Genomic DNA, 51294 nt, shown 5'->3' with positions numbered 1-51294 from the left:
TGGACCGTGCCGCTGCGCAGGCCGGCCGCCTCGCCGATCTCCCGCCCGTAGCGCTCGCGCCCCGGGTCCTCCAGCAGCGCCTCGAGCACGCGCTGCGTGGTGAGGGTCATCCGGAGTTCGACCATGCATTTACTCTACCTAGCCCGAGCCAGAGGGCAAGTCGTCCGGACCGGCCCGTCTGGTGTCGGGAGGATGCCTTGGCCCAGCCGAACCAGCCTCGGGCCTCGGGCAACCGGAGCATCCGGGCGGCTATGGGGCAGGGAGTCGATGAAGCCGAGTCGAGCAACGCTGTCTGGTCGTCGGCCGCCACCGAGCACGAGCCCTGTGCCATGACGTCCCTCTCCGAGAACGCGCCAGGGCGGTGGCTCGCCGCGCGCGCGGACAGGCGCCTGCTGAACACCACGAGGTCGTCGCCGTCGGTCCAGTAGTCCGGTACGCGGGTGTGCTCGGTGTAGGAGAGGTCGCGGTAGAAGGCACGTGTGCGGTCGTACTGCGGCGTGCCGGAGGTGCGCATAAGGAGCAGTCGCTGGCCGCGTTGCTGGAGGTCGTCCTCGGCGTGCCGCACGAGGGCGGCGCCCCGGCCGCCGCCCTGCAGGTCGGGCCGGACGGCGATCATCGTCAGGTCGAAGGCCCGGTCGGCGGACTCCTCGGGACGGTAGAGGAGAACGGCGGCCAGTCCTCGCCCGTCCTCGGCGTCCTCCACGAGACAGGTCCCGCCGTCGTCGCCCACCGTCCAGGATGCCGTCGGCGAGGAAGCCCGCCTCGTCGCGGCCGAACATGCCGGCCGCGACCACGAGGTCGACCACGGCCGCGCCGTCGGCCGAGGTGTAAGGCCGCATCGCTTCTCCCGACGTCCTGGGTCACCGGTGCAATCCAGCCCATCGTCCCGGGAGCGTCCAGTGCTCACCGCCGGAGCCCGGTCCGAGGGGACCGGGCCCGGCACCGGGTCAGCTGACCTCGACGCCCTTCCAGAAGGCGAGGCGGCCGGTGATCTCCGCGGCGGCGTCCTTGGGGGCGTCGTAGGTCCAGACGGCGTCGGTGTTGGTCTTGCCGTCGACCTCCAGGGAGAAGTAGGAGGCCTCGCCCTTCCAGGGGCAGTGCGACGTGGTGGCCGACGGGCGCAGCACGTCGCCGACGACGGACTCGCGGGGGAAGTAGGCGTTGCCCTCGACGGTGACGATGTCGTCGGACTCGGCGATGACGGTTCCGTTCCAGCGTGCAGTGGTCATGGACCGATCATGCGCCCGCCCGGCAACCGGGGGGTGGGCCAGCGGGTCGACCCGGCGCAGGAACGACCGCGCGGCCAGGTGGTCGGACAGCGTCGGCCGGTGCGCGTCGCACGCCGTCCAGACCTTCTCCCGGTCGGGGGTGTGCAGCCGGGGGTTGTTCCAGACCAGGGCCCAGCGGGCGGGCGCCCGGCAGCCCTTGGCCGAGCAGACGGGGCTCTCGTCGGGGGGCGTCATCGGAGCGAGTCTCCCAGCCCGTGCACCGCGACCGCCGTGCACACCCGCGCGGGGGATGCCGGGACGTCACCGGGCTGTGACGCTGGTCGGGAGCGTGCCCTGCCGTGTCTGCGCTGCGCGCGACCGGGAGGATCAGCGCGGACAGCCCGACCAGGAGGACGCATGACCACGCCCGGTTCCACCGGCGGCCAGGGGCCGACCGACCCGCACCACCCGCAGGCGCAGCCCGGCGGCCAGCCCGCGGGCGCCACCGGCTGGGGCCAGCAGGCGCCCGGTGCCGGCCCGCAGGACGCTCCGTGGCCGAGTCCCGGCCAGGACAGCTCCGCGCAGGGCCAGTACGGCCCGCCGCCGGGTCAGTACGGGTCCCCGCAGGGTCAGTACGGTCCCCCGCAGGGCCAGCCGGGGCAGGTGCAGGGCCAGTACGGTCCTCCGCAGGGGCAGTACGGACCCCCGCAGGGCCAGCCGGGGTCGCCGCCGTGGGGCCAGCAGCCCGGGCAGCCGCCGCAGGGTGAGCAGCCATGGGCTGTCCCGGGGCAGCCCGGCCAGCAGCCGTGGAACCCGACCGGTCAGCACGGCGCCCCCGCCGGCCAGCCCGGTGCGCCGGCGGACCCCGCCGCGGTCAAGAAGCGGCGTCTGCTCACCGGCGGCGCGGTCGTCGTCCTCGTCGCCGCGGTGATCGGGCTGCTCCTCCTGGTCGGTGGCGGTGGCACGGCGCAGGCCGGCGACTGCGTGCAGGAGGAGAGCGACGGCCAGCTGAGCGTCGTCGACTGCTCCGACGACGCAGCCGACTACCGGGTCGCCGGCCTCGTGGAGAACGTCACCGACGCCACGATCAGCGCCGACGAGACGCTGTGCACCGACGAATGGCCGGACTCGGTGGCCTACGCCTTCGAGGGCGACGCGGGCGAGGAGGGCACCGCCTTCTGCCTGGAGGACGTCGGCTGACGGCCTCGGCGGCCTGACCGGACCCGCCTGACCCGGCGTCGACACGGCGACATGTCGACAGTGGGCCGTGTCGACACGGGCCGCTGTCTACACCACCCCGTGTCGACGAGTCGCCGGCGCCGCACCACCGGCGGGACCCAGGTGCGGCGCGGGCGCGCCGGGTGCGGCAGAGTCGGGGCATGGACGAGGTCGTCATCTGCTCCCCGCTGCGAACCCCGGTCGGCCGCTTCGGCGGCGTCTTCGCCGGCATCCCCGCCAGCCAGCTGGCCTCCGGACTGCTCCGGGAGCTCGCCTCCCGGGCCGGGCTGGGTGAGGGCGAGGTCGACGACGTCGTCCTCGGCAACTGCAACCCCAGCGGTGAGAACCCGGCCATCGGCCGGATCGCCGCCCTGGACGCCGGCCTGGGGGTCGGCGTGCCGGGCCTGCAGATCGACCGGCGCTGCGGCTCGGGCCTGCAGGCGGTCGTCTACGCCGTGATGCAGGTGCAGGCGGGTGCCGGGAAGGTGGTCGTCGCCGGTGGCGTGGAGTCGATGAGCCAGGTCGAGCACTACGCGCTCGGGTTGCGCACCGGGGTCAAGGGCGACGGCGTGATGCTGCACGACCGGCTGGCCCGCGCCCGGGAGACCGCCGGCGGCCGTGACCACCCGGTGCCCGGCGGGATGCTGGAGACCGCGGAGAACGTCCGCCGCGACTTCGACGTCGACCGGCTCGCCCAGGACGCGTGGGCGCTGCGCTCCCAGCAGGCCGCCGGCGCGGCGATCCGCGAGGGCCGCTTCGCCGACGAGATCGTGGGCGTGGAGGTCGCCGGGAGCCGCAAGAGCCCGGCCCGCGTGGTCACCGAGGACGAGCACCCCCGCCCGGACACCACCATGGAGGACCTCGCCGCGCTCCGGCCGGTGATGGGCCGGGTGGACCCGAAGGCCACGGTCACCGCGGGCAACGCCTCGGGCCAGAACGACGGCGCGGCGATGTGCATCGTCACCACCCGCGCCGAGGCCGACCGGCGCGGCTGGGAGCCCTTCGTCCGGCTGGCCGGCTGGGCGGTGGCCGGAGTCCCGCCGGAGACCATGGGCATCGGCCCGGTGCCGGCCACCGCGGCGGTGCTGGAGAAGACCGGGCTGACGATGGCCGACCTGGACCTGATCGAGCTGAACGAGGCGTTCGCGTCCCAGGTGCTGGCCTGCCTGGACCAGTGGGGGCTGGGCACCGACGACCGTGCCCGGGTGAACGTGAACGGCTCCGGGATCTCCCTCGGCCACCCGGTCGGTGCCACCGGCGCCCGGATCCTCGCCACGCTGGCGCACGAGCTGCGCCGCCGGGAGGGCCGCTACGCCCTGGAGACGATGTGCATCGGCGGCGGGCAGGGCATGGCCGCGGTGTTCGAGCGGGTCAGCTGACCGCACCGCACGACAGAACGCCCCGCCGGTCCGATGACCGGCGGGGCGTTCCAGGTCCTGCGGGGTTATGTCAGCCGAGGGAGATGGCCGTCCAGCTGACCGGGGGCAGCTCGACGGTGAGCGTGCCGTTCTCCAGCCGGACGCTCTTGTTCTCCACCGGCGCGACCCGGTTGGGCTCGGCCAGGGTGTTGGCGGCGTAGACGTCGTCGTCGTGCAGGGTGTGGCTCTCCAGCACCTGCACGTCGCCCAGCGAGCCGGCGTCCACGGTGACCGTGGTGGGGCCCTCGATGTCCCGGTTGACCAGGAACACCGCGACCTTGCCGGTCTCCGGGTCGTGCGTGGCGACGGCGTCGACGACCGGCACGTCGCCGTGGTCGGTGGTCGTCGTGGTGTCGCTGGTCAGCTCCACCCGCAGCGCGTTGCCCCGGGCCAGCCGGGAGGTCAGCGCGAACGGGAAGAACGTGGTCTGCCGCCAGGCGGGCCCGCCCGGCTCGGTCATGATCGGGGCGATCACGTTGACCAGCTGGGCCAGGCTCGCCGAGGTGACCCGGTCGGCGTGCTTGAGCAGCGAGATCAGCAGGCTGCCGAACACCACCGCGTCCGCCACGTGGTACTGGTCCTCGAGCAGGCGCGGGGCGTAGGGCCACTGCTCGATGTCGGTGATCTGGTCGTCGGCGTGGAAGCGCTCCTGATACCAGACGTTCCACTCGTCGAAGGCGATGTCGATCGTCTTGGAGCTGCGCAGCTCGGCCTTCACGTGGTCGGCGGTGGCCACGATCGACTCGATGAAGTGGTCCATGTCGACCGCCGAGGCCAGGAAGCTCGCCAGGTCGCCGTTCCTCTCCGCGTAGTAGGCGTGGCAGGAGATGAAGTCGACGTCCTCGTAGGTGTGCTCGAGAACGGTCCGCTCCCACGTGCCGAAGGTCGGCATCTGGGAGTTGGAGCTGCCGCACACCACCAGCTGGACGTCCGGGTCGAGCTGGCGCATGGCCTTGGCCGTCTGGCTGGCGATCTTCCCGTAGTCCTCGGCGCTGCGGTGGCCGAGCTGCCAGGGGCCGTCCATCTCGTTGCCCAGGCACCACATCTTCACGCCGAACGGGTCGGTCGCGCCGTTGGCGACGCGCTGGTCGGACAGCGTCGAGCCCGACCGCACGTTGCTGTACTCGAGCAGGTCCAGGGCCTCCAGCACGCCGCGGGTGCCCAGGTTGACGGCGAGCATCAGCTCGCTGCCGGCCTTGTCGTTCCAGCGGGCGAACTCGTGCAGGCCCACCTGGTTGGTCTCCAGGGAGTGCCAGGCGAGGTCCAGCCGCTTGGGCCGGGACTCCCGGGGGCCGACGCCGTCCTCCCAGCGGTAGCCGGAGACGAAGTTGCCGCCGGGGTAGCGGATCGTGGAGACGCCGAGCTCGCGCACCAGCTCCAGTACGTCGGTGCGGAAACCGTCCTCGTCGGCGGACTCGTGACCGGGCTCGTAGAGGCCGTCGTAGACGCAGCGGCCGAGGTGCTCGACGAAGGAGCCGAAGACCCTGCGGTGGACGGCCCCGACGGTGAACCGCGGGTCGAGTGTCAGGTGTGCGGTGGGCATGGTGGACGTCCTCGCGGGATGGTGGGGGCGCGGCCGGGGCCGCGTGCTGTGGGGGAGCGGGCGCGACGGGGCGCGCGGTGGAGCGGTGCGGTGGAGTGCCGCTGCTGCGCGGGATGGGCCCGGCGGTGCTGCCCGGTGGGGTGGGCAGCACCGCGGGAGACCTACTTGAGGCTGCCGATCGCCAGGCCGCCCTGCCAGTACTTCTGCAGGCCGAGGAAGGCGATCACCAGCGGGATGATCGACACCAGCGAGCCGACGATGATCAGCGCGTAGAGCGACGTGCCGCCGCCGTTGTTGGCGCCGGCGAGGCCCTGCCAGAGGTTCAGCCCGACGGTGATCGGGAACTTCGTCGAGTCCGACAGCACGGCCAGCGGCAGGAAGTAGTTGTTCCAGGTGCCGACGACCGACAGCAGCAGCACGGTGACTATGGCCGGGCGCATCAGCGGCAGGGCGACGCTGAAGAACGTGCGGAACTCACCGGCGCCGTCCATCCGTGCGGCGTCCAGCAGCTCGTCGGGCACACCGTCGGCGGCGTAGACCCGCATCAGGTAGACGCCGAACGGGTTGAGCATCGAGGGCAGGATGACCGCCCACGCGGTGTTGGTGAGCTCCAGCCGGCTGAGCAGCACGAACGTGGGGATGACCAGCGCGGTGGCCGGCACCATGACCGCGCCCAGCAGCAGCGAGAAGGTCAGCCGGCGGCCGGGGAAGTCGAACTTGGCGAACGCGTACCCGGCCAGCACGGCCAGCACGGTGGCGCCGATCCCGGCGGCGAAGGCGTAGAGCAGCGAGTTGCCCAGCCACTTCAGGTAGATGCCGTCGTTGTAGGTGAACAGCGTGCTGAGGTTCTCGAAGAAGTGGAAGCCCTGGTCGAACCAGAGCGCGCCGCCGGTGCCGTTGAACAGCCCGCCGGCGTCCTTGGTGCTGGCGACGACCAGGAACCACAGCGGCAGGATGAAGTACAGGACCAGGAAGCCGAGGAACAGGTGCGATCCCCAGCGCCTGGGCTGCCGGCGCGGGTCGTGGCGCCGCGGCGGGGGAGCCGCGGGCCGGGCGGGTGCCTCGGCGGTGGGCTTGGACAGGACGCTCACTTGAGGAAACCCCCACGCTTACGGGTGGCGAACAGGAAGATGTAGACGCCGAGGAACACCACGATGCCCAGCGCGAACGCGATCGCCGACGCGTAGTTCACCTGCGCGTAGTTGAAGGCCAGGTTGAAGGCGTAGACGTTCGGGGTGATGTCGGCGGTGATCCCGCCGTTGGAGATCGGCCGCAGCACCTGCGGCTCGGTGAAGAACTGCAGCGTGCCGATGACCGCGAAGACCAGGATCAGCACCAGCGCGGAGCTGACCATCGGGATCTTGATGCGCAGCGCGACCTGCAGCCCCGTGGCGCCGTCGATCTTCGCCGCCTCGTAGATGGCCGGGTCGATGCCCTGCAGCGCGGCGTAGATGATGATCATGTAATAGCCGGCCCACTGCCAGGTGACCACGTTGGTGAGGCCGGCGAACAGGCCGCCGTCGGCGAGCAGGAACGGGGCCGAGTCACCGAAGATCTGCTGCAGCGGCCCGAAGTTCGGGCTGTACAGGAAGCCCCACATCAGCGCGCCGATGACGGCGGGGATGGCGTAGGGCACGAAGATCACCAGGCGGGAGAACCGGGAGAACCGCGAGGTGAGCGAGTCGAGCACGAGCGCGGCGAGCAGCGAGACCGCCATCTGCACCGGGATCACGACCAGGGTGAACCGCAGCACGAACCAGATGCCGTTGAGGAACGACGGGTCGGTGAAGGCCCGGGTGTAGTTGTCCAGGCCGGCGAACCGCTCACCGGTGGCCAGCCCCTTGGTGTAGAGGCTGAGGTACAGCGCGTAGAGCAGGGGTGCCACCAGGAAGACCAGGAACACCAGGGCGAACGGGGCGAGGAACGCCCAGGCCACCCACGCGTTGGTACCGCGGCCCTTCAGCTGCTTCCTGGCCTCCGGCCGGGGTCGCCCGCCGGTCGCCGTGGCGGCCGCCGCGGACGACGCCACCTGGTCTGCCGTACCCAGCGATGCCATGCCGTCTCGCTTCCGTGCGCGTGAGGTGGTGCTCGGGAGGGGTGCTCGTCCCCGGGGAGGGTGATTCCCCGGGGACGAGCGGTGGGTGCGCGTCAGGAGAGCGTGAAGCCCTGCTGCTCGGCGTAGGTCTCCATCGACTCCTGCAGCGAGTCGGCGGCCTCCGAGCCGGTCTTCTCACCGTTGTTCATCGCCGTGATCTCCTTGGTGAACTCGGCGTAGAAGTTGTTCGAGAAGGGGCTGTAGGTCGAGCCCTCGTAGGCGTCGGCCGCCGGGATGTAGACGTCCTTGTTGGCGGTCTGGCCGTTGAAGAAGGTCGACTGGTTGTTGATGAACTCGTCCGAGGTGAGCACCGAGGTGTTCAGCGGGAAGATGATCTGGTTCACCCAGCCGTCCTTGAGCGACTCGTCGTCGGCGTACAGCTCCTTGGCGACGACGGCCGCGGCCTCCTTGTCCTGGGCCTGCTCGGTGACCGAGAAGACCGACCCGCCCCAGTTGACCTGCACCGGGTTGGCCGGGTCCCACTGGGGCAGCGGTGCGACGGCCCACTTGCCGGCGTCGGCACCCTCGCCGGCGCCTGCGCCGGTCAGGTAGCCGGGCGCCCAGGCGGCGGACACGTAGGTGGCGTAGTCACCGCGGACGACACCGGAGATGTAGTCGGTGGTGAACTGGTCCTGCTTGCCGGCCAGGCCGTCCTTGACCATGTTGGCCCAGTAGTCCAGGACGTCCTTGCTGTTCTGGTCGTTGAGGTTGATCTTCAGGTCGGTCGGGTTGGCGGCGTCGTACTCCCACGGCACCGCGCCCTTCTGCTGCATCAGGGCGACCATCGGGGCCGGGACGTTGCTGGGCACGTCGCCCATCAGCGGGCCGCCGGCGGCCTTGAGCTTCTCGGCCTGGGCGCGGTACTCGTCCCAGGTGGTGGGCACGGTCAGGCCGTACTGCTCGAAGATGTCGGTGCGGTACATCATCGCCATCGGGCCGCCGTCGACCGGGATGCCGTAGACGGCGTCGCCGCTGGAGACGTCCTTCCAAGCGCCCTCGCTGAACTTGCCCTGCACGTCGCTGGCGCCGTACTCGCTGAGGTCGGTCAGCCCGCCCTGCAGCGCGAAGCCGGGGACCTGGTCGGTCTCCAGCATGATGACGTCGGGGGCGCCGCTGCCGGCGGTGATCGCGGTCTGGAACTTGTTGTACTCGTCCACACCCTGGCCGGCGTTGGTCAGGCAGACCTGCACGTCGTCGTGGGTGTTGTTGAAGTTGGTGGCGACCTTCTGCAGGTTGGGGTACCAGCCCCAGACGGAGACCTGCGTGGCGTCCGGGTTCACGATCGGGACGCTGCAGGAGCCGCCGCTCGCGTTGCCGCCGCTGCCACCGTCGTCACCGCCGCCACACCCGGTGAGGGAGGCCATCGCCGTCCCTGCGCCGAGAACCGCCGCTACGAGCTTCTTGTTCACTGTGTTCCCTCTCGGAGTGCGTGCCACGGACTTCGTCGTCGTGGGTCCTGCGTGGAGCGCGGTCGAGCGGGTGGAGCGCGACCGGTGTGCGGGGTCGACCGGCCGGGGGCGGCTGGACGCTGGGCTGTCGGACGGCGCCGGGAGGCCCGATCTCATGATGAGCTGTGGTGTGAGGCACGTTCTACAACGTTGTGAACGCCATGATGGGGACGGGTGCGAGGCGTGTCAAGGCGTCATGTCGGCGTCGTCACACAGTCGTGACCTGAACCGGGGAGCCCGGTGCGGGCCTGCGGCGCCAGCCGTCAGGTGGACTCGCGCTGCACGATGGAGAAGTCGATCGCGGTCTGCCGCACCGGTGCGGTGCGGTCGGCGATCCGCTGCACCAGGGTGTCCACCGCGCACTCGGCGATGCCGCGGCGCCCGGGGTCGACGGTGGTGAGCGCCGGCTGGGAGTAGACGCCCTCGTCGGTGTTGTCGAAGCCCACCACGGCGACGTCGTCGGGGACCCGGCGGCCGGCACCGGTCAGGGCGTGCATCGCGCCCAGCGCCAGGGTGTCGTTGCACGCGAACACGGCGTCGAAGTGCACCCCGGAGTCCAGCAGTTGCGTGGCCGCGTCGGCGCCCTGCTGGCGGTGCCACAGCTCGGCCACGCCCAGCAGTCGCTCGTCGACGGCCAGGCCGGCGCCCTCCAGGGCCTCGCGGTACCCGCGGAAGCGCAGCCCGGCCGAGCCGATCACCTCGCCGGGGTGGTAGCCGACCAGCGCGATCCGGCGCCGTCCCCGGGCCAGCAGGTACTCCGTCGCCGCCCGGGCCGCCTCGACGTTCTGCATCGTCACGTGGTCGACGGCCGGGTGGAACACCCGCTCGCCGAGCAGCACCAGGGGCGTGTCGATCCGGACCAGCTCGACGTCCTCCGGCTCCAGGCCCAGCGGGCTGAACAGCAACCCGTCCACCATCCGCAGCCGCGCGCTGGACAGCAGGTCGACCTCCCGCTTGCGGTCCCGGTTGGTCTGCTCGATCAGCACCACCAGGCCCCGGCGCTCGGCGGCCCGGATCACCTCGTCGGCCAGCTCGGCGAAGTACGGCAGGCGCAGCTCGGGCAGGGCGAGGCTCAGCACGCCACTGCGGCCCGAGCGCAGGCTGCGGGCGGAGAGGTTGGGCTGGTAGTCCAGCGTCCGGATGGCCTCGAGCACCCGCTCGCGGGTGCTCGGCCGGACGTGCGGGTAGTCGTTGACGACGTTGGAGACGGTCTTGAAGGACACCCCGGCGAGCCGGGCCACGTCGTGCAGGGTCGCGACCATGGCGTGCGGTCCCTCCGGTCCTGACGTCCGCCCGTGTGGCAGCGGGACGTCCGGGCGGGTCGGAGTGGGTGCCGCCCGCTGCGCAGGTGAGCCTCCCACACGCATGTCCGGTCCGGCGTGCTCCCGGGCGCGCCCGGAGCGGCGCGGGTCGGGAGCCCCGCGGCGGTCGGGGACTCCCGGTGTCGACCGGCTGCGGGTGTGGTTGTGTGAGCTGGTCCTGGCCGGCGACGACGACCCGATGATCCCGTCGGTCAACGCCCGGGTGATGGCCCGGCTGATCCCGGACGCCCAGCTGCACCTGTACCGGGGCGGGCACCTGGCACTGGTCACCGAGGCGCACGAGCTCGCGCCGGTGGTGCACGCCTTCGTGGACTGAACCGGCCGCCGGCCGGTGTGGTTCTGTCGGAGGGCCGTCCTACGGTCGTCCGGCGGGACCGGCCCGCGCGACAGGGAGCGGTGCGATGTACGAGTCCGACGGCGCGCTGGTGGTCAGCGCCGGCGACCTGACCGGGTTCCTGGAGTGCGAGCACCTGACCCGGCTCAGCACCGAGGTGGCCCGTGGCCTGCGGCCCCGGCCGCCGGCGGCCGACCCGATGACGCAGCTGGTCGCCGAGCACGGCATCGCCCACGAGGCGCGGCACGTGCAGCGGCTGCGGGACGCCGGGCTGTCCGTCGTCGAGATCGACGCGCCCACCGGCAAGGACGCCGCCGCGCTGCTGCGGGCCCAGGCCGAGACGCTGGCCGCGATGCGCTCCGGCGCCGACGTCGTCTACCAGGCCACCTTCTTCGACGGCACCTGGCGCGGGCACGCCGACTTCCTGCTCAAGCGCCCCGACCGCGACTCCGCGCTCGGCCCCTGGGCCTACGACGTCGCCGACACCAAGCTCGCCCGGCGGATCAAGGTGCCGGCCCTGCTGCAGATGGCGCTCTACGGCGACCTGCTGGCCGTGCTGCAGGGCGCGCCACCGGAGCTGCTCACCGTGGTCACCGGCGACCGGCAGGAGCTGACGTTCCGGTACGCCGACGCGCAGGCCTACGCCCGAACCGCCCGCACCCGCTTCCTCGACCGGCTGGCCGACGGCGACCTCGCCCCGCCGCACCCGAACGCGCACTGCGGGGTGTGCCCCTGGAAGGCCACCTGCACCGAGCGCTGGACGGCCGAGGACCACCTGTCCCGGGTGGCCTTCCTGCGCCGCGACCACGCCGTCGCGCTGACCGGGGTGGGCATCAGCACCGTCGCGCAGCTGGCCCGGGTGCCGGCCGACCGGCTGCCGGAGTCGATCGGGCACACGTCGCGGGAGCGGATCACCCGCCAGGCGCGGCTGCAGGTCGCCGAGCGGGAGACCGGCGTGCCCGGCTACGAGTTCCTGCCCCGGCTGCCCGGGCGCGGGTTCGAGCTGCTACCGCCGCCCAGCCGCGGCGACCTGTTCTTCGACATCGAGGGTGACCCGTTCACCGGCGACCACGGCCTGGAGTACCTGTGGGGGCTGCTGGACACCACGGGTGCCTTCACCGCCTACTGGGGGTGCGAGCCGGGCGACCCCGCGGCACCGGCACCCGACCAGTCCGCGGCCGAGCGGCGGGCCTTCGAGCAGCTGGTCGACCACCTGGTCGCCGCGCACGCCGCCGACCCCGCGATGCACGTCTACCACTACGCGCCCTACGAGCCGAACCGGTTGCGGGACCTGTCCGCGCGGCTGCACACCCGGCAGGCCGAGGTCGACCGGCTGCTGCGCGGCGACGTGCTGGTCGACCTCTACGCCGTCGTCCGGCAGGGGCTGCTGCTGAGCAAGGAGTCGTACTCGCTGAAGAAGGTCGAGGACCACTACCGCGGCCACACCCGCCCGGTCGCCGAGACCGTCTCCGACGCCGGCGCCAGCATCATCGCGTTCGAGACCTGGCTGGCCACCCGGGAGCAGCGGCTGCTGGACGAGATCGAGACCTACAACCGGGACGACTGCCTGTCCACGATGCAGTTGCGGGACTGGCTGGAGGCGCTGCGCACCGAGCTGCTCGCCACGGGCACCCCGCTGGCCCGGCCGGGTGACGCCGACCCGGAGGCGTCGCTGGAGGCCCTCGCCGCCGAGGCCGCCCGCGCGGACCTGGAGCGGCGGCTGCTGACCGGGGTGCCCGCGGACGCCGCGGACCGGTCCCCGGAGCAGCAGGCGGTCTGGCTGCTCGCCCAGCAGCTGGGCTGGCACGCCCGGGAGGCGCGCTCGGAGTGGTGGGAGTACTTCCGGCTGCGCGCGCTGCCGGCCGAGGACCTGGAGCGGGAGTCCGTCGCGCTCGGCCCGCTGGAGCCGGTCGCCATGCTCGGCGTGCAGGGCCGCTCGGCCCACTGGCGCTACCGGTTCCCACCGCAGGAGACCAAGGTCGGCCCCGGCGACCGGCTGGATCACGTCCCGGTCGGCGCCGACGGCCGGCGGGTCTCCTCCGAGGTGGTCGACGTCGACGCCACCGAGGGCTGGGTCGTGCTGTCCCGCCGGGTCGAGGTGTCCGCCGAGCACCCGCTCGGGCTGCTGCCCGGCGGGCCCATCCCGGACACGGTGTTCCGCGCCGCGCTGCTCGACCTGGGTGAGGCGGTGGCCGCCGGCGGGGTGGACGCGCCTGGTCGGCACCTGCGGGCCGCCCGGGACCTGCTCCTGCACCGCCCGCCCCGGCTGCGCGACGGCGAGCCCGTCGTCGTCCCCGGCGAGCCGGCTGGCGACGCGGTGCGCCGGCTGGCGCGGGCCCTGGACGGTGGGGTGCTGGCGGTGCAGGGGCCGCCCGGTGCGGGCAAGACGCACACCGGTGCCCGCGCGGTCGTCGACCTGGTGCGGGCCGGCCGGCGGGTGGGCATCACCGCGCACAGCCACAAGGCGCTGGGCAACCTGCTCGACGGCGTCGTCGCCGCGGCAGGGGAGGCCGGCGTCCCGCTGCGGGCGGTGCAGAAGGCGGCACCGCACCAGATGTGCAGCGCGCCCGGGGTGGTGTGCGCCGGCACCAACGGGGCGGTGGTCGACGCCCTCGACGCGGGGGACGCCGACCTCGTCGCCGGGACGCCGTGGCTGTTCGCCCGGCCGGAGCTGGCCGGCCGGCTCGACGTGCTGGTGGTGGACGAGGCCGGGCAGCTGTCGCTGGCCAACACGCTCGTGGTGTCCCGGGCGGCGACCGACCTGCTGCTGCTCGGCGACCCGCAGCAGCTGCGGCAGCCGGGCCGGGGCGTGCACGCCGACGGCGCCGACGTCTCCGCGCTACAGCACGTGATCGGCGCCGACGACGTGCTGCCGCCGGGGCGTGGCGTGTTCCTGGACCGCACCTGGCGGATGGCCCCGGCCCTGTGCGGGCTGGTGTCCGAGCTGTCCTACGACAGCCGGCTGCTGCCGGCGCCGGTCACCGCCGGGAACGCCATCGACCTGCCCGACCGGTGGGCGGCGCCGTCGGGGCTGGGCTGGGTGCCGGTCGTGCACGAGGGCAACGGCGCGGCGTCCGCGGAGGAGGCCGCGGTGGTGGTCGAGCTGGTGGGCGACCTGCTGGGCCGGGCCTGGCGCACCGCCGCCGGCGAGCACCGGATGACCCAGGCCGACGTGCTGGTGGTGACCCCGTACAACGCCCAGGTCAACCGAGTGCGCAGCGCGCTGGCCGCGGCGGGCCTGGCCGACGTGGAGGTCGGCACCGTCGACCGGTTCCAGGGCCGCGAGGCGGCCGTGTCGATCTTCACCCTGGCCGCGTCCAGTGGCGCGCACGTGCCGCGGCGGCTGGAGTTCCTGCTCGACCGGCACCGGCTGAACGTCGCGCTGTCCCGGGCGAAGACGGTGGCGTTCCTGGTGGGCAGCCCGGCGCTGCTCACCTCCCCGGTGCACACCCCGGAGCAGCTGCGGCTGGTCAACGGCCTGTGCCGGCTCGTCGAGCGGGCCACCGGGGCCGCCTTCCTGCAGGTCGGCTGACGGTGGCGCTCCCCGGTCCAGAGGTGCCGGCCGCCCAGGTCGGGCACCGGGACCCGCGCGCTGCGCCGGTGCCGGCGTCGGCGGCTGCCGCTGCCGCCGCCGTGAGGGTGCCGGATCTCCGGGTCGCGCCCGCGCCGTCGTCGCCGGCGGTCCGCGACCGGTTCCGGCGGCAGGGCCGCCGGGACACCGTCCCGGAACTCGCGGTACGCCGGCTGCTGCACGCCCGCGGTGTGCGCTACCGGGTCGATGTGCGCCCCTGCCGGGAGACCCGCGCCCGCGGTGACCTGGTGTGGAAGGCCCGCCGCCTCGTCGTCTTCGTCGACGGCTGTTTCTGGCACGCGTGTCCTACCTGCGGGCACCTGCCGACGGTGAACGGGGCCTGGTGGGCCGCGAAGCTGACCGCGAACGTCGAGCGCGACCGCCGTACCGACGCCGTGCTCACCGGTCTCGGCTGGCGGGTGTTGCGCTTCTGGGAGCACGAGCCGCCGGAGCAGGTCGCGGATGCGATCTGCAGAGCACTCGGCCGCTGACCCGCCTCGGTCCCTCCGGCTCAGTGCAGCTGGGGCACGACCAGCTCCACCCGGGCGGTGAGGTCCTCGCGGCCCAGGGCCAGCCGCGCGTGGGCGACGGCCTCGTCCACCAGGCGCGCGTGCACGTCGTCCGGTGGCACCGAGCCGTCCAGGGTGACCCGCAGCGACAGCGCCGGGGCCTGCGCCGACCCGGTGAGTCGGGCGACGGCCCGGGTCACCCCGGGGTAGCTCTCGACCTCGTCGCCGACCGCGTCGGCCAGTGCACGGGACACGAGGTCGATGGTGCCCAGGTCGTCGGCGGCGACCCGGAGGTCACCGACCCGGTCGGTTCGGGCCTGGGTCAGCAGCCACCAGAGGCAGTACAGCGCCAGCAGCGCCGTGGCCGCGCCCAGCGCGGGCCAGACCCAGCCGCTGTCCCGGGCGAGGTCCCGCACCGGCCCGTCGAGCACCGGGTCGTCCCGGTCGACACCGGAGACCCGGCCGAGCCCGACGGCGAGCGCGGCGGCACCGGCCGCAGCCAGCAGCAGCCCGAGCACGCCCAGGGTGACCCGGTTGACCCGCACCGCGCGCCGGGTCCGGGTCGCCGGCACCAGAGCGGCGGGCCCGCGCGCGACCGGTGGCTCGCTGGTGGTGCCGCTCATGCGCCCTGCTCCGTCCGCCGGACCTGCAGCCGGGGAGCGGACCGCAGGCGCAGGCCGGTCAGCGCACCGGTGGCGGCGGCCGCGGCGCGCTCGTTCATCCGGCCGGCCTCCCCGCGGTCCCGGATCGGCACCGACACGTCCAGCCGGGCGCGGCGGCGGCGCACCCGCGCCGACGCCGCGCGCACCCCGGGCACCCCGGACGCGGCGTGCTCCAGCAGGTGGCCGACGCTGCCGGTGGACACCGTGCACGTCACCCGCGCGTCCCGCGGCTGGAGCACCAGCTCGGTGCGGCGGCGCGGGGTCAGCTCGGCGACGAGCAGCAGCACGCCCACCGCCAGCGCAGCACCGGCGACGACCAGCACGAGCGTGTCCGACCAGCTCCGGGCGGTCAGCTCGGCGGTGGCGGACCGCACGGGCAGCAGCAGCGGGGGCCGGTCCAGCAGCCCGGCGACCACCTCGGCGGTCACCAGCAGGCCACCGGCGAGCCCGGCCAGCCCCAGCACGACGGCGAGCAACCGGTCGACGGTGCGCACGTCAGACCACCCGCCGTCGGGGCTCACGGACGACGCTCAACCCGGTCACCCGGACGTCGACCTGCACGGCGCGCACGCCGGTCAGCTCGGCGACCCGGGCCACCACGTGGCCGCGCACGTCCCGGCTCAGCTGCGCGACCGGGGACGGCCAGGGCAGGGCCAGCGACAGCGCGAGCACCGCCACGTCGCCGTCCACCCGGGCGGTCACGGCCGGCCGGTCCCGGACCGGCGCGCCGGTCCGGGACACCTCGGTCGCGGCCTGGGCGGCGACCCGTTCCACCACCCGGTCGACCAGGGTGAGGCTGCCGCGCGACCCCGGGTCGACCACCCCGGTCGGTGCGGCCGGTGCCGGGGCGGTCACCGGCGCCGGTCCCCGCCGAGCAGCCCGGACAGGTCGAGCTGCCCCTCCAGGACCTTGCCGGCCACGAAGCCGATCAGGCCGAGCAGCCCGACGACGAGGAACGCGCCGAAGCCGCCGAACGCGCCGGCGAAGCCGAGCGCGAGGCCGATCAGCAGGCCGAGGGTGCTGGGGGTCATGGGGGTCCTCCGGGGGTCGCTGGGATGGGTCACTCGACGCGGCTGTGCTGCTCGGGCTCGGACTCGTCGGTGGGCAGCCGCACGTCGTCGACGGCGATGTTGACCTCGACGACGTCCAGGCCGGTCATCCGCTCCACGGCGGTGATCACGTTGCGGCGGATCGCCGAGGCCAGGTCGGCGATCGCGACGCCGTACTCGACGACGATCTCGATGTCGATGGCCGCCTGCTTCTCGCCGACCTCGACCGACACGCCCTGCGTGACGTTCGGTCCGCCGGAGCCCGGGATGCGCTCGCGGATGGCCCCGAACGCGCGGGCCGCGCCGCCGCCGAGGCGGTACACGCCGCTGAGCTCGCGGGCGGCCATGCCGGCGATCTTGGCCACGACGGTGTCGGCGATCGTGGTGCGTCCCTGGCTGTCCGAGCCCTGCGCGCTGACGGCGGCCGGCCGGGTGGCCCCGGCGGTGACGTCGTTGCCGGTGCTGGTGCCGGTCGCGGAGGTGGTGCTGGTGCTCATCGGATCTCCTCTGTCGCCCAGGGTGCGGGCCTCGCTCGGACGTTCGGACACCAGGTCAGACACCCGGCGTCCTCGTTCGTCACGCACCTCGGTGCCGTGCTGCCGGTGGCGTTCGTCACGACCGGACCGGGCGGCCGGGCGCCGGGCCGGGAGGAGATCCAGATCACCAGGGCGGCCCGCGTGACGATCGACGACGAACGGTGTCTGTACCGATGACCGGCACGACGCAGCACCGCTGACGCCGCACCGGCCGGGCGGAGCAGACGCCCGTCCACCCACGATGAGAGGGAGCACCCGATGAGCCTCGGTGACAAGATCAAGAACAAGGCCGACGAGCTGGCCGGCCAGGCCAAGGAGGTCGTGGGCACGGTGACCGGCAACGAGGAGCTCCAGGCCGAGGGCAAGGCCGACCAGACCGGTGCCGAGATCAAGCAGGTCGGCGAGTCGGTCAAGGACGTCTTCAAGAACTGACCGCGGTCGACCACGGCCGGTGCTCCCGTGACCTGCGGGTGCGCCGGCCCGCCCGCGTGCGGAGGAGGACGTGCAGAGTGACCCCGTGCCGGAGCCCGCGATGACCGGACCCACCGCCGGGTCCCCCGACACGGGCCCGCTCGACGACGCCACCCTCGTCGCCCGCGCCCGGGACGGCGACGCGGCGGCGTTCGAGCAGTTGCTGGACCGCTACCAGGCCCCGCTGTACCGGCTGGCCGTGCGGATGCTCGCCGACCGCGCCGAGGCCGAGGACGTCGTCCAGGAGGTGTTCCTCAGGCTGTGGCGCCGGCTGCCGGAGATCCGGGAGGACGCCGCCGTCGTCGGCTGGCTGTACCGCTCGGCGACCAACCGCTGCCTCAACGTGATCCGGGCGCGCCGTCCGGTGGCCGACGTCGACCTGGACGAGCGGGAGGCCACCGGCACCCCTCTGCCCGAGCGCGCCGCCGAGACCGCGCAGGCGCTCACCGCACTGGGCTCGGCCCTGCAGCGGATCACCCCCGAGCAGCGCGCCGCCTGGCTGCTGCGCGAGGTGCACGAACGGTCCTATGCCGAGATCGCCGACATCCTGGGTACCAGCGTGGTCGCCGTACGCGGCCGGATCGCCCGGTCCCGGGCCGAACTCGCGGAGGCCATGCAGTCATGGCGATGACCACCAGCGACAGCGCCGAGGGCACGCAGCTGCCGTGCGGGCGGTCCCTCGACGCGCTGTGGGCCGGCCTCGCGTCGGGCACCGCGGCCGAGCCCGACGAGCACGAGCGCACCTGCCCGCACTGCCGCACCGCCCGGGACGGGCTCGGGGCGCTGCTCGGCGCCGTGCACGGCGCGCGGGCCGAACGCGACGAGCCGCCGCCGTCTTCCCTGCGCGAGCGGATCATGGGCGCCGTACGCGCCGAGGTGCGCCGCGGGGAGCTGCTGCCGCTGGCCAGCACCCCGCACGGTGTGGTGACGATCAGCGCCCAGGCCGTCGCCGTCGTGGTGCGCTTCGCCGCCGACACCGTGCCCGGGGTGCGCGCCCGGCGGTGCGCCGTCCAGCTGGCCGGAGAGCCGGGGACCTCGGCCGACGGCGTGCTGCAGGTCGAGCTCAGCCTGGTCGTCCCGGCCGGCCCGCGCCCCATCCCCGACGTCGTGGACGACGTGCGGTCCCGCGTGGCCGGCGCCGTGGACCGCTCCGTCGGCGCCCGCCTGGGCCGGCTGGACGTCGTCGTCGAGGACGTGCTGGACGCCGGCGGACCCGACTCCACCGGAGGTGCCCGATGACCACACTCCCCTCCGACGAGCGCCCCGCCGTCCCGGAGACCGTGCTGGCCGCGATCGCCGCCGAGGCCGTCCTGGCGGTGCCCGGCGTCGACCGGCTGGAGCCCCGGTTCGGCGCGCTGCTCGGCTCGCTGGCCGGGTCGGCGTGGGCCCACGTGCAGCCCGGCGGCGTGCCGGGGCCGACTGCCGGGGTTGATGCCGAGGTGCAGGCCGACGGTGTGCACCTGGGCATCGACCTGGCCGTCTCCGGCCGGCCGGCCGCGGCGGTCGCGGTGGCCGTGCAGCAGGCGGTGGCCGACGCGGTGCGCAGCCGCACCGGCCTGGACGTCGCCCGGGTGACCGTCGCCGTGCTGGACGTCGACCCGGCGTCCTGACCCGGACGACCGTGGCTCAGGGGCGAGCGGCTCAGGGCTGGGTGTACAGCCCGTCGGTGTACGCCCGGCCCTCGTAGTAGCGCACGACGTCGGCCAGGTCCTCGTCCCGGCGTTCCATCGCGTGCGCGATCACCGCCCGGGAGGCCACCGCGTCCGGCGCCCAGCCGGCCGGGTCCCACAGCTGCGAGCGGTGGAAGGCCTTGGCGCAGTGGTGGAAGACCTGCTCGATCTGCACCACCAGGGCCAGCACCGGCCGGTGCCCGCGCACCACCATCCGGTCGAAGAACGGCGCGTCGACGACGATCCGGGCGCGGCCGTTGATCCGCAGTGTGTCGCCACGGCCGGGCAGCAGGTAGAGCAGCCCCACGTGCGGGTTGGTGAGCACGTTGCGGAAGCCGTCCACCCGCCGGTTGCCCGGCCGCTCCGGGATCGCGATCGTCGTGTCGTCGAGCACCAGCGTGAAGCCCGCCGGGTCGCCCTTGGGCGAGACGTCGCAGCTGCCGTCGGCGCCGGCGGTGGCCACCAGGCAGAACCGGGACGCCGCCAGCCACTGCCGGTCCAGCTCGTGCAGAGCCGAGCGCTCCTTGGCCAGCGCCGGGGCAGCCGGCTCGCCCAGCAGGTCGCGCAGCTCGGCCTCGGTGGTGATCTCGCGCATGCGGCGAGCATGGCAGCCCGCCGCTGCCACACCGGGGTGGGTGACGATCGGCGCCGTCAGCCGGTGTCCAGCGGCCCCGGATACGGTGACCGCGATGACCTCCCGACGTGGTGACCTGGTGCGCCGGTACGGACCCCTCGCGGCGGCGGTGCCCTGGGCCACCTGGGCGGTGCTGCGCCGCACGGGCACCGAGCGTGGCTGGCCGCTGGTGCCGGCCTTCGCTTTCACCCCGTACGCGGCGGTGACCAGCCTGCTGCCGCTGGGCCTGGCGGTCCGGGCCCGGGACCGCGCGGCGACGGCCGTGGCGGCGACCTCGACGGCGGCGCTGGCCGGTGCCGTGCTGCAGCGGGCCGGGACGCTGCCCCCCGTGCCGGGCGCCGGGGGCGGACCGCGGGTGCGGCTGACCTCGATCAACCTGCTGGTCGGCCGGGCCGACCCGGCCGAGGTGGTCGCCCTGGTCCGGGCCCAGGACGTCGACGTGCTGGCGTTGCAGGAGGTGACGCCGCAGGCCGAGCAGGCGCTGCGCGCGGCCGGCATCGAGGTGCTGCTGCCGCACGCGCACGTGGTGCACGCCCGGCCCGGCTCACCGGTGGGCGCCGGGGGTGCGCTGTTCACCCGGCTGCCGGTGGTCGACCGCGGGGTCGTGCCGGGCCGCTTCGAGCAGCCGTTCTTGCGGCTGGCCGTCGACGGCGCCGCGGACGTCGAGGTCACCGCGGTGCACTCCGAGCCGCCGCGCTCACCGCGGGAGGTGGCCACCTGGACCGAGGACCTGCGCCTGCTGCCGCACCCCGCGCCGGACGTGCTGCGGGTGCTCGCCGGGGACTACAACGCCACCCTGGACCACGCGGGCCTGCGCCGGGTGCTGGACCGGGGCTACGTCGACGCCGCGCACGCGGTCGGCCGGGCGCTGGCCACCACCTGGACCCCGCTGTCGCTGCCGCTGCCCCGGCTGGTGCTGGACCACGTGCTGGTCGACCGGCGGATCGCCGTGCGCTCGGTGCAGGTGCTGCCGGTGACCGGCAGCGACCACCGCTCGCTGGTCACCGTGCTGGAGCTGCCGCCTCGCTGACCGCTCGGCCGAGCCAGTCGACCCGGCCGCCGTGCGGTGCGGTGACCGCGACCGGCTCGCCGTCCAGGGCGAGCACGAAGTCGGCCGGCCCGACCTCGGCGGTGAGCCGGGCCGCGATCCCCGGCAGGACCTGCGGGCCCTCCTGGCTGATCCAGCGCACCCCGAGCTCGCCGACCAGCGCGACGAAGTCGTCCCGGGCCGGCGGCGGCAGGTAGGTCAGCACCGCGGTGTGCACGACCACCGGCGTGCAGCCCGCCGGCAGTGCGGCGACGGCCTCGGGCAGCAGGTACAGCAGGTCCCCGCGCAGCATCTGCGCGGGCTCGGCGGCCGCCAGGTCCAGGGCCGCGCCCAGCCGTTCCCGCCGCTCGGTGTGCTCCGGCCAGATCAGCGCCTCCAGCCAGGCCCGGGTGTCCGGGTCGGCCGGGTCCAATGGGTTCAGGTCGACCCCCACCCGGGCGGCGACGGTGGGCAGCTGCGCCGGCACGGGCACCGGGCCGCTGGTCGCGCAGGACAGGTGCACTGGGCTCGGCGGGCCGACCGGCACGCCGTCGTAGTCGTAGCCGTACCGGTCCGGGTACAGGCACAGCCCGGCGGACGCGCCCACCTCGATCAGCCCGATCGGCTGCGGCAGGGCGGCCAGCAGCGGCAGCAGGGCGGTGCACCGGGCCGGCTCGTTGGTCTGCGTGGCCCGCGCCAGCATCGTGGCGCGCAGCAGGTCGGCGTCCTCGACCACCCAGCGCCGCAGCTGCGCGGCGTCGTCCAGGTGGCCGTGCAGGTACCGCAGGGCGCCGAAGAACAGGTTGGGCTGGCGCTTGCGCGGCGGCAGCGCGTCGAGGAAGGCCAGCACGGTCGGGTCCTCGGCGATCGCGGTGCTGAGCGCGGCGTAGCCGGGGGAGTGCGCGGCCGCCGCCTCCCGGCTGAAGTCCCGGTAGCGCTCCGCCGTCCCCGCCGCAGGTGAGTCCTTCACGCCCCCATCCTGCCAAGATGGCCATCTTGGCGGGCTGTTCGTGTCGGTTCTGCACCCGGGGGCGCGGGGTGAGTGGAGGCCCGGCGGTCCAGGCGGGCCTGCAGGCCGTCCATCAGCAGGGTGAGCCCCTCGGTGAACCGGTCGTCGTCGCCACCGATCGTGCCAGCGGCCCGGGTGAGCAGCGGGAACTCCGGCCGAAGGGGGTCGGCCGGGTCGTCGTCCGCCGGGCGGTCGGCGGCAGCCTGGGTCTCCAGCACGTCGCCGATGACGAACGATCCGATCGCGGTCAGCACCCGCACCGCCTCGCCGGGCTCCAGGCCGGCGCCGACGAGCACGCCGAGGGTCTGCTCGATGCCGGGCAGGGCACCCTCGGTGGGCCGGTTCCCGGCGACGACGCGGACGCTGTCGCGGTGGGCCAGCAGCACGGCGCGCTGCTGGCGGGCGACCTCGCCGAGCCAGTCGGTCACCGACTCACCGGGCCGCGGCGCGTGCCGGTCGCCGGGGGCCATGTCGGCCAGCACCTGCTCGGCCACGAGGTCCATCAGGTGTCGCTTGTCCCGGACGTGCCAGTAGAGCGTCGGCGCGCTGATGCCCAGCCGGCCGGCCAGCGCTCGCAGCGTGACGCCGTCGATGCCGACCTCGTCGACCATGGCCGCTGCTGCCCGGACGATCAGCTCCCGCGTCACTGCCACCCGGACACTCTAACGCCGTTAGGCTTGACAACTCTAACGCTGTTAGAGAACGCTCACCCCCATGGCTCTAACAACGTTCGAGAGCGTCCGCCGAGGGCGGACGCCGGCCACCTCGCCGGTGATCGAGGCCTCGGGTCTGGTCAAGCGCTACGGGCAGGTGGAGGCGGTGCGCGGCATCGACCTCGCCGTCGGCACCGGGGAGCTCTTCGGCTTCCTCGGCCCCAACGGCGCGGGCAAGTCCACCACCATCCAGATGCTCTGCACCCTGGTCCGCCCGACCGGGGGCAGTGCCCGAGTCGCCGGCTTCGACGTCGTCCGGCAGCGTTCCGACGTCCGGCGGCACATCGGGCTCGTCTTCCAGGAGTCGACGCTCGACGGCCACCTCACGGCCGAGCAGAACCTGCGCTTCCACGCCGACGTCTACGGCATGGCCCGCTCGTCGGTGCGGTCGCGGACGGACGCCGTCCTGGAGATGGTCGGTCTGGCCGACCGCCGCGGTGCTCTGGTGCGCACGTTCTCCGGTGGCATGAAGCGCCGGCTGGAGATCGCCCGCGGGCTGCTGCACTCACCGCGGGTGCTGTTCCTGGACGAGCCGACGATCGGGCTGGACCCCGAATCCCGGGCCGGCCTGTGGCGCTACGTCGACCGGTTGCGGGCCGAGGAGGACATCACCGTCTTCCTGACCACCCACTACATGGACGAGGCCGAGCGCTGCGACCGGATCGCGATCGTGGACGACGGCCGGATCGGCGCGCTGGACACGCCGTCCGTGCTCAAGGCCGGCGTCGGTCACGACCGGGTGCGCGTGGACACGACCGACGACGACGCCGCCGAGGCACTGCTCCAGTCCCGGCTGGGGGTCGAGACCACCCGGGAGGCCGGCGTGCTGACGGTGCTGGTGCCCGACGGCGAGCAGTTCGTCCCCCGCCTGTTCGAGCTCGGCCTGACGATCCGCTCGGTCGACGTCACCCGGCCGACGCTGGACGACGTCTTCCTCGCCCACACCGGCAGCCGGCTGGCCGCCGGCCCGTCGCGGGGCGGCCGGCGATGACCGCCCCGGTGCTCGTCGCCGACCGTGGGCTCCGGCACGAGCTGCGCGCGGCCGGCGTCGTCTGGCAGCGCGACCTGATCCGCTTCCGCACCGACCGCGGCCGGATCGTGTCCTCCTTCGTGCAGCCGCTGCTGTTCCTCTTCGTGCTCGGCAAGGGCCTCGGCGCCAGCATCGGCGAGGCCACCTTCGGCGGTGCGGACTACTCGACGTTCCTGTTCCCGGGCGTGCTCGCCTCGTCGGTCATGTTCACCGCGGTGTTCTCCGCGATCTCCATCGTGTGGGACCGGGAGCAGGGCTTCCTGCGCGAGATGCTCGTGGCGCCGATCAGCCGCACCAGCATCGTGCTCGGCAAGTGCCTCGGCGGGGCGACGGTGGCGACGCTGCAGGCGCTGGTGCTGCTGGCGCTGGCCGGGCTGGTGGGCGTGCCGTACGCACCGCTGATGCTGGTGGGCGCCATCGGGTTGCTGCTCCTCATCGCGTTCGCCATCACCGCGTTCGGCCTGCTCCTGGCGGTGCGGGTGCAGCAGATCCAGACGGTGATGCCGCGGGTTCAGCTGCTGCTCACCCCGCTGATGTTCCTGTCCGGGGCGTTTTTCCCGCTCAGCAGCGCCGTGCCCGGCTGGCTGCACGCGCTGACGCTGGCCAACCCGCTGTCCTACGGCGTCGACGTGCTGCGCCGGCTGGTGCTCGCCCACACCGGCGGCGACGGCGACGCCACGGCGTTGCGCTGGGGCGAGCAGGTGGTGCCGATCTGGGTCGACGTCGCAATGGTCGCCGGTGCTGGGGTGGCCCTGCTGGCCCTGGCGGCGTGGCTGTTCTCCCGCACCGACTGAACCGCCGGCGGCAGCGCCACGGCGGCGTCAGCGCGGGCGGAACAGTCGGTCGAGGTGGTAGTCCAGGACCTCGGTGGCTACTTCGCTGCTGCGCTGACCGCCGATCACGCTCGCGCCGAGGCCGTTGGTGAGTGCCAGCAGCCCGGCGGCCACGTGCCCGGGGTCGTGGTCGGCGGCCAGCTCGCCTGCCGCCTGGGCGGCGGCGAGCTGGCCGGTGAGGAACCGCTCGAGCGCGTCCGGGTCCTTCGCCTCGTACTTCGCCGCCAGCGAGGGGTCGGCGAGGACCAGCGCGTAGAAGGCGTCGTACGTGGTGCGGATCTGCCGGCTCTCCTGGTCGGTGGGCAGCACGGCCTCCAGGGCGGCGACGACGACGTCGCGCGGGGCGGGTGGCGAGCCCAGTGCGCGGATCCGGGCCTCGATCCGCGCGCCCAGCCGCTCGGCGAGGTAGGGCAGCGAACCCAGCAGCAGCTCGTCCTTGGTGTGGAAGTAGTACTGGACCAGCCGCAGCGACACCCCGGCCTCGGCTGCCACCTCGCGCATGGACGCCGCCAGCAGTCCGCGGGTCGCCGCGATGCGCAGCAGTGCCTCGCCGATCTGCCGGCGCCGCTGCTCGTGGTCCACCCGCTGGGGCACCCGGTCCCTCCTCGTCGTCCGGTCGACCCTAGGCGATGAGCCTCGGCATTGATACGCTCGTATCATCAACGAGGGTGAGGAGCAGGCCGTGGACGGGATCTCCGACTTCCGCAGTGCGACGGCGCGCGAGGCATACGTCGAGGTGTACGACCGGGTGCTCGCGGCACTCTGGCCGGTGCCCCCGTGCCCGGCGGACGTGGTGACCTCGCTGGGCACGGTGCGGCTGTACCGGCACGGTCCGGACGGCGACGACCCGTTCGTGCTGCTGTCCGGTGCCGGCGGGAACGCGCTGGCCTGGTACCGCCACGTCGCCGAGCTCGGGGTGGACCGGCCCGTCGTGGCCGTGGACCCGCTGGGGGAGTGCGGCCGGTCGGTGCAGACGGCACCGATCGTCGACGGCGCCGACGCCGGTCGGTGGCTCGCCGAGGTGCTGGCCGCGATCGGGGCGGAGCGGGCGCACCTGGTGGGCTCCTCGTTCGGCGGCTGGACGGCGCTGCAGCAGGTCCTGCACCACCCCGGTCGGGTGGGTGCGGTGACCCTGGTCGACCCGGCCGGGTTCGCGCCGCTGGGCGGCCGGTTCTACCGCTGGCTCGTCCTCGGCGGGATGGCCGGCCTGCTGCCGGCCGGCCTGCGCCGGCGGGCCGCCCGCAGGCTGGACAACTCCACCCTGCTGGAGACCGAGCTGCTGCGTCTGGGCCTGGCGGGACGGCGCTTCCGCCGCCGGCTGCCGTCGCTGGTGCCGTTCACCGACGCGGAGCTGGCCGCGGTCGGCGTGCCGGTCCAGCTGCTGCTCGGGGAGCGCAGCGCGCTGCACGACTCCGCCGCCGTCGCCCAGCGGGTGGCCGGGGTGGCTCCCGGCTGGCGGCGGGAGGTGGTGCCCGGCACCGGCCACGCCCTGGTGCTGGACGACGTCGCGCTGTGCACCCGGCGGGTCCGGGAGTTCTCGCCCACGCGGCGCTGACCCGTGCGTTGCCCGCTCTCCTGGCGCGTTGCCCGTGCTGAACCGCGGGCAGCGGGTACGCGGCGGGCAAGGCGCGGTGGGCAACGGGTGGTGGGCAACGGCGCGGGCGGCGGTCCTGGCAGGCTGGCGCGGGTGCAGGTCCGGGAGCTCGACCCCGCCGACGACGCAGACCTGGCGGGCGAGCTGCTGGCACTGCAGCGCGCGGCGTACACCGTCGAGGCGCGGCTCATCGGGGACGACCGCATCCCGCCGCTGCACGAGGATCTGGACGGGCTGCGCACCGCGCCGCTGAGCTGGATCGGGGCGTTCCTCGACGGGCGGCTGGCCGGCGCGCTGGCCTGGAGCGCCGCGGCCGGCGAGCTCGACGTCGAGCGGCTGGTCGTGGCGCCCGACCGGCACCGGCGGGGGCTCGGCCGAGCGCTGGTGGGCATGGCGCTGTCGCGCGCGGAGGGGCGCCGGACGGTGGTGTCCACGGGCCGGGGCAACGCACCGGCGCGGCGGCTCTACGAGTCGCTGGGCTTCGTGCGCCGTGGCGACGTCGAGGTGCTGCCCGGCCTGTGGGTCAGCCGCCACGGCCGTCCGGGCACCGATCCCGGCGCCACCGTGCGCACGTCGGTGTCGGTCGAGGGCTGGCAGCAGCAGTGCTGCGGCGAACGGTTCGCGGTCGGCTCGACGGTCTCCTGGCCCGTGCGCCCGTCCGACCCGCCCGGCGGCCTGCTCGACGGGGGATGGCCCGGGGCGGTGGCCTACGCCGAGGACCACCACGGCGACGCCTGGCCGGTGCTCGCCGGGGTGGTCCGCTCGATCCACGTCGTGGTCAGCGACCAGGAGCCGGTGGCGGGACCGTCGGGGGCGGTGTGGGGCCGGGTGCCCGGGAGTGCGCGGCGCCGGGAGGTCTGGGCCGCCGACCCCGGGGGACCCGAGCTCCACGACCGGGACCCGCGCCGCTCGTTCGACGGCTGGGTGGTGGAGCTGGACGCCGAGCGTCCCGTGCGGTGAGGCGGGCGGGACCCGCTCACACCGCGAGCGCCTCGTTCGAGCGGCGTCCCCGCCTGCTGTCCGACGTCGACGAGGCGTGCGCGCAGGTGGCGGGCGCGATCACCCCGCGGGTCGGCGGGGTGGGCCCGACCACGGTGGCGATGCTGTTCCGCAACGCCGTCCGCGCCGCGGCCCGGGCCGGCGGGCCCAGCGCCCGGTGAGCAGCGCCCGGTGAGCAGCGGGCGACGCGCCGGTCGGCGTTGACGCCCGGCTCGCGTCGTTCCTACGGTCGCCGGACCAGCACCGATCGCGAGGAGACGTCGCCATGCCCGTCCAGCCGCCCGACCCCAGCGCACTCACCCGCGTCTCCGAGCGGTACGGGCTGGGGCTGTCCGACGCCGACATCGCCTCGTTCGGCCCGCTCGTGCACGGGCTGCTCACCTCCTGGGACGCCGTCGAGGAGCTCTACGCGGCGTCCACGCCCACAGCCCCGGAGCGCAGCTGGACCCGGCCGGAACCCGACGCCAACCCCTACAACGCCTGGTACGTCACCACCGACGTCGCCGGCGCCGCGGACGGGCCGATGGCCGGGATGCGCGTGGCGGTCAAGGACAACACCGCCGTCGCCGGGGTGCCGATGATGAACGGCTCGGCGACCGTCGAGGGGTTCGTCCCGCTGCGGGACGCCACGATCGTGTCCCGGATGCTCGCCGCCGGGGCCACCATCGCCGGCAAGTAGGTGTGCGAGGACCTGTGCTTCTCCGGTGGCTCGCACACCGCCCGCACCGGTGCGGTGCGCAACCCGTGGGACGAGGCGCGCAGCACCGGTGGGTCGTCATCCGGCAGCGCGGCGCTGGTCGCCGGGGGCGTCGTCGACGTCGCGACCGGTGGGGACCAGGGCGGGTCGATCCGGATGCCGGCGTCCTGGAGCGGCATCGTCGGGCACAAGCCGACGTGGGGGCTGGTGCCCTACACCGGCGCCTTCCCGATCGAGCAGTCGATCGACCACGTGGGCCCGATGACCCGCACGGTGCACGACGCCGCGCTGGTGCTCGGCGTGATCGCCGGCCCGGACGGGCTCGACCCGCGTCAGCCCCGGACCACCGGCAACGACGTCGCCCAGGACTACGTCGCCGCGCTCGGCCGCGGGGTCGAGGGCCTGCGGGTCGGGGTGCTCACCGAGGGCTTCGGGCGGGACGGCTCCGATCCCGGCGTGGACGACGCGGTGCGCACCGCCGCCGCCGCCCTGCGCGGGGCCGGCCTGGTGGTGGAGGACGTCTCCGTGCCCTGGCACCTGCACGGGGCGAAGATCTGGGACGTCATCGCCACCGAGGGCGCCGCCGCCCAGATGGTCGACGCCAACGGCTACGGGATGAACTGGAAGGGCCTCTACGACCCGGAGCTGATCGCGCACTACGGCGCGCAGTGGCGGGCCGACGGCAGCCGGTTCTCCGAGACGGTGAAGCTGGTGCTGCTGGCCGGCCGGTACGGCATCGACGCCTACCAGGGCCGGCACTACGCGATGGCCCGCAACCTCGCGATGCAGCTCACCGCCGCCTACGACGCGGCACTCAGCCGCTACGACGTGCTGGTGCTGCCGACCACGCCGATCGCCGCCTCGGTCATCCCCGCACCCGACGCGCCCCGCGAGGAGAGCATCGCCCGGGCGCTGGAGATGATCGGCAACACCTGCGTCACCGACGTCACCGGCCACCCGGCGTGCAGCGTCCCGGCCGGGCTGGTCGACGGCCTGCCCACCGGGATGATGATCGTCGGCAGGCACTTCGACGACGCCACGGTGCTGCGGGTCGCGCACGCCGCCGAGCAGCTGGCCGGCGGCTTCCCGGCCCCCGCCTCCGCGGCGGTGGCCCAGGCCTGACCCGCGGCCGCCCCCGATCGCACCCGGGGGCGGCCGCGGCGGTCAGCCCTTGCCGGCGCGGCGCAGGGCGTCGGCCATCGCGCTGTTGCCCGCCGGGCGGGGGGCGGCCGCGGGGCGCGGGCGTCCCCCGGCCCGGTCGTCGCGCTGCGGGCGGTCGGTGCGGGCCGGCCGCTCGCCGCGGGGGCGCTCCCCGCGGGGGCGCTTGGCGCCGCCGACCTCGTCGTCCAGGCGCAGGGTCAGCGAGATCCGCTTGCGGGCCTCGTCCACCTCCATCACCTTCACCCGGACGACGTCGCCGGAGCGCACCACCTGGCGCGGGTCGGACACGAACTCCGTGGACATCGCCGAGATGTGCACCAGCCCGTCCTGGTGCACGCCGACGTCGACGAACGCACCGAACGCCGCCACGTTGGTGACCTGGCCCTCCAGCAGCATGCCGGGGCGCAGGTCGGAGATCTTCTCCACGCCCTCGGCGAAGGTCGCCGTCCGGAAGGCCGGGCGCGGGTCCCGGCCGGGCTTCTCCAGCTCGGTGAGGATGTCGGTCACCGTGGGCAGCCCGAACCGCTCGTCGACGACGTCCTCGGCCCGGACGGCGGACAGCGCCGCGCGGTTGCCGATCAGCGAGGCGATGTCGGTGCCGGTGCGGGACAGGATGCGGCGCACCACCGGGTAGGACTCCGGGTGCACGCCGGAGACGTCCAGCGGGTCGTCGCCGCCGCGGATGCGGAGGAACCCGGCGCACTGCTCGAACGCCTTGGGCCCCAGCCGCGGCACCGCAGTGAGCTCGCGGCGGGTGCGGAACGGGCCGTGGCCGTCCCGGTGGGCCACGATCGCCGTCGCCAGGCCCTCGGTGATGCCGGAGACCCGGCGCAGCAGCGGCGCCGAGGCGGTGTTCACGTCCACGCCGACCGCGTTCACGCAGTCCTCGACCACGGTGTCCAGCGACCGGGACAGCGCGGCCTCGGCCAGGTCGTGCTGGTACTGGCCCACCCCGATCGAGCGCGGATCGATCTTGACCAGCTCGGCGAGCGGGTCCTGCAGCCGGCGGGCGATGGACACCGCGCCGCGGATGGACACGTCCAGGTCGGGCAGCTCGGCCGAGGCGTACGCGGAGGCGGAGTAGACCGACGCGCCGGCCTCGCTGACCACGACCGGGGTCAGCCCGGGGACGGCTCGGGCCAGCTCGCGGGCCAGCGTCTCGGTCTCCCGGGAGGCGGTGCCGTTGCCGATCGCGACCAGCTCGACGCGGTGCTCTCCTGCCAGCCGGGTGAGCGTGGCCAGCGACGCGGCCCAGGCCCGGCGCGGCTCGTGCGGGTAGACCGTGTCGGTCGCGACGACCTTGCCGGTGGCGTCCACGACGGCGACCTTCACCCCGGTGCGCAGGCCCGGGTCCAGGCCCATCGTGGCCCGGCTGCCGGCGGGGGCGGCCAGCAGCAGGTCGCGCAGGTTGCTGGCGAACACCCCGATCGCGCCCTCCTCGGCCACCGCCCGCAACCGGCTGCGCACGTCGAGGCCCAGCCGCAGCTGCACCCGGGTGCGCCACGCCCAGCGCACCGTCTCGCGCAGCCAGGCGTCCCCGGGCCGGCCCTGGTCGACGATGCCGAACCGGGCGGCGATGGCGCGCTCGTAGTCGGTGGTGGCCTTCGGCTCGGCCGGCTCCGGGTTGGGCTGCAGCTCGACGTCCAGCACCTCCTCCTTCTCCGCCCGGAAGACGGCGAGGATGCGGTGGCTGGGCAGTGCGGTGAACGGCTGGGAGAAGTCGAAGTAGTCGGAGAACGTGGCGCCGGCGGCCTCCTTGCCCGGGCGCACCCGGGTCACCAGGACCCCGCGGGTCCACATCCGCTCCCGCAGGCCGCCGATCAGGTCGGCGTCCTCGGCGAAGCGCTCGACCAGGATGGCCTTGGCGCCGTCCAGCGCGGCGGCGGCGTCGGCGACGTGCTCACCGGTGTAGCCGGCGGCCACGGTGGCCGGGTCCTGGGCGGGGTCGGTGAGCAGCGCGTCGGCCAGCGGCTCCAGCCCTGCCTCGCGGGCGGCGCCGGCCTTGGTGCGCCGGGTCCGCTTGTAGGGCAGGTACAGGTCCTCCAGCCGCGCCTTGGTGTCCGCGGCCCGCAGCAGCGCCTCCAGCGCCGGGTCCAGCTTGCCCTGGGCCCGGACCTCCTCCAGGACGGCGGCGCGCCGCTGCTCCAGCTCGCGCAGGTAGCCCAGCCGCTCCTCCAGCGTGCGCAGCTGGGTGTCGTCCAGGGTGCCGGTGACCTCCTTGCGGTACCGGGCGATGAACGGCACGGTGGCGCCGCCGTCGAGCAGGTCGACGGCGGCGCGCACCTGCGCGGGCCGGACGCCGAGCTCTGCGGCGATGCGCTCGTCGATGGTGGGCTGGGCGGTCGCAGCGGTCACCGCCCCATCGTCACCCGTCCGGGTCGGCCCGGGGCACGCGGGGCGTCCCACCCGCACCGGCGCTCCCACCAGCCCCGCGACGGCGGTCCGCAGCGTCAGGCGAGCCGGCCGGCGTCCTGGGCGAGCGCACTGCCGTGCAGCGCGGCCACGGCGGCATCGTCCCCGTCGAGCCGGGCGAGCACGGCGTCGAACACCGGCCCGGCCCGGTGCGGCGCCAGCTCGAGCATCGCGAGCAGCACCCGCCAGGAGCCCAGGGCGTCGCCGTCGGGCTGCCCGCGGCCGCGACGGCGGCACAGCTCGGCCATGCCGTCCAGCACGTCGTCCCCGGGACCGGCCGGGTCGGTCAGCCGGCGGACGGCGTCGGCCAGCCCGCCCGGGCCGTCGTCGTCCCAGCCCTCCTGGTGCCGCAGCACCAGCGCGTGCAGGCCCGGGTCGGCCAGGTGCCCGGCGGCGGTGAGCTCCATCCGGTTCAACGACCCGTCCTCCCGGGACAGGGCCGCGCGGACGCGGGGCAGCGCGCGGGGGTCGTGGCGCACGGCGAGGCCGACCAGTGCCTCGTGCCGGACGTCGTCCACCTCGTCGTCCAGCCGTGCGGCCAGCAGGTCACGGACCGCCGGGGTGTCCACCTCGGACCACAGCGTGCCCAGCGTGAAGCAGGCCCAGTCGCGTACCCGTCCGTCGGCGTCCCCGGTGAGGACGCCGACGATCCCGAGGAGCTCGGGTCCCGGCTCACCGAGATCGGCCAGCGTCCGGGTCAGCGCGAGCCGGACGTCGGCGTCCGGGTGGCCGGCGTGGGCGAGCGCCGCGTCCACCTCGTCGGCTGCTGCCGCCTCCGCCGCGGACCGCAGCACGAGGGGGTCGGCACAGCCGGAGAGCACGAGGTCCGCCAAGGCCATGCCGTGCAGTCTCCTCGCGGGCAGGCCGCGGGGTCAGGCGCTGATGAACGGCGGCAGGGGGCCGCCGGCGCGCAGCAGTTCCAGCACGCGGAGCTCCTGGGGCTGGACGGGATCGGGCAGCTGGTCCAGCCGGAACCAGCCGAGACCGCCGTTCTTGGCCGGCTCGGCGACGACCGGGGCGCCGTCCCAGCGGCGGGCGCGCCAGAAGAAGTCGATCCGCTGCTCGACCGGGTCGCCGTCGGCGGTGACCCGCTGGACGGCGGTCAGCGGCTCCAGGTCCTCGGCCCGCAGGCGCACGGCGGCCTCCTCCCAGACCTCGCGCACGGCGGCCGCGCGGGCGGACTCCCCGACCTCCACGTGGCCCGCCAGGCTCGCCCAGTGGCCGTCCATGTAGCCGGTGTGCTGACGCAGGTGCAGCAGCACCTCGCTCCCCGCGCCCGTCCCGCGCCACAGGAACACGTAGGACGCCGGGACGAGGGCGGCGCGGCTCACGCCCGCACCGACAGCACCGGGGTGCTGTGCTCGACCACGGGGAACGGGTCGTAGAAGCCGTGCAGCAGCTCGCGCCAGCGCTGGTAGCCGGCCGAGCCGCGGAACCCCTCGGTGTGGTCCTCCAGCGTCTCCCACTCCACCAGCAGCAGGTAGGTGTCCTCCCGCTCGATGCCCCGGGACAGCGACAGGGACCGAAAGCCCGGCATCGCCGAGATGATCGGCACCGCCTGCGCGAACGCCGCCTCGAACTCCGGCTGGCGCCCGATCGCAACCGGCAGCAGCGCGTGCTCGATGACCACACCCCGACCCTAGGCCCGCCCCCGCCCCGCCCCCGCCTGCGGGTTGATCATCGGCAGATGGTGGGGCGACACGCGGGGGAGCGGCGTGTCGCGCGACCACGAGGCGATGATCAACAGCGGGGTGCCGGCATGTGGAGCGGCGGTGGTCGGGACGTGCGTCCCGGCCACCGCCGCCGGCCCCCCACAGGGCCCGCCACCAGCCGGGGGACGAACCGCCCGGCCAACGGCTGCCCTGTGTTCGCACCGGACCGCCCGACCGGATGGGTGCCGGTGCGAGAAGTCCTGCCGGGCTGTTGCTGCGCGGGTCGAACAGGTTAGGCTCCCCTAAGTCGATCGGCGCCCGGCGTCGACCCAGGGAGGCAGAGATGACCAGCGCGACGAGCACGACCGCCACTGCGGTGGCGGACCCGGCCCCGGAGCTGCCGGCCCCCGAGTACCGCTTCTTCACCACCCGGGTCGCCCGGGTCGCGCGGCTGAGCCCGGCGTTCGTCCGGATCACGCTCACCGGGCCCGACCTCGCCGACTTCGGGGTGGCGGGGGACGACCAGCGGATCAAGCTCGTGCTGCGCCGGGACGGCGAGCCGTTCGAGGACCTGCTGGACAGTCCCGCCTGGTACGAGACCTACCTGGCGATGCCCGAGGACCGCCGCCCGCACGTGCGCACCTACACGGTCCGCGCGGCGCGGCCCGAGGTCGCCGAGCTCGACGTCGACCTGGTGCTGCACGGGCTGGACGGCGGGCACGCCGGTCCCGCGGCCAGCTGGGCGGCCGTCGCCGCGCCGGGCGACCCGGTGGTGGTCATGGGCGCCGATCGGCCGGGCACCGGGCGGATGTGGGGCGTGGAGTGGTCGCCCCCACCGACCGCCACCCGGCTGCTGCTGGTCGGCGACGAGACGGCGGTCCCGGCGGTCAGCTCGGTGCTGGAGTCGCTGGACCCGCGGGGCCGGCGCGTGGTGGCCGTCCTGGAGGTGCCCGCCGCCGCCGACGTGCTGGACCTCCGGCTGCCGGCCGGGGTCGAGGTGCGCTGGCTGGCCCGCGGCGGCCGGGCCCGCGGCGAGCTGCTCGCCCCCGCCGTGGACGCCGCACTGCGCGACCTCGGCATCGGGCACGAGCAGGCCGGCGAGGAGCCCGAGGACGTCGACCCGGACCTGCTGTGGGAGGTCCCGGAGGCAGCCGGCACCGACGAGTGCTTCGCGTGGCTCGCAGGGGAGGCCGGCATGGTCAAGCAGCTGCGCCGGCTTCTGGTGCGCGACCTGGGGGTGCCGCGCACCTCGGTGGCGTTCATGGGCTACTGGCGCCTCGGCGGCACGCTCGGGTGATCGCCGGCCCCCGGCGCACAGCGCAGGCCGCTAGCGTCGGGGGTCCGCACCCGGGCCGGCCGGGTCGGGCAGGAGGGCGCGTCCCGTGTTGATCCGCATCGTGCTGGTGCTGCTCGCCGTCTGGCTCGTGGTGAGCGTGCTGGGCTTCATCCTCGAGGGCCTGTTCTGGCTGGCCGTCGTGGGCGTCGTGCTGTTCGTCGCCACCGCGGCCTTCGGCGCCGGCCGGCGCACCGGCGTGCGTGGGCGGCGCGACCACCGGGCGCTCTGACCGCGCCGTGACCACCCTGCTGGTCGACGTCGCCAACGTCGTCGGCTCCCGCCCGGACGGCTGGTGGCGGGACCGGGCCGGGGCGACCACGCGGCTGCTCGCCGGGCTGGCCCCGCTGGTCGGCACCACGGTGCCCGGGCCGGACGGCGTCCCCCTGCCCGTCACCGCCCTGCTCGCGGTGCTCGAGGGCCGGGCCCGGGACGTCGAGGTGCCGCCGGTCGTCACCGCGGTGCGCTCGCCTGGCTCGGGCGACGACGCGCTGGTGCAGGCCGTCGCCGGACTGGAGGACGTCCTGGTGGTGACCGCCGACCGCGGTCTGCGCGCCCGGCTGCCGGCCGGTGTGCGCGTGGGCGGGCCCGGGTGGCTCCGGGGCTTGTGTGACTCAGAACACAAGACGATGGGGTGAACGGCGGCCGGTCGGCCCGCGTAGGTCCTGGTGACGCACCCCGGCCGACGGGGTGCCGGACCCGCGAAGGACCGTCATGCGCCGCACTGGACTCACCCTGATGGCCGCCGCTGCAGCAGTTGCCGTCGTCGCCACCGCCTCCCCGGCCTCCGCCACCACCAGCGCCCTGACCGTCACCGGTCTGACCGCGAACGACCGGCTGGTCACCTTCACCGCCGACAACCCGGGCCACGTGCTGAGCCAGAAGAAGATCACCGGCATCGGCCACGCCGACGTCGAGGGCATCGACTACCGCCCCGCCACCGGTGGCCTCTACGCCCTGGTCACCGACGCCGAGGGCGCGAAGCTCTTCCTCGTCGACCCGAAGACCGGTGCCGCCACCCGCGTCGGCACCACGGTGTACCCGATCGCCGGTGAGATCAGCATCGACTTCAACCCGACCGTGGACCGCCTGCGCGTGGTCAGCACCGACGGCACCAACCTGCGGGTCAACCCGAACGACGGGGCGCTCGCCGCCACCGACAAGCCGCTGGCGTACGGCCCGACCGACAAGGCCGCCGGTGCCGACGCCGACGTCGCCGGTGCCGCGTACACCAACAACGACAACGACTACATCGGCGCCACCCCGCCCGCGGGCGCGACCGGTACGACGCTCTACGACATCGACGCCGCGCTCGACACCCTCGTCGTGCAGGCCCCGCCGAACGACGGCGTGCTCACCACCGTCGGCGCCCTGCCGGCGAAGACCAAGGCGCAGGCCACCGGGTTCGACATCTACACGAACACCGGCGACGCGAAGAACCGCGCCTTCGTCAGCCTCAACGACAAGGGCCGCACGGCGCTGTACGAGATCGACCTGGCCACCGGCGCGAAGATCGCCAAGGGGCACCTCTCCGGTCACCCGGCCGTCACCGACATCGCGCTGGCCCCGGCGCAGGCCGGGTTCTGATCGGCCCAACCGCACCACCCGGCCCTGACCCGCCGGACAGCGGCCCGGCCCCCTCGGGGGCCGGGCCGTCGTGCTGTTCAGCTCAGGCAGGCGGTGAGGGCACGCACCATCAGCGGCACGTCCTCGGCCGAGGCCAGCTCGCGGCAGGAGTGCATGGCCAGCATCGGCGCCCCGACGTCGACCGTGGAGATGCCCAGCCGGGTCGCCGTCAGCGGGCCGATCGTGCTGCCGCACGGCAGGTCGGCGCGGGTGACGAAGTGCTGCACCGGCACACCGGCCTCCGCGCAGCGCTCGGTGAACCAGCCGCCACTGACCGCGTCGGTGGCGTAGGCCTGGTTGGCGTTGAGCTTGAGCACCGGCCCGCCGCCCAGCACCGGGCGGTGCGAGGGCTCGTGCCGCTCGTACTGCGTGGGGTGCACGGCGTGGCCCATGTCGGCCGAGACCAGCCGGGACCGGGCGAACGCCCGGGGCAGCGCCTGGGCGTCGGTGTCGCCGGTGGCGGCGACCAGCCGGCCGAGCACGTCCTCCAGGAACGACCCGCGCGCGCCAGTGGCCGAGCCGCTGCCGACCTCCTCGTGGTCGTTGCAGACCAGGACGGCGGTGTGCGCGGCGCCGGTCGCGGCGACCAGCGCGTGCAGGCCGGAGTGGCAGCAGGCCAGGTCGTCCAGCCGGGGCGCGGCGATCCAGCTGCCGTCGGCGCCGGCCCGCCCGGCCGGCTGCGTGTCGGCCAGCACCAGGTCGTGGCCGGTGACCGCGTCGGCGTCGACCCCGGCGGCGTCGGCGAGCGCGGCCAGCAGCCCGGGCTCGCCCGCTCGGCCGTCCCCACCCACCCCACCGACGTCCCGGCTCCACACCGGGACCAGCTGACGCTGCGGGTCCAGGGTCAACCCGTCCCGCACGCTGCGGTCCAGGTGGATCGCCAGCGACGGCAGCCGCAGCGGCGCCCCCGGCAGCCGCACCAGCGTGCTGCCGCCGCCGCGCAGCGCCAGCCGGCCGGCAACGGTCAGCTCGCGGTCGAGCCAGGTGTGGGCGAGCAGCCCGCCGTAGGGCTCCACGCCGACCAGCCGGTAGCCGGCCTGCCGCACGTCCCAGCGGGGACGGACCTTGAAGGTGGGCGAGTCGGTGTGCGCACCGACGATCCGCAGGCCGGCCTCGGCGACCGGTGCGCTGCCCACCCTGACGGCGACGACGCTGGCGCCGCGCTGCACGAAGCGGGCATCGCCCGGGGCCACGTGCCAGGCGTCGGCCTCGGCCAGCTCGGTGAACCCCGCGGTGCGCAGCCTGCGGGTGATCTCGGCGGCGGCGTGCCCGGGGGAGGGGGAGGCGTCGACGAACGCCCGCAGGTCGTCGCCGAGGGCCAGGTCGTCGGTCGGTGCGGTGCTCACGCCCCATCTCTACTCGACGCTGCTGACCCGCGCGTGCCTGGGCCCGCCGGCGGCGGCGCCGGCGCACCGCCCGTCCGGGTCGTGCGCCTTGCCGCTAGGCAGGGCGGGAGCCAGACTGGCCCGCGACGGAGGAGGTGGGTGCGGTGGGCGGCGGGATCGTCTTCTGGGTGTCGCTGCACTCCCTGCTGTCCGCACTGTCCGGCACGTCCGCGCTCTCCGGCACGTCCGCGCTCCCGGTGTGGGGCCTGGTCGGGGTCACGCTGGCCGCGACGCTGCTCGTCGTCGTCGCGCGGCTGGCCGGGCACCGGCTCGCCGTCCCGGCGCCCGCGTGGCTGGACCCGCGTGCGCCCTCGCGCGACGAGCGCTGCCGCCGCGGCTCCTTCCGCCGGCAGACCCAGCCCGACGCCCCCGGACGAGCGCTGCCCCGGGCTCCCCAGCCCGCCTGAGCCCCGCACGTCCTCGCGGCGTCCCGCCGCGCACGCACCACACCGACCGCACGCCCTCCCCGCCGTCCCGGCGGGTCGCAGGAGCACCGGTCGCGTCCCCGCCTGCCGACCAGCTGCCTGGTCCTCTCCCTGGGAGTCCTCCCGTGCTCGACGTCCTCTACACCGCTGTCGCCTGGCTCCTGGAGCACTGGCACGCCCTCGTCTCCACCGTGCTCGACCCCGCCGGCGGACCCGCCTGGGCGCTGGCGATCGTCCTGCTCGTGGTCACGGTGCGGCTGGCGCTCGTCCCGCTGTACGTCCGCCAGGTCCGCTCCCAGCGCGCGCTGCAGGCCCTGCAGCCGGAGTTGGCCGCGCTGCGCGAGCGGCACGGCGACGACCGCGCGGCGCTGGCCACCGCGATGTCCGCGCTGCAGGCCGAGCGGGGCGTCAACCCGCTCGCCGGGTGCCTGCCGATGCTGCTGCAGCTGCCCGTGCTGCTGGCGCTGCTGCACGTGCTGCGCCGGCTGACCCCCACCGCCGACGGCCTCTACGGCTGGACCGACCAGCTCACCGCGCAGGCCGCCCGCGCCGACCTGTTCGGTGCGCCGATCTCGGCGTCCTTCGCCATGGGCGGGGACCGGGAGGCCGCCGTCCTGCAGACCGCCGACGCCGGGCCGGGTGCGGTCCGGGTGGTGGCGCTGGTGCTCATCGCCGTCATGTGCCTGGCCACCTTCCTGACCCAGCGCAGCCTGCAGCGCCGCACCCCGGCCGAGGGCACGGCGGCGACCGTGCAGCGGGTGCTGCTGGTCGGCGCGCCGCTGGGCCTGTTCGTGACCGGCTTCTTCTTCCCGATCGGGGTGCTCCTCTACTGGGCGACGAGCAACGTGTGGACGCTGGTCCAGCAGGAGGTCGTGCACCGGTTGCTGCCCCCGCCCACCCTCGTGGGCAGCCCCTGAGCGGGCGGACCCGTCGCGCTGCCCTGCTCTTGCGGTGTTGCTGCTGCCTCTGCGGTGCTGTACGACCGCAGAGGCAGGCAGGACGCCGCAGGACCGGAGCCGGGGGACCGTGACCACGCAGGTGATCGTGCTCAACGGCGGGTCGAGCTCGGGCACGACGAGCATCGCCCGCGCCCTGCAGCAGCTGCTGCCGCAGCCCTGGTTGGTCCTCGGCGTCGACGACCTCGTCGACGCGTTGCCCCCGGCCCTCGTCTCCTACGGTCCACAGGGGGAGGTCGAGCTGGGCGAGGGCTTCCGGGCTCTGGAGGACGCCTGGACCGCGGGTCTGGCAGCCATGGCGCGCGCCGGCGCTCGGATCATCGTCGACGACGTCTTCCTCGGTGGTTCCGCCTCCCAGGAGCGCACGCGGGCACACCTCGTCGGGGTGACCGTGGTGTGGGCCGGTGTCCGCTGCGACCCCCAGATCGCGGCCACCCGGGAGTCGGCGCGGGGGGACCGGGTCGTCGGGATGGCCGCGTCGCAGGCGGAGCTGGTGCACCGGGGCGTCCACTACGACGTCGTGGTCGACACGACTCGCACCTCCGCTCTGGACTGCGCGCGGGTCATCGCCGCGCGCGTGGTCTGACCCCTGCCGGCCCGGGAGAGCGAGGTCACGGGGACGACGGCCGGGCCGGGCCGTAGCGTCTGCGTCCGGCCGGGCGTGTCCGGGCCGACCCTCGCTGCTGCCCCCTCGAACCAGGAGTCCGTGTGTCCAGCCCTGCCCCCGACGTCCCCGCTGTGGTCGCCGGGGTCGGGCTGACCCTCGGGGTCGAGGAGGAGTTCCACCTCGTCGACCCCGAGACGCTCGCCATGACCGGCAGCAGCGAGGTCGCCGACGCCGCGGTGCGCGGGCAGGCCGGCCCGCACGTGCAGCCGGAGATCTCCACCACCCAGCTGGAGACGGCGACCGGGGTGTGCACCACGCTGGACTCGCTGCGCGCCGAGCTCGCCGTCACCCGGGCCGAGGTGGTCGCTGCCGCGGCGCGCGGCGGGCTGCGGGTGCTCCCGGCGTCCACCCACCCGTTCAGCTCCTGGCGGGAGCTGCGGCTCACCGACGCGCCGCGCTACCGCGTGATGGTGGACAAGTGGGCGTCGCTGGCCGAGCAGCAGGACATCTGCGGCATGCACGTGCACGTCGGCGTGCCCGATCTGGACACCGCCGTCGCGGTGATGGACCGGGCCCGGCCGTACCTGCCGGTGCTGCTGGCGATGACCGGCAGCTCGCCGTTCCACGGCGGCATCGAGACCGGCTACGAGAGCTACCGGACGATCTGGTGGTCGCGCTGGCCGGTGAGCGGGCCGCCGGAGCCGATGGGGGACGCCGACGCCTACCGCGCCGTCGTCGCCGAGCTGGTCGCCTCCGGGATCGTGCCGGACGCCTCCAACCTGTACTGGGACCTCCGGCCCTCGACGCACGTGCCGACGCTGGAGTTCCGGGGCGGTGACCTCTGCCCGGACGTGGACGACGTGGTGCTGCACGCGGCGCTGGCCCGCTCGCTGGTGCGGGTGCTGGCCGCGCGTGCCGAGCGGGACGAGCCGCCGCTGCTCGTGCGCCCGGAGGTGCTGCGCTCGGCCCGCTGGCGCGCGGCCCGCGAGGGGTTGTCCGGCCGGCTGTTCGACCCGGTTGCCGGCACGCTGGTCGACGCTGCTGTCGCTGTTCGGAGGCTGGTCGCCGAGCTCGCCGACGAGCTGGCCGACCGCGGTGAGCTGGAGGAGGTGCAGGCGCTGACCGAGCAGCTGCTGGCCCGCGGCACGTCCGCCGCCCGGCAGCTGGCCACCCACCGCCGCACCGGCGACCTGCGCGCGGTCGCCGCCGAGCTGGTCGAGGGCTTCCCCGGGGCCTGACTCACCGGACGCCGGGCAGCCGGTCGGTCGAGCCCTGCGCCAGCGCCTGCGCGACGTGGTCGATCCCGGTGCGCACCATCTGGCCGTAGCCGTCGGCCGGCAGCGTGCCCACCACGTCGCGGGCCCGCCGCAGGTGCGTCTGCGCCGTCCCGACGTCGCCCAGCCGGCGGTGCACGTCGGCCAGGTTCAGGTGCAGCGACGGGAGGAAGCCGTCCAGCTGCGGGTCCGGGCCGGCGCCCTCGACGACGTCCAGGGCGCGTTCGTCCCAGGTCAGCTCCTCGCGCGGGTCGTCCTGCAGGTCGGCCGCCCAGTGCGCCAGTGCGCAGCGGTGCGCGGGGTCGCCGGTCGGCCCCATCCGGGTCCACAGCTCGTCGAGCCGGGCGCGGGCGGTCGCGGCGTCCCCGGCGCGCCCGAGTTCGACCGCTGCCGCGATCTCGGCCATCAAGGGGTCGGTCACGACGGGCACCCTGACGCGGGCGGGAGCTGCAGCACGGGCATGGCGGGCACCCTGCCAGCTCCCCGTGACAGCGGGGTGGTGTCCAGGTGAGCGCCCGGCCAGGACCGCCCGGATGTCGGTGCCCGGGTCCATGCTCGGTGCCCGCCCACCCCTGGAGGTCCGTCGTGCCCGTCGAGTCGTTCTTCCCCGCCGTCACGCCCGCCGATCCGCTCGACGAGTCCGACGTGACACCGCCCGAGCTGGACCCGGTGTGGGGCGGGCCGCCGCACGGTGAGCTCCCGGTGCCCACGGCCACCTCGGTCGTCGTGGGGCGGTCGGCCAGCACGGTGGTGTCCCTGGACGCCGTCCGGTGCTGGTCGACCGGGCTGACCCTGGACCTGTCGATCCACCTGGTGGAGGCCGGGCGCGGTGCCCGGCGTGCGTTGTTCCACGCCCTGGACGCCCACCACGGGCGGGGCCCGCTGGACCTCTTCCTGCCGGCGGGCGGCCTGCGACTCGGCGTGCAGTACGCCGACGGTCGGCGGACCTCGACGGTCGAGGAGTCGGCCTGGCTGTCGGTGCCGCAGGACGTGGCGCCGGCCGACTGGCTGCCGGACCAGGTCGTGCTCGAGGGCCTGGACCGGCCGCGTGCCTGGGGTCGGACGTGGCGCCGCACCCTGTGGATGTGGCCGGTACCGCCGCCCGGGGACGTCACCGTCGTCTGCCTGTGGCCGGACCGGGGCATCGAGGAGACGCGCAGCTCGTTCCCCGCCGGGCCGGTCATCGCCGCCTGCGCAGGAGCCGGCCCGCTCTGGCCGGACGGTGAGGAGCACGGCTGACCCGACCCCCGCCTCACTGTTGCCATGTAGGAAACGCACCGCTATCGTTTCCCGCATGGAAACAGGAGCTGACGGCCCCCTCACCCCTCGGACCGCCGCGGAGGCGCGGCAGCAACTCGCCAGGGACGAGGCAGCGGTGCGCTACCCACCGCTGCCCACCTGGTTCTTCGCGGCGATGGCCGTGCTGGTCGCTGCACTGTTCCTGGTCCAGCTGCTGCCCTCCGACGACGCCGGTCAGGCCCGGATCGCGGTGGCCGTGGTGGCCGTCGTGCTCGGCAGCCGGTACTGGCTCAACCGTCCCGGTGTCGCCTGGGTCGCTCCGCACCTGCCGGACATGGCCTGGTTCCTGGTCGCCGTCCTCGGCTCGTACGCGGCGTGCTGGGTGGTCTGGGGGACGATCGGCCTGGACGCGGTGTGGGTCGCCGGTGCGGCCCTGGCCGCCGGCGTCGTGCTGGTCACCGGGCGGCGGTACCGGCGGGAGTTCGGCGATGTCGGCTGACGCGCCCGTCTTCGACGAGGTCGTGCACGCACCGCACCGGCTGCGCATCTGCGCGATACTCAGCGCCGCCCGCACGGTCGAGTTCGCCGTGCTGCAGGAGCGGCTCGGGCTGTCCAAGTCGGCGTTGAGCAAGCAGCTCGCGCAGCTCGTGGACGCCGGGTACGTGCAGCAGGAGCGGGTGGTGCGCGACGCGCGCAGCCGGCAGTGGCTGGCGCTCACCCCGACCGGGCGCGACGCCTACCGCGCCCACCTGCGCGCACTCGACGAGATCATCGCCACCGGGTCGGCTGACCAGCCCAGTCAGCGGACCCCGGACAGCAGCCGGTCGACCAGCCGCGGGTAGGCCGGGTGCGCCAGGGCCAGCTCCGCGAGGTCCTGGCGGGTCACCCAGCGCAGCTCGTCGTGCTCGTCGGGGGCGCGGTTGACCGGAGTGCCCTGCCACCGGTGCACGGCCCAGACGGCCAGCCGCATCTCCGTGGCGACGTCCTCGAGGCGGGCGACGGGCAGCTGGTCCACCTCCCTCACCCGGACGCCGAGTTCCTCGTGCAGCTCCCGGACCAGCGCGTCGAGCTCGCTCTCGCCGGGGTCGACGTGCCCGCCGGGGAAGTCCCAGACGTCCGGGTACCAACGCCGCGTCGCGCAGCGGTGGGCGAGCAGCACCCGGCCGCCCGAGACCAGGGCGCCGGCGACCACGTGGTGCATGCGGCCAGTCGACCACGCCGGGGGGTGCAGGGCCGGTCGGAGCCCGCCGCGGACGTCCCCCGGCTGCGGGCACAGCTCCCCCGCGCGGGGGAGCCGGCGCGGCATCACGGTCAGGAGGCTGGGATCACCGCCCGGGGACCAGCCCGGGCCGCCCCGCCGGAGGTCCTCGTGAACGCCCTCTCCACCCCCATCGCACCACCGGCGGCCGGACTCAGGCGGGTCGCCGTGCCGGCCGCCGTATGGAGCGTCGTGCACGTCGGACTGGCACTGTGCTGGCTGCTCGACCCCGGCAGCCGGCCAGGCCTGGAGGGCGACGCCAGCGTTGCGACGAGCGTGCTCACCGAACTGCCGCCCACCGTCACCGCGGCACTGCTGTTGGGCGTGGCGACGGTGGGGCTGGTGCTCGCCGGGGTCGTCGCGTGCCGTCGCCCGACCACGGCGCTGGTCGCGGCTGCCGGTGTGCTGGCCGTCGTCCTCGGTGTGCTGTCGGCGGACCTGCGGGTGCTGGTCCTGCTCGGCTACCTGTGCGCCGTCCTCGGGCCGGTGGCCGTCGTGGTCCTGCTGCTGGCCGGTGCACTCCGCAGCCGCCGGGGTCGGCCGTGGGCGGCCGGCGTCCTCGTCGTGCTGCTCGCGGGGTGGTGGGTCGGCCTCCTGGAGCCCCGGACCGTCGGGGACGTGGCGGTGTCGTTGGGCACGGCGCTCGCGAACGAGGGCTGGGTACGGGTGCACCTGGCGCTGCTGCTCGGCGGTGCGGTGCTGTGGGCGCTCGTGGCCGTGGCCGTCCGGCGGTCGGCCCGGGGCGCCTGTGCCGACTGCGGGCGACCCGGTGCGCGCTGGACGGAGCCCGCCGCCGCTCTGCGCTGGGGCCGGGTGGCGACCGCGATCGCGGTGGCCGGCCCGCTGCCCTACGGCCTGCTGCGGATGAGCTGGCTGACCCCGTGGCCGGTCGGCCTGCTCGGCACCGAGGACGTCGCCGACCCCGCGGTCCGGTTGTTCGGGTTGGGGCTGGGTGCCGCCGCCCTCGGCGGGACGGTGCTCACAGCCGGGTTGCTCCGCCCGTGGGGCGAGGTGTGGCCGGCCTGGGTGCCGGTGCTGCGCGGGCGGGCGGTGCCGGTGCGTGTGCCGGTGGTCGCCGGCGGGCTGGTCGCCGTCGTCCTGCTGGCGGCCACCCCGGGCATCGTCGGACCCGCGCTGGACGGCCTGGCCGCCGGGGACTGGCAGCGGGCTTCCTTCCTGCTGCTCTTCCCGACACTGCCGTGGGGCCTGGCGCTGGCCGCAGCGGTCACCGCCTACCTGCTGCGCCGCCGCGGGGCCTGCGCGGTGTGCGGCGCCGGGGAGCTGGCCCTGTGGGTGCGGGCATGACGGCGACCGGCTGCCAGGATGGTCCGGTGGCACGACCGGCGGCCCCCGCGCTCCTGCGCCGGACCGCGTACCGCTGGGTGTACCTGCTGCTCGGCGGCGCCATCGCCCTGGCGCTCGGGACCGTGCTGGCCTGGCCGTTGAGCGTGCTCGCCGGCGCCGGGCTGCCCGGCTGGCTGACGGGCCCGCTCCTGCTGGTGGTGTGCGTGCTCCCGATCGGCCTGGTGGGTGCCCTCGCCGCGGTCCGGGCCGTGGAGGGCAGTGCGGTCGCTGCGCTGGTCACCGAGCAGCTGCGGTCCCGGCCGGGACCGTCGACGAGCTGGTCGCAGCGGTGGCGCACCGGGCTGCTGCTGGTGCTGCACGTCGGCGCCGGCGCCGTTGCCGGGGTCCTGCTGGTGATCGGGCTGCCCACCGCCGTCGTGCTGCTCACCGGGCTGGGTGACAGCGACCCGACGTCGGTGGTCGGGCTGGCGCTGCCCACGACCGCGGCGTCCCGGCTCGGGCTCGCCCTCGCACTGGTGCTGCTCACGGTCGTCGGCGGGACCCTGCTCGGCCGGGGCATGGCGGCGGCCGCGCCCCGACTGCTGGCCGGCTCGACCGCCGAGCGGCTCGCCGCCGCGGAGGCGTCGGTGTCGGTGCTGGCCGGGCGTGACCGGCTGGCCCGCGAGCTGCACGACAGCGTCGGGCACTCGCTCAGCCTGACCGGCATCCAGGCCGGTGCGGCCCGCCGGCTGCTCACCCGGGACCCGGTAGCGGCCGAGACCGCGATCCGCGCCGCCGAGGACGCCGCCCGGCGCGCGATGGTCGACCTGGACCACGTGCTGGGCCTGCTGCGCGAGGACGGCCCGGCGCCCACCGACGCCGCGCCGTCGCCGGACCTGCGTGACCTCGGGTCGCTGCTGGACAGCTCGCGGGCGGCTGGGGCCCGGGTGGTCGCGGTGGTCGCCGGGGACCTCGCCGCGCTGCCGGCCGTCGTCTCCCGCGAGGCCTTCCGGATCGTGCAGGAGGGCCTGACCAACGTGCTGCGGCACGCCCCGGACGCTGCCTGCCGGCTGGAGGTGGACGCCACCGGCACTGACCTCGACCTGCGGCTGGTGAACGCCTCCGCCGGCGCGACGCGCGGGTCGTCGGGGGGTGGCCGGGGGCTCGGTGGTGTCCGGGAACGGGTCCGCGACCTGCGCGGCTCGGTGTCCTCCGGGCCGGACGACGCGGGGTGCTGGCAGCTCGCCGTCCGGCTGCCGGTGCACGCCCGCGGGTCGAGGTCGTGAGCCATGTCCGGGTGGCGCTGGTCGACGACGAGCCGCTGATCCGCAGCGGGCTGGCCGCGGTGATCGGCGCGGAACCGGACCTGGTGGTGGTCGGGGAGGCCGGAGACGGCGCCGACGTGCCGGACCTGGTGGCCCGCACCAGCCCGGACGTGGTGCTGATGGACGTGCGGATGCCGCGGGTCGACGGCATCGCGGCCACCCGGGCACTCGTGCGGGCCGGGTCGTCCGCGCGGGTGCTCGTGCTGACCACCTTCTCCAACGACGACCACGTCGTGCAGGCGCTCGCCGCAGGCGCGGACGGGTTCCTGCTGAAGCGGTCGACGCCGGAGGAGGTAGTGCACGGCATCCGCACCGTGGCCCGCGGGGAGTCCCTGCTCTTCCCCGAGGCGGTGCGCGAGCTGGCGCGTCGGCACCTGCTGACCACGGGTGCCGGCGTCGCCACGGAGCTGGCGCGGCTGACCTCGCGGGAGCGGGACGTGCTGCGGTTGATGGCCACCGGTCGGAGCAACCCGGAGATCGCCGCCGAGCTCGTCGTCGGCCTGGAGACGGTGCGCACGCACGTCGCGTCGGTGCTGGCCAAGACCGGCACCCGGGACCGCACGCAGGCCGTCGTCCTGGCCTACCGCTCCGGCTTCGTCACCGGCTGAGCCGCGGCCGTGCCCTCATGCCGGGACGGCGATCAGCGCCACCGCGACGACGGCGACGACCAGGCCCACCCGCTGCACGCCGCCCAGCCGCTCGCGCAGCACGGTCAGCGCGAGCAGGACGGTGCTGACCGGGTACAGCGAGGCGAGCACGCCGGCGACGGCGAGCAGGCCCTCCCGGGCGGCGAGCAGGAACAGGGCGTTGGCGGCCATGTCGAGCACCCCGCCCAGCGCGGCCAGCGGCAGCACGGCGCGGGGCAGGGCGAGCGTGTCGCGGGTGACCCGGCTCAGCACCACCACCAGGGTGATCGACGCGGTGCGGGCGCCGACCAGCGGCCACAGCCCGCTGCCCGGGTCGGGCTGGTCGAGCAGCACGAAGAAGAGCCCGAAGCCCAGACCGGCGAGCAGTGCGACGCCCAGGCCGGCCTCGCGGGCGGCGCGCACCGTCGGCAGCCCGTCCTCCGCGGCGACCAGCGCGATCGCCACCAGGGCGAGCAGGATGCCGCCGACCGCGACCGCGGTCAGCCGCTCCCCGGTGGCGAGCCCGAGCAGCACCGGCACCGCGGCGGCGCACACCGCGGTGATCGGCGCGATGATGCTCATGACGCCGTCGGCCAGCGCCCGGTAGAACAGGGACAGCGCCGCCGCCCCGGCGACCCCCGCCGCGGCGCCCCACAGCAGGTCCCCGGCGGACGGGTCGCCACCGAGCAGGGGCAGCAGCACGAGCAGTGCCAGCAGCCCGAACAGCTGGGACGCCGCCACCACGGCCAGCGCCGCGGCCCGGCGCGAGGCCAGCCCGCCGCAGAAGTCGGCCGCCCCGTAGACGAGCGCGCTGGCCAGTGCGAGCAGCACCGCCACGTCGGTCCCCCCGTCCACGACGACGGCGGGCGCCGTCTCCACCCGGACCCGCAACGTACCCAGCGGCCGTCGGGCCACCTGTGCCCGGCCGGTGCGCTCGTGCGGTGGCCGGTGGGGCTCGCTAGCGTCGGCGCGTGCCCCTCGACGACACCCGGGATCCTGCCTTCGAGCTCCGGCCGCTGCACCATGTCCAGCTGGCGATCCCGCCGGGCGGGGAGGACGCCAGCCGGGCCTTCTGGCGTGACGTGCTCGGCATGACCGAGCTGGACAAGCCACCGGTGCTGGCCGCGCGCGGGGGCTGCTGGTTCCGCGGCGGCGGCCTGGAGGTCCACCTCGGTGTCGAGGACGGCTTCGTGCCGGCGCGCAAGGCCCATCCCGGCGTCCTGGTGCGGGGGCTGGACCAGCTGGCCGAGGTCCTGGAGCGTGCCGGCCACCCGGTCACGTGGGACGGCGAGTTCCCCGGTCACCGCCGCTGCTACGCCGCCGACCCGTTCGGCAACCGGCTGGAGTTCCTGGAGCCGGAGCGCTCGTGACGATCCGTGCCTACCGGGAGGCCGACCACGCGGCGGTCGCCGAGCTGTGGCGCCAGTCCGGGATCGAGGTGGTGCCGGCCGGTGAGCTGCACGCCACGCTGCGGCACGCGCCCGACCTGATGGTGGTGGACGTGGACGGCGACGATGCCGTCGGCGGGGTGCTGCTCGGCACCTTCGACGGCAGGCGCGGCTGGCTGCACCGGCTGGCGGTCGCGCCCGGGCGCCGGCGGACCGGACTGGCCACCCGGCTGGTGCGCGAGGTCGAGCGGCGGCTGACCGCGCGCGGCGCACCGCGGGTCAACCTCATGGTGCTGCCGGACAACACCTCCGGGCTCGCCTTCTGGGCCGCGCTCGGCTACCTCCCGGCACCGGACGTGCTCTGCTCCAAGGCGCTGCACTCCGGCGGCCCGGCATGACGACGACGGCCGAGGAGCGGGTCGCCGCGCTGCTGCGCGACCGGGGTGCGGCCGGTGTCGACCACCCGGGTGGCACCCTGGACGACCACCTGCGGCGGGTGCAGCAGCGGCTGGCCGCCCTCGGTGCGCCGCCGGTGGTGCAACTGGCCGGGCGCGCGCACGCCGTCTACGGCACCGACGGGTTCGACGTCGTCCTGCTCGGCCCGGGGGAGCGGGGCCTGCTGGTGGAGGCCGCAGGGCCCGAGGTCGAGGCGCTGGTGCACCGGTACGGCGGGTGCGACCGCGACCGAACGTGGCCCGACCTGGCGACCACCGGCAGGGTGTGGAGCCGCGCGACCGGCGCCCGCGAGGTCCTCACCGGGAACGACCTGCGGGACTTCGCCGACCTGAGCCTGGTCAACGAGCTGGACGTCGTCGAGCGCGCGCCCGCCGTCCGTGAGCAGCACGGCGACTACTTCCGTCGGCTGGCCCGTGCCTGGGCGCCGGTGCTCAGCCCGGCGGTGCTCGCCGACGCCGAGCGCGTGCTCGGGTGAGCTCGAGCCTGCCGGCGACGCTGCAGCTGAGCACCGACCGCAGCCGGCCGGACGCCCATCGGTTCTACGAGCGGCTGGGCTTCGTCGCCTCGCACCACGGGATGAAGCTGCCGCTGTGAGCGGCCGGGTGGGCCGGGGCGTCGGCCGGGCTCACAGCGGGCTCGGTGGTGGCTCGTCGAGCAGGTCACCGGCCTGGTCATAGAGGTCGATGCGGTGCACGTCGAGCCGGCGGGGGAACACGAGGGTCGCGATCCGGTCGTCGCCCAGGCGCTCGTCGGCGACGAGGCAGAGGTCCTCCCGGGTGCCGTCGGAGAGCAGCACGACCACCCCCGCGGACCTCCCGTGACAGCTGCAGGAGCAGGGTCGACGGGCCGGCGTCATCGCTCCCGGTGGCCAGGCTCGACCGCCGCCCGGGTGGGAGCGGGCTGGCGAGGAAGCCGGTCCCCAGTAGGCGTGCCCGTCGGCTGCGGTCACGTTCAGGCTCACCTAACCCGCACGGCGACTGCTCGGCCGCGAGCCGCCACCGCTCGCCGTCCACGGTCAGCCCCGTCGCCAGCTCGGTCATGGTGCTGATCATCGCTGCTCGGCAGTCGCGGCTACCTGCGGCAGGTGATGTAGGAGGTGGAGCGTCACTCACACCACGAGGTCGGCGGGGACGGGGTCGGGACGAAGTCGATGGTCAGCCCGAGTTCCACGATGGCCGGGTCGGCGATGACGAAGCGGAGGTGGTCGCCGTCGAGCGCGGTCATGGTCCCGGCGACTGCATGGACCGTGCTGGCCAGGCCGCTGGCATCATGTCGCTGCGTCAGCTCCGGGAGGGGGGTCGACGCCACCCAGTGGCGGCCGCCGAAGGCAGTGGCGTGGGTGCTGACGTCGCAGTGCGTCTGCAGGGCGAACCGTTGCCCGGGGGCGGTTGTGTCGGCTGGCGGCGCAGCCGTCGAGACCGCGGTGGGTGGTGCGGACGCGGGATCGTCGGCGATCTGGCCCTGAGGCCCGGTCGTCGAGCAGCTGCCCAGTCCGAGCGCGACGATGGCCAGCAGGCCACGCGTCCATCTCATGGATGCCCTTGTCTGCGGTAGGTGCCCGGTCGTGGCTGCGTCGCCCCGCGGGCGGCTGTGCAGAGTGCATCGGCAGCCTGCTCGTGAGGCCGGACGCGTATCGACGTCACGTTCCCCTCCGCGCCCACGCCTGTACTCAGCGGTCGCACGAGCACGGCCGGGCTACCGGGTCGTGGTCGTGCGGTCAGCTGAGGAACGGTCCGATGAGGATCTCGGTGCCGTCGGGGCGGTGGGTGCGCCATCGGTGTTCGTCGGGGTCCCATGTGATGCGGTAGCCGTGGTGGATCTTGGTGTGGTGGCGTTCGCAGAGGAGTGCGGTGTTCTCGGCTGATGTCTCGCCGTGGTCGGCTGTCCATTCCAGGACGTGGTGGCTGTCGCACCACCAGGTGGGTGCTGCGCAGCCGGTGAAGGTGCAGCCGCCGTCGCGGGCTTCGGCGGCCCGGCGGATGTGGGCGGGGACCAGGCGTTGGGCGCGGCCGACGTTCAGTGGCATGCCGGTGGGGCCGAAGAGGACGCGGGTGATGATCGAGTCGCAGGCCAGCATCTGGGCGACCTCGTTGGACACCTGCTGCCCGGAGCCGAGTCGGGCCGCGGCGGGCACCACGCTGGGGTCGAGGAGGTCCTCGGCGCTGATGGTGGCGGCGATCTGCGCGTGGTGGGTGCGGAGCCGGGGTGTGTCGCCGTGGGCGAGGGCGTTGTCGGCGAGCTGCACCATGGCGTCGCCCATCTGCTGGGCGTGGGTGCGGTCGTCGTCGGCGACGCGGGCGGCTTGCTGGTGGGCGGTGAGGGCGGTGCTGAGCTTCTCGTAGCCGACCGGGTCGAGCCGGCCGTGGATGGTGCCCCCACCGTCGGGGGAGGGGGTGAGGTGCAGTTCCCGCTGGCTGGTGGGGTCGGGTGCGGGGCCGTCGGGGTCGATCCAGGCCAGCAGTCGCGCGACCACGGCGGGCAACGTGTCGGGGTGGGGGCCGGTGGCACAGGCGAGCAGGGTGGCCTCGATGCCGTCGTCGCCGTGCAGGTCGACCCCGAGTGCGACTGCGGCGGCGAGCCGGGCGGAGGTGGCGACCTTGGCCAGGACGGCGGTCTGGTCGGGGGTGACGTGACCGGCGCGGGCGGCGGCGGCCCAGCGGGGGAGGTGTTCGAGGGTGCGTCCGGCGCGGACGGTGCGGGCGGCGGTGGCGGGTGACAGCTGCAGGTGCCCGGTCAGCCACGCCTTCATGGTCTTGTGGCCGTCGTGCTCCGGGGCTTGGGTGCACTCGGCGGTGCGCACGGTGGCGGCGAGGGTGGCCTCGACGATGTTCCGCAGTCGGGCCAGGCCGCGCACCCGCGCGAGCAGTGCGGGCGCGGTGGGGGCGTCCTCGGTCGGGTCGGTGGTGGCCAGGTCGATGGCCGCGGCGAGCAGGGCGGCGAGGTCGGCCGGTGGGACCATCGACGACTGCCGGGCCGCGGTGCCGGCCTCGGTGGAGGAGTTGACGTCGTCGAGCAGGGGAGTGCCTGTCGATGCTCTCAACATGGCAACTCCCCCTTCGACGCATTCGAACGCTTGTACGAATTCTAGCCGTGACCGACGTGCTGGTCAACGCAAAACTCCAGCTCAAAGCCCGGTCTGGTCGCGGACTCCCATCGGGTTGCCATCTCGAGCGGATCTCGTGCGTGCCGCCACGGCTCATGCGGCAATGTGCCATCGCGACAGCCGCCCGACACCGTAGGAGCGGGCCTGAATGCGCAGACCCGCCCGCCGCGCCCGTGGGGCCGCGCACCAAGTCT

Annotated in this window: 59 protein-coding genes and 1 pseudogene; 34 read left to right on the top strand and 26 right to left on the bottom strand. The window is 74.9% G+C overall.

Annotated elements, in window-relative coordinates:
- Positions 1–106: 106 nt before the first annotated feature.
- The gene (locus G1H19_RS20240) at positions 107–907 is read right to left on the bottom strand and encodes a GNAT family N-acetyltransferase (protein ID WP_152727435.1); all 801 of its coding nucleotides are present in this window, start codon (positions 905–907) and stop codon (positions 107–109) included.
- A gap of 40 nt (positions 908–947) precedes the next feature.
- Positions 948–1463 carry a DUF427 domain-containing protein gene (locus G1H19_RS23610; protein WP_235909171.1) on the bottom strand — a complete coding sequence of 172 codons (516 nt, stop codon included), beginning with the start codon at positions 1461–1463 and terminating at the stop codon, positions 948–950.
- Between the two features lie 162 nt (positions 1464–1625).
- Here G1H19_RS23610 and G1H19_RS20225 point away from each other — a divergent pair, with 162 nt between their 5' ends.
- Positions 1626–2408: an LppU/SCO3897 family protein gene (locus tag G1H19_RS20225; RefSeq protein ID WP_152727436.1), complete on the top strand. Its 783-nt coding sequence runs from the start codon at positions 1626–1628 to the stop codon at positions 2406–2408.
- 179 nt (positions 2409–2587) lie between these two features.
- Entirely contained in the window at positions 2588–3805 is a 1218-nt protein-coding gene (locus G1H19_RS20220; protein ID WP_152727437.1) for an acetyl-CoA C-acetyltransferase, read from the top strand.
- A 70-nt stretch (positions 3806–3875) separates the two neighbouring features.
- Here the strand turns inward: G1H19_RS20220 and arfA are convergent, their stop codons facing one another.
- The 5 genes from arfA to G1H19_RS20195 form a co-directional block, all read right to left on the bottom strand.
- A complete protein-coding gene (gene arfA, locus G1H19_RS20215; RefSeq protein ID WP_152727438.1) occupies positions 3876–5387 on the bottom strand; it encodes an arabinosylfuranosidase ArfA in 1512 nt (503 codons plus the stop codon).
- Positions 5388–5548: 161 nt separating this feature from the next.
- Positions 5549–6478, bottom strand: a complete 930-nt coding sequence (locus G1H19_RS20210) for a carbohydrate ABC transporter permease (RefSeq protein ID WP_202925762.1) — start codon at positions 6476–6478, stop codon at positions 5549–5551.
- The gene (locus tag G1H19_RS20205; RefSeq protein ID WP_152727439.1) at positions 6475–7443 is read right to left on the bottom strand and encodes a carbohydrate ABC transporter permease; all 969 of its coding nucleotides are present in this window, start codon (positions 7441–7443) and stop codon (positions 6475–6477) included. Before G1H19_RS20205 ends, G1H19_RS20210 begins: the two co-directional genes overlap by 4 nt.
- Positions 7444–7535: 92 nt before the next feature.
- Positions 7536–8846, bottom strand: a complete 1311-nt coding sequence (locus tag G1H19_RS20200) for an ABC transporter substrate-binding protein (protein WP_152727440.1) — start codon at positions 8844–8846, stop codon at positions 7536–7538.
- A gap of 347 nt (positions 8847–9193) precedes the next feature.
- Positions 9194–10192, bottom strand: a complete 999-nt coding sequence (locus tag G1H19_RS20195; RefSeq protein ID WP_152727441.1) for a LacI family DNA-binding transcriptional regulator — start codon at positions 10190–10192, stop codon at positions 9194–9196.
- A 202-nt stretch (positions 10193–10394) separates the two neighbouring features.
- On the opposite strand from G1H19_RS20195, the gene G1H19_RS20190 reads away from it, so the two are divergent.
- From G1H19_RS20190 to G1H19_RS20180, 3 genes are all read left to right on the top strand, one after another.
- Positions 10395–10568 carry an alpha/beta fold hydrolase gene (locus G1H19_RS20190; RefSeq protein ID WP_235909172.1) on the top strand — a complete coding sequence of 58 codons (174 nt, stop codon included), beginning with the start codon at positions 10395–10397 and terminating at the stop codon, positions 10566–10568.
- A gap of 85 nt (positions 10569–10653) precedes the next feature.
- On the top strand, positions 10654–14118 hold the full coding sequence (locus tag G1H19_RS20185) for a TM0106 family RecB-like putative nuclease (RefSeq protein WP_152727442.1): 3465 nt from the start codon (positions 10654–10656) through the stop codon (positions 14116–14118).
- A 101-nt stretch (positions 14119–14219) separates the two neighbouring features.
- The gene (locus G1H19_RS20180; protein ID WP_202925761.1) at positions 14220–14648 is read left to right on the top strand and encodes a very short patch repair endonuclease; all 429 of its coding nucleotides are present in this window, start codon (positions 14220–14222) and stop codon (positions 14646–14648) included.
- Positions 14649–14668: 20 nt separating this feature from the next.
- Here the strand turns inward: G1H19_RS20180 and G1H19_RS20175 are convergent, their stop codons facing one another.
- Genes G1H19_RS20175 through G1H19_RS20155 form a run of 5 tightly spaced genes read right to left on the bottom strand, consistent with a single transcriptional unit; the run spans position 14669 to position 16874 of the window.
- Entirely contained in the window at positions 14669–15289 is a 621-nt protein-coding gene (locus G1H19_RS20175) for an alkaline shock response membrane anchor protein AmaP (protein WP_152727443.1), read from the bottom strand.
- Positions 15286–15822, bottom strand: a complete 537-nt coding sequence (locus G1H19_RS20170; RefSeq protein ID WP_152727444.1) for a DUF6286 domain-containing protein — start codon at positions 15820–15822, stop codon at positions 15286–15288. Before G1H19_RS20170 ends, G1H19_RS20175 begins: the two co-directional genes overlap by 4 nt.
- A gap of 1 nt (position 15823) precedes the next feature.
- Positions 15824–16183, bottom strand: coding sequence for an Asp23/Gls24 family envelope stress response protein (locus tag G1H19_RS20165; RefSeq protein WP_152727445.1), 360 nt, complete (start codon positions 16181–16183; stop codon positions 15824–15826).
- Complete coding sequence (locus G1H19_RS20160) at positions 16180–16359, bottom strand: hypothetical protein (RefSeq protein ID WP_152727446.1); 180 nt, start codon at positions 16357–16359, stop codon at positions 16180–16182. The genes G1H19_RS20165 and G1H19_RS20160 overlap by 4 nt, the downstream gene beginning before the upstream one ends.
- 29 nt (positions 16360–16388) lie before the next feature.
- Positions 16389–16874, bottom strand: a complete 486-nt coding sequence (locus G1H19_RS20155; RefSeq protein WP_152727447.1) for an Asp23/Gls24 family envelope stress response protein — start codon at positions 16872–16874, stop codon at positions 16389–16391.
- Positions 16875–17171: 297 nt separating this feature from the next.
- Here G1H19_RS20155 and G1H19_RS20150 point away from each other — a divergent pair, with 297 nt between their 5' ends.
- From G1H19_RS20150 to G1H19_RS20135, 4 genes are all read left to right on the top strand, one after another.
- The gene (locus tag G1H19_RS20150) at positions 17172–17345 is read left to right on the top strand and encodes a CsbD family protein (RefSeq protein ID WP_152727448.1); all 174 of its coding nucleotides are present in this window, start codon (positions 17172–17174) and stop codon (positions 17343–17345) included.
- A 100-nt stretch (positions 17346–17445) separates the two neighbouring features.
- A complete protein-coding gene (locus G1H19_RS20145; protein ID WP_152727449.1) occupies positions 17446–18015 on the top strand; it encodes an RNA polymerase sigma factor in 570 nt (189 codons plus the stop codon).
- On the top strand, positions 18012–18623 hold the full coding sequence (locus tag G1H19_RS20140) for an Asp23/Gls24 family envelope stress response protein (protein ID WP_152727450.1): 612 nt from the start codon (positions 18012–18014) through the stop codon (positions 18621–18623). The genes G1H19_RS20145 and G1H19_RS20140 overlap by 4 nt, the downstream gene beginning before the upstream one ends.
- A complete protein-coding gene (locus G1H19_RS20135) occupies positions 18620–18994 on the top strand; it encodes an Asp23/Gls24 family envelope stress response protein (protein WP_152727451.1) in 375 nt (124 codons plus the stop codon). Before G1H19_RS20140 ends, G1H19_RS20135 begins: the two co-directional genes overlap by 4 nt.
- Positions 18995–19025: 31 nt before the next feature.
- Here the strand turns inward: G1H19_RS20135 and G1H19_RS20130 are convergent, their stop codons facing one another.
- The gene (locus tag G1H19_RS20130) at positions 19026–19649 is read right to left on the bottom strand and encodes a pyridoxamine 5'-phosphate oxidase family protein (protein ID WP_152727452.1); all 624 of its coding nucleotides are present in this window, start codon (positions 19647–19649) and stop codon (positions 19026–19028) included.
- Between the two features lie 94 nt (positions 19650–19743).
- Between G1H19_RS20130 and G1H19_RS20125 the strand changes: the two genes are divergently transcribed.
- The gene (locus G1H19_RS20125) at positions 19744–20718 is read left to right on the top strand and encodes an endonuclease/exonuclease/phosphatase family protein (RefSeq protein ID WP_152727453.1); all 975 of its coding nucleotides are present in this window, start codon (positions 19744–19746) and stop codon (positions 20716–20718) included.
- On the opposite strand, the gene G1H19_RS20120 is transcribed toward G1H19_RS20125, so the two are convergent.
- Together G1H19_RS20120 and G1H19_RS20115 are read right to left on the bottom strand one after the other, a co-directional pair.
- Entirely contained in the window at positions 20690–21685 is a 996-nt protein-coding gene (locus G1H19_RS20120; protein WP_162392330.1) for a DUF2332 domain-containing protein, read from the bottom strand. The genes G1H19_RS20125 and G1H19_RS20120 overlap by 29 nt on opposite strands.
- Positions 21682–22377 (bottom strand): TetR/AcrR family transcriptional regulator C-terminal domain-containing protein, encoded by a 696-nt coding sequence (locus G1H19_RS20115; protein ID WP_152727454.1) that lies wholly within the window; start codon positions 22375–22377, stop codon positions 21682–21684. The genes G1H19_RS20120 and G1H19_RS20115 overlap by 4 nt, the downstream gene beginning before the upstream one ends.
- Before the next feature lie 61 nt (positions 22378–22438).
- Here G1H19_RS20115 and G1H19_RS20110 point away from each other — a divergent pair, with 61 nt between their 5' ends.
- Positions 22439–23428, top strand: coding sequence for an ATP-binding cassette domain-containing protein (locus tag G1H19_RS20110; protein ID WP_152727455.1), 990 nt, complete (start codon positions 22439–22441; stop codon positions 23426–23428).
- On the top strand, positions 23425–24261 hold the full coding sequence (locus tag G1H19_RS20105) for an ABC transporter permease (protein ID WP_152727456.1): 837 nt from the start codon (positions 23425–23427) through the stop codon (positions 24259–24261). Before G1H19_RS20110 ends, G1H19_RS20105 begins: the two co-directional genes overlap by 4 nt.
- Positions 24262–24288: 27 nt before the next feature.
- Here G1H19_RS20105 and G1H19_RS20100 read toward each other — a convergent pair whose 3' ends face one another.
- A complete protein-coding gene (locus G1H19_RS20100; RefSeq protein ID WP_202925760.1) occupies positions 24289–24894 on the bottom strand; it encodes a TetR/AcrR family transcriptional regulator in 606 nt (201 codons plus the stop codon).
- An 88-nt stretch (positions 24895–24982) separates the two neighbouring features.
- Between G1H19_RS20100 and G1H19_RS20095 the strand changes: the two genes are divergently transcribed.
- The 4 genes and pseudogenes from G1H19_RS20095 to G1H19_RS20080 all read left to right on the top strand — a co-directional run bounded on the left by G1H19_RS20095 (position 24983) and on the right by G1H19_RS20080 (position 28712).
- Complete coding sequence (locus G1H19_RS20095) at positions 24983–25855, top strand: alpha/beta fold hydrolase (protein ID WP_202925759.1); 873 nt, start codon at positions 24983–24985, stop codon at positions 25853–25855.
- 132 nt (positions 25856–25987) lie between these two features.
- Positions 25988–26854 carry a GNAT family N-acetyltransferase gene (locus G1H19_RS23605; protein WP_235927923.1) on the top strand — a complete coding sequence of 289 codons (867 nt, stop codon included), beginning with the start codon at positions 25988–25990 and terminating at the stop codon, positions 26852–26854.
- Positions 26851–27054 (top strand): hypothetical protein, encoded by a 204-nt coding sequence (locus tag G1H19_RS23600; protein ID WP_235927922.1) that lies wholly within the window; start codon positions 26851–26853, stop codon positions 27052–27054. Before G1H19_RS23605 ends, G1H19_RS23600 begins: the two co-directional genes overlap by 4 nt.
- Before the next feature lie 104 nt (positions 27055–27158).
- Positions 27159–28712, top strand: a pseudogene (locus G1H19_RS20080) (amidase).
- A 42-nt stretch (positions 28713–28754) separates the two neighbouring features.
- Here the strand turns inward: G1H19_RS20080 and G1H19_RS20075 are convergent.
- The 4 genes from G1H19_RS20075 to G1H19_RS20060 all read right to left on the bottom strand — a co-directional run bounded on the left by G1H19_RS20075 (position 28755) and on the right by G1H19_RS20060 (position 32793).
- Complete coding sequence (locus tag G1H19_RS20075; RefSeq protein ID WP_162392329.1) at positions 28755–31106, bottom strand: Tex family protein; 2352 nt, start codon at positions 31104–31106, stop codon at positions 28755–28757.
- Positions 31107–31201: 95 nt separating this feature from the next.
- On the bottom strand, positions 31202–32002 hold the full coding sequence (locus G1H19_RS20070) for a HEAT repeat domain-containing protein (protein WP_152727458.1): 801 nt from the start codon (positions 32000–32002) through the stop codon (positions 31202–31204).
- Positions 32003–32035: 33 nt separating this feature from the next.
- Positions 32036–32494 (bottom strand): NUDIX domain-containing protein, encoded by a 459-nt coding sequence (locus tag G1H19_RS20065; RefSeq protein ID WP_162392328.1) that lies wholly within the window; start codon positions 32492–32494, stop codon positions 32036–32038.
- Positions 32491–32793, bottom strand: coding sequence for an antibiotic biosynthesis monooxygenase family protein (locus tag G1H19_RS20060; RefSeq protein WP_162392327.1), 303 nt, complete (start codon positions 32791–32793; stop codon positions 32491–32493). The genes G1H19_RS20065 and G1H19_RS20060 overlap by 4 nt, the downstream gene beginning before the upstream one ends.
- 365 nt (positions 32794–33158) lie before the next feature.
- On the opposite strand from G1H19_RS20060, the gene G1H19_RS20055 reads away from it, so the two are divergent.
- The 4 genes from G1H19_RS20055 to G1H19_RS20040 all read left to right on the top strand — a co-directional run bounded on the left by G1H19_RS20055 (position 33159) and on the right by G1H19_RS20040 (position 35735).
- Positions 33159–34112, top strand: coding sequence for a siderophore-interacting protein (locus G1H19_RS20055; protein ID WP_152727459.1), 954 nt, complete (start codon positions 33159–33161; stop codon positions 34110–34112).
- Between the two features lie 85 nt (positions 34113–34197).
- Positions 34198–34380, top strand: a complete 183-nt coding sequence (locus G1H19_RS20050) for a hypothetical protein (protein WP_235927921.1) — start codon at positions 34198–34200, stop codon at positions 34378–34380.
- Positions 34381–34387: 7 nt separating this feature from the next.
- Positions 34388–34786, top strand: a complete 399-nt coding sequence (locus G1H19_RS20045) for a hypothetical protein (protein ID WP_162392326.1) — start codon at positions 34388–34390, stop codon at positions 34784–34786.
- Between the two features lie 76 nt (positions 34787–34862).
- On the top strand, positions 34863–35735 hold the full coding sequence (locus tag G1H19_RS20040; RefSeq protein ID WP_152727460.1) for a DUF4394 domain-containing protein: 873 nt from the start codon (positions 34863–34865) through the stop codon (positions 35733–35735).
- A gap of 77 nt (positions 35736–35812) precedes the next feature.
- On the opposite strand, the gene G1H19_RS20035 is transcribed toward G1H19_RS20040, so the two are convergent.
- Complete coding sequence (locus G1H19_RS20035) at positions 35813–37120, bottom strand: M18 family aminopeptidase (RefSeq protein ID WP_162392325.1); 1308 nt, start codon at positions 37118–37120, stop codon at positions 35813–35815.
- A 143-nt stretch (positions 37121–37263) separates the two neighbouring features.
- Here G1H19_RS20035 and G1H19_RS24745 point away from each other — a divergent pair, with 143 nt between their 5' ends.
- The 4 genes from G1H19_RS24745 to G1H19_RS20015 all read left to right on the top strand — a co-directional run bounded on the left by G1H19_RS24745 (position 37264) and on the right by G1H19_RS20015 (position 40385).
- Positions 37264–37566 carry a hypothetical protein gene (locus G1H19_RS24745; RefSeq protein ID WP_152727461.1) on the top strand — a complete coding sequence of 101 codons (303 nt, stop codon included), beginning with the start codon at positions 37264–37266 and terminating at the stop codon, positions 37564–37566.
- A 143-nt stretch (positions 37567–37709) separates the two neighbouring features.
- Positions 37710–38501 carry a membrane protein insertase YidC gene (yidC, locus tag G1H19_RS24740; RefSeq protein ID WP_162392324.1) on the top strand — a complete coding sequence of 264 codons (792 nt, stop codon included), beginning with the start codon at positions 37710–37712 and terminating at the stop codon, positions 38499–38501.
- A 109-nt stretch (positions 38502–38610) separates the two neighbouring features.
- Positions 38611–39126, top strand: coding sequence for a chloramphenicol phosphotransferase CPT family protein (locus G1H19_RS20020; protein WP_174278123.1), 516 nt, complete (start codon positions 38611–38613; stop codon positions 39124–39126).
- A 122-nt stretch (positions 39127–39248) separates the two neighbouring features.
- Complete coding sequence (locus tag G1H19_RS20015; protein WP_162392323.1) at positions 39249–40385, top strand: carboxylate-amine ligase; 1137 nt, start codon at positions 39249–39251, stop codon at positions 40383–40385.
- A gap of 1 nt (position 40386) precedes the next feature.
- Here the strand turns inward: G1H19_RS20015 and G1H19_RS22745 are convergent, their stop codons facing one another.
- Positions 40387–40842, bottom strand: coding sequence for a hypothetical protein (locus G1H19_RS22745; protein WP_202925758.1), 456 nt, complete (start codon positions 40840–40842; stop codon positions 40387–40389).
- Between the two features lie 164 nt (positions 40843–41006).
- Between G1H19_RS22745 and G1H19_RS20005 the strand changes: the two genes are divergently transcribed.
- Genes G1H19_RS20005 through G1H19_RS19995 form a run of 3 tightly spaced genes read left to right on the top strand, consistent with a single transcriptional unit; the run spans position 41007 to position 42502 of the window.
- On the top strand, positions 41007–41660 hold the full coding sequence (locus G1H19_RS20005; RefSeq protein ID WP_152727464.1) for a hypothetical protein: 654 nt from the start codon (positions 41007–41009) through the stop codon (positions 41658–41660).
- Between the two features lie 55 nt (positions 41661–41715).
- Positions 41716–42159: a hypothetical protein gene (locus tag G1H19_RS20000; protein ID WP_152727465.1), complete on the top strand. Its 444-nt coding sequence runs from the start codon at positions 41716–41718 to the stop codon at positions 42157–42159.
- Positions 42149–42502, top strand: coding sequence for a transcriptional regulator (locus G1H19_RS19995; protein ID WP_152727466.1), 354 nt, complete (start codon positions 42149–42151; stop codon positions 42500–42502). The genes G1H19_RS20000 and G1H19_RS19995 overlap by 11 nt, the downstream gene beginning before the upstream one ends.
- Here G1H19_RS19995 and G1H19_RS19990 read toward each other — a convergent pair.
- Positions 42460–42861: an NUDIX domain-containing protein gene (locus tag G1H19_RS19990; RefSeq protein ID WP_152727467.1), complete on the bottom strand. Its 402-nt coding sequence runs from the start codon at positions 42859–42861 to the stop codon at positions 42460–42462. The two genes, G1H19_RS19995 and G1H19_RS19990, sit on opposite strands and share 43 nt — an antisense overlap.
- 249 nt (positions 42862–43110) lie before the next feature.
- On the opposite strand from G1H19_RS19990, the gene G1H19_RS19985 reads away from it, so the two are divergent.
- Genes G1H19_RS19985 through G1H19_RS19975 form a run of 3 tightly spaced genes read left to right on the top strand, consistent with a single transcriptional unit; the run spans position 43111 to position 46135 of the window.
- Positions 43111–44223 (top strand): hypothetical protein, encoded by a 1113-nt coding sequence (locus tag G1H19_RS19985; RefSeq protein WP_162392322.1) that lies wholly within the window; start codon positions 43111–43113, stop codon positions 44221–44223.
- 26 nt (positions 44224–44249) lie between these two features.
- Positions 44250–45488, top strand: coding sequence for a sensor histidine kinase (locus G1H19_RS24735; RefSeq protein ID WP_162392321.1), 1239 nt, complete (start codon positions 44250–44252; stop codon positions 45486–45488).
- Positions 45485–46135, top strand: a complete 651-nt coding sequence (locus tag G1H19_RS19975; RefSeq protein WP_162392320.1) for a response regulator — start codon at positions 45485–45487, stop codon at positions 46133–46135. The genes G1H19_RS24735 and G1H19_RS19975 overlap by 4 nt, the downstream gene beginning before the upstream one ends.
- Before the next feature lie 15 nt (positions 46136–46150).
- Here G1H19_RS19975 and G1H19_RS19970 read toward each other — a convergent pair whose 3' ends face one another.
- Positions 46151–47032 carry an EamA family transporter gene (locus tag G1H19_RS19970; RefSeq protein WP_235927920.1) on the bottom strand — a complete coding sequence of 294 codons (882 nt, stop codon included), beginning with the start codon at positions 47030–47032 and terminating at the stop codon, positions 46151–46153.
- Between the two features lie 92 nt (positions 47033–47124).
- On the opposite strand from G1H19_RS19970, the gene G1H19_RS19965 reads away from it, so the two are divergent.
- The 4 genes from G1H19_RS19965 to G1H19_RS24215 are packed head-to-tail and all read left to right on the top strand — an operon-like array spanning position 47125 to position 48591.
- Complete coding sequence (locus tag G1H19_RS19965; RefSeq protein ID WP_174278124.1) at positions 47125–47523, top strand: VOC family protein; 399 nt, start codon at positions 47125–47127, stop codon at positions 47521–47523.
- A complete protein-coding gene (locus G1H19_RS19960; protein ID WP_162392319.1) occupies positions 47520–47939 on the top strand; it encodes a GNAT family N-acetyltransferase in 420 nt (139 codons plus the stop codon). The genes G1H19_RS19965 and G1H19_RS19960 overlap by 4 nt, the downstream gene beginning before the upstream one ends.
- Positions 47936–48472: a DUF6817 domain-containing protein gene (locus G1H19_RS19955; protein WP_152727469.1), complete on the top strand. Its 537-nt coding sequence runs from the start codon at positions 47936–47938 to the stop codon at positions 48470–48472. Before G1H19_RS19960 ends, G1H19_RS19955 begins: the two co-directional genes overlap by 4 nt.
- The gene (locus G1H19_RS24215) at positions 48469–48591 is read left to right on the top strand and encodes a GNAT family N-acetyltransferase (protein ID WP_268895453.1); all 123 of its coding nucleotides are present in this window, start codon (positions 48469–48471) and stop codon (positions 48589–48591) included. The genes G1H19_RS19955 and G1H19_RS24215 overlap by 4 nt, the downstream gene beginning before the upstream one ends.
- A gap of 31 nt (positions 48592–48622) precedes the next feature.
- Here G1H19_RS24215 and G1H19_RS19945 read toward each other — a convergent pair whose 3' ends face one another.
- Both G1H19_RS19945 and G1H19_RS19940 read right to left on the bottom strand, forming a co-directional pair.
- On the bottom strand, positions 48623–48799 hold the full coding sequence (locus G1H19_RS19945) for a hypothetical protein (RefSeq protein WP_162392318.1): 177 nt from the start codon (positions 48797–48799) through the stop codon (positions 48623–48625).
- 915 nt (positions 48800–49714) lie between these two features.
- A complete protein-coding gene (locus G1H19_RS19940; RefSeq protein ID WP_268895452.1) occupies positions 49715–51040 on the bottom strand; it encodes an HNH endonuclease signature motif containing protein in 1326 nt (441 codons plus the stop codon).
- Positions 51041–51294: the final 254 nt, after the last annotated feature.

This window comes from Goekera deserti (assembly GCF_010685995.1).
GTDB classification, from domain to species: domain Bacteria; phylum Actinomycetota; class Actinomycetes; order Mycobacteriales; family Geodermatophilaceae; genus Goekera; species Goekera deserti.
Note: the sequence above shows the minus strand (reverse complement) of the source record. Positions and strands in the feature narration are given on the sequence as shown.

What these genes read in the sequence shown, in the direction of transcription:
- G1H19_RS19990 (WP_152727467.1), bottom strand. Translation starts at nt 42,861, where the DNA reads ATGCACCACGTGGTCGCCGGCGCCCTGGTCTCGGGCGGCCGGGTGCTG.
- G1H19_RS20055 (WP_152727459.1), top strand. Translation starts at nt 33,159, where the DNA reads ATGACCAGCGCGACGAGCACGACCGCCACTGCGGTGGCGGACCCGGCC.
- G1H19_RS19940 (WP_268895452.1), bottom strand. Translation starts at nt 51,040, where the DNA reads ATGTTGAGAGCATCGACAGGCACTCCCCTGCTCGACGACGTCAACTCC.
- G1H19_RS20160 (WP_152727446.1), bottom strand. Translation starts at nt 16,359, where the DNA reads ATGACCCCCAGCACCCTCGGCCTGCTGATCGGCCTCGCGCTCGGCTTC.
- G1H19_RS20220 (WP_152727437.1), top strand. Translation starts at nt 2,588, where the DNA reads ATGGACGAGGTCGTCATCTGCTCCCCGCTGCGAACCCCGGTCGGCCGC.
- G1H19_RS20185 (WP_152727442.1), top strand. Translation starts at nt 10,654, where the DNA reads ATGTACGAGTCCGACGGCGCGCTGGTGGTCAGCGCCGGCGACCTGACC.
- G1H19_RS23610 (WP_235909171.1), bottom strand. Translation starts at nt 1,463, where the DNA reads ATGACGCCCCCCGACGAGAGCCCCGTCTGCTCGGCCAAGGGCTGCCGG.
- G1H19_RS20175 (WP_152727443.1), bottom strand. Translation starts at nt 15,289, where the DNA reads ATGAGCGGCACCACCAGCGAGCCACCGGTCGCGCGCGGGCCCGCCGCT.
- G1H19_RS20130 (WP_152727452.1), bottom strand. Translation starts at nt 19,649, where the DNA reads ATGCGCGAGATCACCACCGAGGCCGAGCTGCGCGACCTGCTGGGCGAG.
- G1H19_RS20205 (WP_152727439.1), bottom strand. Translation starts at nt 7,443, where the DNA reads ATGGCATCGCTGGGTACGGCAGACCAGGTGGCGTCGTCCGCGGCGGCC.
- G1H19_RS20195 (WP_152727441.1), bottom strand. Translation starts at nt 10,192, where the DNA reads ATGGTCGCGACCCTGCACGACGTGGCCCGGCTCGCCGGGGTGTCCTTC.
- G1H19_RS20125 (WP_152727453.1), top strand. Translation starts at nt 19,744, where the DNA reads ATGACCTCCCGACGTGGTGACCTGGTGCGCCGGTACGGACCCCTCGCG.
- G1H19_RS19955 (WP_152727469.1), top strand. Translation starts at nt 47,936, where the DNA reads ATGACGACGACGGCCGAGGAGCGGGTCGCCGCGCTGCTGCGCGACCGG.
- G1H19_RS20150 (WP_152727448.1), top strand. Translation starts at nt 17,172, where the DNA reads ATGAGCCTCGGTGACAAGATCAAGAACAAGGCCGACGAGCTGGCCGGC.
- G1H19_RS20070 (WP_152727458.1), bottom strand. Translation starts at nt 32,002, where the DNA reads ATGGCCTTGGCGGACCTCGTGCTCTCCGGCTGTGCCGACCCCCTCGTG.
- arfA (WP_152727438.1), bottom strand. Translation starts at nt 5,387, where the DNA reads ATGCCCACCGCACACCTGACACTCGACCCGCGGTTCACCGTCGGGGCC.
- G1H19_RS20140 (WP_152727450.1), top strand. Translation starts at nt 18,012, where the DNA reads ATGACCACCAGCGACAGCGCCGAGGGCACGCAGCTGCCGTGCGGGCGG.
- G1H19_RS19995 (WP_152727466.1), top strand. Translation starts at nt 42,149, where the DNA reads ATGTCGGCTGACGCGCCCGTCTTCGACGAGGTCGTGCACGCACCGCAC.
- G1H19_RS20105 (WP_152727456.1), top strand. Translation starts at nt 23,425, where the DNA reads ATGACCGCCCCGGTGCTCGTCGCCGACCGTGGGCTCCGGCACGAGCTG.
- G1H19_RS20000 (WP_152727465.1), top strand. Translation starts at nt 41,716, where the DNA reads ATGGAAACAGGAGCTGACGGCCCCCTCACCCCTCGGACCGCCGCGGAG.
- G1H19_RS20110 (WP_152727455.1), top strand. Translation starts at nt 22,439, where the DNA reads ATGGCTCTAACAACGTTCGAGAGCGTCCGCCGAGGGCGGACGCCGGCC.
- G1H19_RS20225 (WP_152727436.1), top strand. Translation starts at nt 1,626, where the DNA reads ATGACCACGCCCGGTTCCACCGGCGGCCAGGGGCCGACCGACCCGCAC.
- G1H19_RS20040 (WP_152727460.1), top strand. Translation starts at nt 34,863, where the DNA reads ATGCGCCGCACTGGACTCACCCTGATGGCCGCCGCTGCAGCAGTTGCC.
- G1H19_RS20145 (WP_152727449.1), top strand. Translation starts at nt 17,446, where the DNA reads ATGACCGGACCCACCGCCGGGTCCCCCGACACGGGCCCGCTCGACGAC.
- G1H19_RS20135 (WP_152727451.1), top strand. Translation starts at nt 18,620, where the DNA reads ATGACCACACTCCCCTCCGACGAGCGCCCCGCCGTCCCGGAGACCGTG.
- G1H19_RS20200 (WP_152727440.1), bottom strand. Translation starts at nt 8,846, where the DNA reads ATGGCCTCCCTCACCGGGTGTGGCGGCGGTGACGACGGTGGCAGCGGC.
- G1H19_RS20155 (WP_152727447.1), bottom strand. Translation starts at nt 16,874, where the DNA reads ATGAGCACCAGCACCACCTCCGCGACCGGCACCAGCACCGGCAACGAC.